47 protein-coding genes, 1 tRNA gene and 1 rRNA gene are annotated in these 47,174 nt (G+C 61.2%); 27 read left to right on the top strand and 22 right to left on the bottom strand.

Going from position 1 to position 47,174, the window contains the following annotated elements:
• Both rrf and IB279_RS36235 read left to right on the top strand, forming a co-directional pair.
• A 5S ribosomal RNA gene (rrf, locus tag IB279_RS36240) occupies positions 1 to 110 on the top strand; the annotation flags it as partial.
• Positions 111 to 315: 205 nt separating this feature from the next.
• Positions 316 to 392, top strand: a tRNA-Met gene (locus IB279_RS36235).
• A gap of 73 nt (positions 393 to 465) precedes the next feature.
• On the opposite strand, the gene IB279_RS36230 is transcribed toward IB279_RS36235, so the two are convergent.
• The 5 genes from IB279_RS36230 to IB279_RS36210 all read right to left on the bottom strand — a co-directional run bounded on the left by IB279_RS36230 (position 466) and on the right by IB279_RS36210 (position 5,892).
• A complete protein-coding gene (locus IB279_RS36230) occupies positions 466 to 1,026 on the bottom strand; it encodes a GNAT family N-acetyltransferase (RefSeq protein WP_113505020.1) in 561 nt (186 codons plus the stop codon).
• Between the two features lie 24 nt (positions 1,027 to 1,050).
• The gene (locus IB279_RS36225; protein WP_060520851.1) at positions 1,051 to 3,408 is read right to left on the bottom strand and encodes an Orn/Lys/Arg decarboxylase N-terminal domain-containing protein; all 2,358 of its coding nucleotides are present in this window, start codon (positions 3,406 to 3,408) and stop codon (positions 1,051 to 1,053) included.
• A gap of 232 nt (positions 3,409 to 3,640) precedes the next feature.
• Positions 3,641 to 4,258: a DUF1349 domain-containing protein gene (locus tag IB279_RS36220; protein ID WP_090301444.1), complete on the bottom strand. Its 618-nt coding sequence runs from the start codon at positions 4,256 to 4,258 to the stop codon at positions 3,641 to 3,643.
• 97 nt (positions 4,259 to 4,355) lie between these two features.
• Positions 4,356 to 4,562, bottom strand: a complete 207-nt coding sequence (locus tag IB279_RS36215; RefSeq protein ID WP_060580821.1) for a BA14K family protein — start codon at positions 4,560 to 4,562, stop codon at positions 4,356 to 4,358.
• 343 nt (positions 4,563 to 4,905) lie between these two features.
• Positions 4,906 to 5,892 carry a polysaccharide deacetylase family protein gene (locus tag IB279_RS36210; protein WP_113505019.1) on the bottom strand — a complete coding sequence of 329 codons (987 nt, stop codon included), beginning with the start codon at positions 5,890 to 5,892 and terminating at the stop codon, positions 4,906 to 4,908.
• Between the two features lie 426 nt (positions 5,893 to 6,318).
• Between IB279_RS36210 and dtd the strand changes: the two genes are divergently transcribed.
• Positions 6,319 to 6,762 (top strand): D-aminoacyl-tRNA deacylase, encoded by a 444-nt coding sequence (dtd, locus tag IB279_RS36205; protein ID WP_034799023.1) that lies wholly within the window; start codon positions 6,319 to 6,321, stop codon positions 6,760 to 6,762.
• Between the two features lie 85 nt (positions 6,763 to 6,847).
• Here dtd and IB279_RS36200 read toward each other — a convergent pair whose 3' ends face one another.
• Positions 6,848 to 7,819, bottom strand: a complete 972-nt coding sequence (locus IB279_RS36200) for a DMT family transporter (protein WP_060603507.1) — start codon at positions 7,817 to 7,819, stop codon at positions 6,848 to 6,850.
• A 143-nt stretch (positions 7,820 to 7,962) separates the two neighbouring features.
• Here IB279_RS36200 and IB279_RS36195 point away from each other — a divergent pair, with 143 nt between their 5' ends.
• Entirely contained in the window at positions 7,963 to 8,880 is a 918-nt protein-coding gene (locus IB279_RS36195; RefSeq protein ID WP_113505018.1) for a LysR family transcriptional regulator, read from the top strand.
• 85 nt (positions 8,881 to 8,965) lie between these two features.
• On the opposite strand, the gene IB279_RS36190 is transcribed toward IB279_RS36195, so the two are convergent.
• The 3 genes from IB279_RS36190 to IB279_RS36180 form a co-directional block, all read right to left on the bottom strand.
• Entirely contained in the window at positions 8,966 to 9,421 is a 456-nt protein-coding gene (locus tag IB279_RS36190) for a carboxymuconolactone decarboxylase family protein (protein WP_089046151.1), read from the bottom strand.
• A 22-nt stretch (positions 9,422 to 9,443) separates the two neighbouring features.
• On the bottom strand, positions 9,444 to 9,854 hold the full coding sequence (locus tag IB279_RS36185) for a cupin domain-containing protein (protein ID WP_060603394.1): 411 nt from the start codon (positions 9,852 to 9,854) through the stop codon (positions 9,444 to 9,446).
• An 86-nt stretch (positions 9,855 to 9,940) separates the two neighbouring features.
• A complete protein-coding gene (locus IB279_RS36180) occupies positions 9,941 to 11,149 on the bottom strand; it encodes an NAD(P)/FAD-dependent oxidoreductase (RefSeq protein ID WP_113505017.1) in 1,209 nt (402 codons plus the stop codon).
• Positions 11,150 to 11,419: 270 nt separating this feature from the next.
• Here IB279_RS36180 and IB279_RS36175 point away from each other — a divergent pair, with 270 nt between their 5' ends.
• Both IB279_RS36175 and IB279_RS36170 read left to right on the top strand, forming a co-directional pair.
• Positions 11,420 to 11,959 (top strand): Rrf2 family transcriptional regulator, encoded by a 540-nt coding sequence (locus IB279_RS36175; RefSeq protein ID WP_060603510.1) that lies wholly within the window; start codon positions 11,420 to 11,422, stop codon positions 11,957 to 11,959.
• Between the two features lie 121 nt (positions 11,960 to 12,080).
• A complete protein-coding gene (locus IB279_RS36170; RefSeq protein ID WP_192341212.1) occupies positions 12,081 to 12,989 on the top strand; it encodes a LysR substrate-binding domain-containing protein in 909 nt (302 codons plus the stop codon).
• Here IB279_RS36170 and IB279_RS36165 read toward each other — a convergent pair.
• Positions 12,986 to 13,936: an alpha/beta fold hydrolase gene (locus tag IB279_RS36165; RefSeq protein WP_113505016.1), complete on the bottom strand. Its 951-nt coding sequence runs from the start codon at positions 13,934 to 13,936 to the stop codon at positions 12,986 to 12,988. The two genes, IB279_RS36170 and IB279_RS36165, sit on opposite strands and share 4 nt — an antisense overlap.
• 288 nt (positions 13,937 to 14,224) lie before the next feature.
• Here IB279_RS36165 and IB279_RS36160 point away from each other — a divergent pair, with 288 nt between their 5' ends.
• The 11 genes from IB279_RS36160 to IB279_RS36110 all read left to right on the top strand — a co-directional run bounded on the left by IB279_RS36160 (position 14,225) and on the right by IB279_RS36110 (position 26,901).
• Positions 14,225 to 14,665, top strand: a complete 441-nt coding sequence (locus IB279_RS36160) for a VOC family protein (RefSeq protein ID WP_029742721.1) — start codon at positions 14,225 to 14,227, stop codon at positions 14,663 to 14,665.
• Positions 14,666 to 14,799: 134 nt separating this feature from the next.
• The gene (locus tag IB279_RS36155) at positions 14,800 to 16,110 is read left to right on the top strand and encodes an epoxide hydrolase family protein (protein WP_113505015.1); all 1,311 of its coding nucleotides are present in this window, start codon (positions 14,800 to 14,802) and stop codon (positions 16,108 to 16,110) included.
• Positions 16,111 to 16,568: 458 nt separating this feature from the next.
• On the top strand, positions 16,569 to 16,898 hold the full coding sequence (locus tag IB279_RS36150; RefSeq protein WP_113293484.1) for a DUF6522 family protein: 330 nt from the start codon (positions 16,569 to 16,571) through the stop codon (positions 16,896 to 16,898).
• Positions 16,899 to 17,065: 167 nt separating this feature from the next.
• Positions 17,066 to 17,773, top strand: a complete 708-nt coding sequence (gene ric / locus IB279_RS36145) for an iron-sulfur cluster repair di-iron protein (protein WP_060520879.1) — start codon at positions 17,066 to 17,068, stop codon at positions 17,771 to 17,773.
• A 495-nt stretch (positions 17,774 to 18,268) separates the two neighbouring features.
• Complete coding sequence (locus IB279_RS36140; RefSeq protein WP_192341210.1) at positions 18,269 to 20,428, top strand: NosR/NirI family protein; 2,160 nt, start codon at positions 18,269 to 18,271, stop codon at positions 20,426 to 20,428.
• Positions 20,429 to 20,463: 35 nt separating this feature from the next.
• Complete coding sequence (gene nosZ, locus IB279_RS36135) at positions 20,464 to 22,392, top strand: TAT-dependent nitrous-oxide reductase (protein WP_090301425.1); 1,929 nt, start codon at positions 20,464 to 20,466, stop codon at positions 22,390 to 22,392.
• Positions 22,393 to 22,395: 3 nt separating this feature from the next.
• Positions 22,396 to 23,724, top strand: a complete 1,329-nt coding sequence (locus IB279_RS36130; RefSeq protein ID WP_060530201.1) for a nitrous oxide reductase family maturation protein NosD — start codon at positions 22,396 to 22,398, stop codon at positions 23,722 to 23,724.
• Complete coding sequence (locus tag IB279_RS36125; protein ID WP_029742713.1) at positions 23,690 to 24,589, top strand: ABC transporter ATP-binding protein; 900 nt, start codon at positions 23,690 to 23,692, stop codon at positions 24,587 to 24,589. Before IB279_RS36130 ends, IB279_RS36125 begins: the two co-directional genes overlap by 35 nt.
• Complete coding sequence (locus IB279_RS36120) at positions 24,586 to 25,407, top strand: ABC transporter permease (RefSeq protein WP_192341207.1); 822 nt, start codon at positions 24,586 to 24,588, stop codon at positions 25,405 to 25,407. The genes IB279_RS36125 and IB279_RS36120 overlap by 4 nt, the downstream gene beginning before the upstream one ends.
• The gene (locus tag IB279_RS36115) at positions 25,404 to 25,985 is read left to right on the top strand and encodes a nitrous oxide reductase accessory protein NosL (protein WP_034799000.1); all 582 of its coding nucleotides are present in this window, start codon (positions 25,404 to 25,406) and stop codon (positions 25,983 to 25,985) included. Before IB279_RS36120 ends, IB279_RS36115 begins: the two co-directional genes overlap by 4 nt.
• Before the next feature lie 4 nt (positions 25,986 to 25,989).
• Complete coding sequence (locus tag IB279_RS36110; protein ID WP_192341205.1) at positions 25,990 to 26,901, top strand: FAD:protein FMN transferase; 912 nt, start codon at positions 25,990 to 25,992, stop codon at positions 26,899 to 26,901.
• A gap of 154 nt (positions 26,902 to 27,055) precedes the next feature.
• Here IB279_RS36110 and IB279_RS36105 read toward each other — a convergent pair whose 3' ends face one another.
• From IB279_RS36105 to IB279_RS36065, 9 genes are all read right to left on the bottom strand, one after another.
• A complete protein-coding gene (locus tag IB279_RS36105; protein ID WP_226020894.1) occupies positions 27,056 to 27,322 on the bottom strand; it encodes a helix-turn-helix domain-containing protein in 267 nt (88 codons plus the stop codon).
• 78 nt (positions 27,323 to 27,400) lie between these two features.
• The gene (locus tag IB279_RS36100) at positions 27,401 to 28,276 is read right to left on the bottom strand and encodes a glycine betaine ABC transporter substrate-binding protein (RefSeq protein WP_192341203.1); all 876 of its coding nucleotides are present in this window, start codon (positions 28,274 to 28,276) and stop codon (positions 27,401 to 27,403) included.
• Positions 28,277 to 28,347: 71 nt separating this feature from the next.
• Entirely contained in the window at positions 28,348 to 29,232 is an 885-nt protein-coding gene (locus IB279_RS36095) for a proline/glycine betaine ABC transporter permease (protein ID WP_029742707.1), read from the bottom strand.
• Positions 29,233 to 29,254: 22 nt separating this feature from the next.
• Positions 29,255 to 30,487, bottom strand: coding sequence for a glycine betaine/L-proline ABC transporter ATP-binding protein ProV (proV, locus tag IB279_RS36090; protein ID WP_060520864.1), 1,233 nt, complete (start codon positions 30,485 to 30,487; stop codon positions 29,255 to 29,257).
• Between the two features lie 321 nt (positions 30,488 to 30,808).
• Positions 30,809 to 31,252, bottom strand: coding sequence for a PRC-barrel domain-containing protein (locus IB279_RS36085; RefSeq protein ID WP_210333416.1), 444 nt, complete (start codon positions 31,250 to 31,252; stop codon positions 30,809 to 30,811).
• A gap of 332 nt (positions 31,253 to 31,584) precedes the next feature.
• On the bottom strand, positions 31,585 to 32,472 hold the full coding sequence (locus tag IB279_RS36080; RefSeq protein ID WP_192341201.1) for an aldose 1-epimerase: 888 nt from the start codon (positions 32,470 to 32,472) through the stop codon (positions 31,585 to 31,587).
• A gap of 3 nt (positions 32,473 to 32,475) precedes the next feature.
• Positions 32,476 to 33,426, bottom strand: a complete 951-nt coding sequence (araH, locus tag IB279_RS36075) for an L-arabinose ABC transporter permease AraH (RefSeq protein ID WP_029742703.1) — start codon at positions 33,424 to 33,426, stop codon at positions 32,476 to 32,478.
• Positions 33,423 to 34,937 (bottom strand): L-arabinose ABC transporter ATP-binding protein AraG, encoded by a 1,515-nt coding sequence (gene araG, locus IB279_RS36070; protein WP_134887096.1) that lies wholly within the window; start codon positions 34,935 to 34,937, stop codon positions 33,423 to 33,425. The genes araH and araG overlap by 4 nt, the downstream gene beginning before the upstream one ends.
• 174 nt (positions 34,938 to 35,111) lie before the next feature.
• A complete protein-coding gene (locus tag IB279_RS36065; protein WP_192341199.1) occupies positions 35,112 to 36,095 on the bottom strand; it encodes an arabinose ABC transporter substrate-binding protein in 984 nt (327 codons plus the stop codon).
• Between the two features lie 182 nt (positions 36,096 to 36,277).
• Between IB279_RS36065 and IB279_RS36060 the strand changes: the two genes are divergently transcribed.
• From IB279_RS36060 to IB279_RS36035, 6 genes are all read left to right on the top strand, one after another.
• Positions 36,278 to 37,045, top strand: coding sequence for a FadR/GntR family transcriptional regulator (locus tag IB279_RS36060; protein WP_192341197.1), 768 nt, complete (start codon positions 36,278 to 36,280; stop codon positions 37,043 to 37,045).
• Between the two features lie 56 nt (positions 37,046 to 37,101).
• Complete coding sequence (dgoD, locus tag IB279_RS36055) at positions 37,102 to 38,250, top strand: galactonate dehydratase (RefSeq protein ID WP_029742699.1); 1,149 nt, start codon at positions 37,102 to 37,104, stop codon at positions 38,248 to 38,250.
• 11 nt (positions 38,251 to 38,261) lie between these two features.
• Complete coding sequence (locus IB279_RS36050) at positions 38,262 to 39,038, top strand: SDR family oxidoreductase (protein ID WP_034798991.1); 777 nt, start codon at positions 38,262 to 38,264, stop codon at positions 39,036 to 39,038.
• 165 nt (positions 39,039 to 39,203) lie between these two features.
• Positions 39,204 to 40,919: an L-arabinonate dehydratase gene (araD, locus tag IB279_RS36045; protein ID WP_127890508.1), complete on the top strand. Its 1,716-nt coding sequence runs from the start codon at positions 39,204 to 39,206 to the stop codon at positions 40,917 to 40,919.
• 10 nt (positions 40,920 to 40,929) lie between these two features.
• A complete protein-coding gene (locus IB279_RS36040; RefSeq protein WP_127890509.1) occupies positions 40,930 to 41,832 on the top strand; it encodes a dihydrodipicolinate synthase family protein in 903 nt (300 codons plus the stop codon).
• Between the two features lie 50 nt (positions 41,833 to 41,882).
• Entirely contained in the window at positions 41,883 to 42,584 is a 702-nt protein-coding gene (locus IB279_RS36035; protein ID WP_060520871.1) for a FadR/GntR family transcriptional regulator, read from the top strand.
• A 49-nt stretch (positions 42,585 to 42,633) separates the two neighbouring features.
• On the opposite strand, the gene IB279_RS36030 is transcribed toward IB279_RS36035, so the two are convergent.
• Together IB279_RS36030 and IB279_RS36025 are read right to left on the bottom strand one after the other, a co-directional pair.
• Positions 42,634 to 42,936: a putative quinol monooxygenase gene (locus tag IB279_RS36030; protein ID WP_060520872.1), complete on the bottom strand. Its 303-nt coding sequence runs from the start codon at positions 42,934 to 42,936 to the stop codon at positions 42,634 to 42,636.
• Between the two features lie 307 nt (positions 42,937 to 43,243).
• Positions 43,244 to 44,101, bottom strand: a complete 858-nt coding sequence (locus tag IB279_RS36025) for a LysR family transcriptional regulator (protein WP_136181219.1) — start codon at positions 44,099 to 44,101, stop codon at positions 43,244 to 43,246.
• 92 nt (positions 44,102 to 44,193) lie between these two features.
• Between IB279_RS36025 and IB279_RS36020 the strand changes: the two genes are divergently transcribed.
• The 4 genes from IB279_RS36020 to IB279_RS37780 all read left to right on the top strand — a co-directional run bounded on the left by IB279_RS36020 (position 44,194) and on the right by IB279_RS37780 (position 46,920).
• Positions 44,194 to 44,979 carry an SDR family oxidoreductase gene (locus IB279_RS36020; protein ID WP_112977101.1) on the top strand — a complete coding sequence of 262 codons (786 nt, stop codon included), beginning with the start codon at positions 44,194 to 44,196 and terminating at the stop codon, positions 44,977 to 44,979.
• A 15-nt stretch (positions 44,980 to 44,994) separates the two neighbouring features.
• On the top strand, positions 44,995 to 45,702 hold the full coding sequence (locus tag IB279_RS36015; RefSeq protein WP_192341194.1) for a ribonuclease activity regulator RraA: 708 nt from the start codon (positions 44,995 to 44,997) through the stop codon (positions 45,700 to 45,702).
• The gene (locus IB279_RS36010; RefSeq protein WP_192341193.1) at positions 45,699 to 46,625 is read left to right on the top strand and encodes a dihydrodipicolinate synthase family protein; all 927 of its coding nucleotides are present in this window, start codon (positions 45,699 to 45,701) and stop codon (positions 46,623 to 46,625) included. Before IB279_RS36015 ends, IB279_RS36010 begins: the two co-directional genes overlap by 4 nt.
• A gap of 172 nt (positions 46,626 to 46,797) precedes the next feature.
• Positions 46,798 to 46,920, top strand: a complete 123-nt coding sequence (locus tag IB279_RS37780) for a hypothetical protein (RefSeq protein WP_255381371.1) — start codon at positions 46,798 to 46,800, stop codon at positions 46,918 to 46,920.
• A gap of 123 nt (positions 46,921 to 47,043) precedes the next feature.
• Here the strand turns inward: IB279_RS37780 and IB279_RS36005 are convergent.
• Positions 47,044 to 47,174, bottom strand: a 131-nt coding sequence (locus IB279_RS36005) for an aldehyde dehydrogenase family protein (RefSeq protein ID WP_192341192.1), incomplete at its 5' end; no start/stop codon positions are given.

Below are 47,174 nucleotides of genomic sequence, written 5' to 3'. Positions count from 1 at the left end.
TGGTTCTGGCGGGGTGGCTGCACCCGTTCCCATTCCGAACACGGCCGTGAAACGCCCCAGCGCCGATGGTACTTCGTCTTAAGACGCGGGAGAGTAGGTCGCTGCCAGGTCTGCAAAGCGCAAGAAATACCGGAAATCTTCTCGACACAAAACTCGGCCAAGCCGAAACGCAAGGGCCGCCACCAAGCGGCCTTTTTGCGTAGGTAAAATCGAAACACACAACGGGATTTTGCTTCGCAAAACCCGGACCGGAAAAAGCATAAACCGCAAGCGGTTTACGCTACCGCGCCAAATCCCACAGGGATTTGCGCTGGACGCGGGGTGGAGCAGCCCGGTAGCTCGTCAGGCTCATAACCTGAAGGCCGCAGGTTCAAATCCTGCCCCCGCAACCAAATCAAAAAAAAGCCCGCATGGAGAAATCCAGCGGGCTTTTTGACGTTTGAACGGCGCGCACAGGGGCGACCCTCATCGGGTGGAGAGAGGCGGCGGCGGTGGCGGCGTCGTCGAGCCCGTACCCAGAGAGCGTTGGACCATGACGCTATCGGCCCAGCGCCCGTAACGATAAGCGACACCCGGAAGCAGGCCGACGCGTACGAAGTTGAAGCGTTCGTGCAAAGTGAGGGAGGCGACATTGTCGGCGTCGATGTAGCCGATCATCTGGCGAAAGCCGGCTGCGGCGCAGGCGTCGATCAGGCCCCGCATGAGCAGACGTCCGACGCCTTGACCGAGATGCTCGTGGTGAACATAGATCGAGTGCTTGACCGTGTAACGGTAGGCGGGGCGCTTGCGAAACAGCACGACATAGGCGTATCCGACCACCACGCCCTCGTTGACCGCGACGAGATGGGGCAAGCGGCGGCTTTTCAGGTTCTTCCGCCGCTCGCGAAGGTCGTCCGGCTGTGGTGCGTCGCCCTCTTCGACACCCTCTTCTATGCCGCGTCGGATGTGCCGGCGATAGATGGCCAGCATGGCATCAACGTCGCTCTCCCGCGACGGGCGAATGATGATTGTTTCATCCTGCGGCATGAGAGGTCACGAAACTCCAAAATTCTATTCAGCGACGACGTAGGTATGAAGGCGTATGCGGCCCGACGCGTCGGTTTGGCGGTAAAGGCCCTGGATCTCGACGTCGAAGCCGGGGAAAGTGTTGAAGCAGGTTTCGAACATCTTGAGATAGTCGATCATTGGCTGAGCGCGCTCGGTCAGTCGCTCGCCCGGCACGATTGTGGCGATCCCCGGCGGATAGACGACAAAAGGTGTTGTTGCGATCCGCCCGGCAATGGCGTCGATCGGCAGAAAGTCGACGTCGTTGCGCACAAGGCAGCGCGCCGCGTCGTGGGGTGAAAGGGCGATATCCGGCAGATGCTCTTCGGAAAACTGCTTGGCCTGCAGCGCGCTGACATTGGCGTCGCGGAAGAATCGATGCATCTCGCCGCACAGATCACGCAATCGCACCCCCGCGTAGCGGCCGGGGCGGCGGCGATAGAACTCCGGAATGACCTCTTCCAGAGGCGCGTTGTCGTCATGAAGCCGTTTGAATGCGACGAGGCCGCTGATCAGTGTGCCCGCTTTGCTTGCCTCGACGCCGGGCGTGAGCAGAAACAGCAGGGAGTTGAGATCGTTTTTCTCTGCGACGATCCGGTTCTCGCGCAAGTACTGCGCAACGATCGGGGCGGGAATGCCGTGCTCTGAATATGCGCCGGTTGCCCTGTCAAAACCTGGCGTGAGCAACGTGAGCTTGTTGGGATCGGTCATCGCGAAGCCCGGCGCCATATCGGAAAAGCCGTGCCATGCAGCCCCCGGGGTGAGGTGCCAGAAGGCCGGATTGGTGGCGAGCTGATCGGTGGCGACGCTCTCCCATGGCACGTCGTGTACCGCTCCGGGGCTTGCCACATCCGGCATGGCCACGCGGTCCGGCACGAAGGGCTCGAAGAACCAGCGGCGCTCGGGCCGACGCTCCTTTTCCTCGAACTCCCTACGCACCGCCCGGATTTTCTTGCGAAGCTCGATGCCGAGCCGGATCGTATCGTCCCACAGCACTTCGCCGGAACGACCCTTCATCATCTGCGCGCCGACATCGAGGGATGCGAAGAGCGGATAAAAAGGCGACGTCGAAGCGTGCTGCATGAAACTCTCATTGAAGCGTCGGTGCTCGACCCGGCGCTTCTGGCCGGTAATGTGCCGATCCTTCATGTGGATCTGCGATGCCTGCGAAAAGCTCGCAAGCTGCTTGTGCGTGGATTGCGTTGCGATGATGCCCGGTGCCTCGGGTCCGAGTTCGGCAAGGCCCATGGCAAAACGACCGGCATAGAGCGGGTGAAATTTCATGAAGCCCGCCCAGGCCTCGTCGAACAGGATGTAATCGCACAGATGGCCGATGGCTTTCAGGATCATCTCGGCATTGTGGATCGTGCCGTCATAGGTGCACTGTTCCACCACCGCCACCCGAAACGGGCGCGGTTTCTGCCAGGCATCCGGGTCCTTGACCAGCGGGTGGGCGCGGATGCGTTCGCGCAGCGCCTCCTCATTGAGCGCGCCTAAATCCATGGGGCCAATGAGCCCATGGGCATTTCTGGCGGTCGGCACATAGACCGGGATGCCGCCGGAGATCATCAGCGCGCCGTGATGGGCCGCCTTGTGATTGTTACGGTCAAACAGCACCAGGTCGCCATCGGTGACCAGAGCGGAAAGCGCAACTTTGTTGGAAGTCGAGGTGCCGTTAAGGACGAAGTAGGTCTTCTCCGCGCCAAAAATCTTGGCGGCTTCCTTCTGGGCGGCGAGCGCCGGCCCTTCATGGGTCAGGAGATCGCCGAGATCGAGCACGGAATTGTCAAGATCATCGCGAAAGACCGCTTCGCCCAGATGCTCCATGAACACGCGGCCGACGGGGCTGCGGCTGTAGAACACGCCGCCGTTGTGTCCGGGGCAGGTCCAAAGCTGGTTGCCTTCCTCGGCGTAATCCACCAGCGCGCCAAAGAAAGGCGTCTTCATCGTCTCGGCATATTGCTTGAGGCGGCTGATGAGGTTTTTCGCGATGAAGGCAGGCGTCTCTTCGGATAGAAAGACATAGCCGTCGATGAAGTCGAGCACTTCGACCGGTACGTCCTCAAAGCGCTTGCGCCGGATGAGAAGGATGATCGGGAATTCGAGACCGCGTCGGCGCATCAGATTAATGAGGGAGGCGGTCTTGCCTTCCATGCCTTTCTTGCCCCAGTCAACCATCATGCAGCCGATGGCCGCGTCAGTCTGGACGGCGATTTCTGCATCCTCAAGGCTCCGTGCGCGGACCACCTCGAAACCCGACCGCTCGATCTCCTCGACAATCTGCTTGTACCTGGCCCCCTCGAGATCCTCGTTGTCGAAGGCGGGTGTCGCGAACAAAAAGGTGAAGCGTCTGAAGTAATCCATCTGTGCCTCCGCCATTTACACGAAGCGAGTTGTTCGTGCGTTTCGTGACGATGTTGTGACGGCGGCTCTGCTTAGACGCGATCTGTGAGCCGCAGGAGGTTGCGGAACGCCCGATGCGGTCTTGAAGTTCCACTGCGGCAAGGCGCGCGCGAAGGAATACCGACGACGGGTCGGACGTCCCTTCAAAGCCCGATCAAGGCGAGCGGATCGCCGCTGCTAGCAGCAAGGGTTCCTATGAGGCATGCAAGTCGCGCGATATCGGAGCGCCCAGGCAAAATCGTTCGAACTGCGCGGTAAAACCTTCGCGCTCAGGAGAGCAGGCCATGACACCGATCCGTGCGTCTTCACCGGAGAATGGACATAACCGCGCCATCTGCCACGGACCATCGCCAAGGTGAAACTGGACCCTGAGCGCTGCCTCGTGCCGCGTCAGCCGGATATGCACTTCGGCGTTCGGCTGCGCTTGCGCAAGCGGGATTACGGACCAGTCCGACGTTCCGTTCGTGACGACAACCGAGAAATGCATCAGGCCGTCGGTGAACTCTATGCCGGTCTTGAGCCAGTGAGTTTCGTCGATAATCAGCATCAGCCCGGCTTGATCGTAGAGCTCGCGATAATCACCGCGCACGACCACCGATGCGGTAAAATCTCCGCTCACCGCCTGCAGTCTGGCATGACCGGAATGGCGCCTGAAGCCATAGAAGGTTGTCTGCCAGAAGTCGGTATTCGCCTCCGTTTTGAGGGTTAGCACGCCATTTTCGACGTTCCAGTTTCGAGGCTCATTCAACCAGGTAAAATCCGTCAAAACTCCCTCCAGCCTTACGATCGGCACGCAGGACGCACCCACCATTGCAGCACATCTATGGCCGAAGCAGGCGTCCGTAAAGGTTTCTGCGCGAAAGGTCGCCACGCCTTTGTGGGCGACTTGTCGGCCGGAGGCGCAGCCTTCACCTGCATTCGTAGCGCCGGCCGTCACGCCCAATGAATGTTCCGCTGCGCGGGTCATAGGAGCGGTAGCGCGCAAGGCACCGCGCATCGCGATCGTTGCGCCGATAAGCTTCCGCCTCGCGCTTCCGCTCGGCTTCCTGTGCCGCACCGATAATGATGGCACCGAGGGCCAAACCGATCGCGCCGGCGGCCAAACCAGCCTTCATATCCTTCTTGTCGTGTTTTTCCTGGCGCTCGCGCCACCGATCGCGCCGCGCCTCCTCACAACGCCACCGGTCTCTTCCGTGAAGGTCCCGACAATGGCGCCAACCTCCATCGTAATCGTCAGCAAGGACGGTTGGAGCTGCAGGCACAGTCGCGCCCAAAGCTGCGGTCAGCGCGAGAACCTTACCGAAGACCGACGCACGCATGGGACATACTCCTTCAAATATCGAATCGACTGTTCAGGAGTCTTGGGGCCACGCGTTGCGAGAACATTGCGGCGAAGCACAGGGTTAAGCCGTCGCGGCCAAGCGATTGCTGGAGCTCGATCTTGGCCACGGATGCGGATCAGAGCGGCGCGTCGGGATCGGTGTATCGGGTCACCCATGCCGGAGGCTCTTCCTCCTTGCTTCCATCCACCTTGAGGTCCCGCTCCCTTGCCCAGCGATACCCCCACATTGGTCCGAACTTGGTGGCAAATCGAGGCGGCTGCCTGTACGCCGGGTGGGCTTGCGCCTCCTCCAGGGAGACGAAGCGGTAGCTCGTACTTCTGAAAAGCCCGAGTATTCGATCGATGGTGGCCGCATTGATGCGATTGGCATGAAGCAGGAGAATGCCGGGCGGTTCGCACCCGAGGACCTTGCGGTTCAGATCCGCATAATACGCAATCTCGACGCGGCTATAGTCTATGTAAGCGTCTTCGATCCTTCGGACCATCGCCGTATCGGATCGCGCCAATGCCCGTTCATATGCAGCATCAAACACATAATCCGACGTATCGATGGTGGATGCCGCGAGATGATAACCGCGTTCGCCAAGTACCCGTTCGAACGCCTCGCGACGTTGATCCGTGTCTCCGAGGTGATTGTAGGGAAACCGGAAGAACCGAAGGGTTCGGCCGGCCTTTTCCACCATCGGCCGAATGGTCGCCTCTCCGTCAATCACTTCGCGACGAAACGCATCGACGTCCAAGGTATTGCTATCGGGGTGGTTCGCACTGTGATTGCCAAGCTCGAATTGGCCCGTGTTCCACGGTTCCAACAGTGTCTGACCGATCTCACCCAGCGCCTGCACACGCCGTTCGACGACAAACCCGATAGCGGGAACGTTACGAACGGCGAGACCGGCCAGAATGGCTTCGTTCGTGGCCCTCGCGACCGCAGCGAGTTCCTGCCCTCCCGCATCGCCTGCGCGGGTATAAGGGAGATCGTCGAACGTGATGGCAACCGTTCTGTCGTGCGGAGAAGGGCAAACGGGTTCGATCGCCTGCGACCGGGCCGGATCTGCCGGTGTCAACAGCAGCACGAGACCCGCCATCACCAGTCTCGTGCGCATTCCATTTCCTCGCTTGGTTTCTCTTTCTGCGCGCGGAGTGCCGTTTTGCGTCGTGTCGCTGTCACAAATGCTCAAGGCCGTTTCGCTCCCTGTTTGAAGTGCGCGGCTTCATGCCGAGCACCGGCCTTCGCCAATCTTCCGTTGATTGGCGAGATCACAGCGCCCGGATTGCCTCAACATTGCGTATGATCCGACAAGCCCAACGACGGTCGCGATCAAACGTGGTAGCTCGCCGTCGTCCACGGCCATTCCACCGCGTGAAAATGCTACCCCCTTCAGGCACGGTAGCGAGCGCCGCCAGGTCTGCCCATCGTTCGACCAGGTCTGACGACCTCGTCCAGACGGTTGCTGTCGGGTCGCATAGAGCTTGATTGCGATCGCCTCGGAGTGGATAAACGCCGGCAAGCCATAGGGAGATTCCTTGCCATGAGAGCACTTGTCCAGCGCGTTTCATCTGCGCGTGTCACGGTAGACGGCGCGGTCACGGGAGAAATCGCCAGCGGCCTGTTGGTGCTCGTGTGTGCGATGAAGGGCGACACCGAGAAGGAAAGCGAATGGCTGGCGCGCAAGATCGTCAACCTGCGCATCTTCAGGGACGATCAGGATCGCATGAACCGTTCCCTGGTCGACGTGGGCGGCTCAGCGCTCGTCGTCAGCCAGTTTACCCTGGCCGCAGAGACGAAAGGCAACCGGCCAGGCTTTTCTACGGCCGCGCCGCCGCAGGAGGGTAAACGCCTCTATGAGCATTTCTCTGCACAAGTCTCGACCCTTGGCGTTGCTGTTGCGAATGGCGTCTTCGGCGCGGACATGCGGGTGGAACTGGCCAATGATGGTCCTGTAACGATCTGGTTAGATACGGCGGCCGGTTGATCGGTTTGGAGTGCGCGAGGACGCGCATCAAAGAAAAGCGGCCGACCGAGGTCTCCATGACCAGGGGTAGCGCATCGCGCGAGCGTCAGGATGGCTGCGCGATGGCCTCGTTCATTTGGGCCTGCTGACCGTAGAACACGCGAATGGCAAGAACGACACCAGCGATGAGTACCGCGACGCCGGCTGCCTCCATCATCGTTGGCCAACGTGCATGGACAACAAGTCCGCCAATTACGCCGAAGGCCGTTTCGGACACGATCAGCTGTGCCGCGAGCGCAACAGGAAGCGTCCTCGACGCGACATTCCAAGCCCACACCCCGCACACGGTCGCCATCAGTGCCAGCGACGTTCCCCATAGATAGAGGGAGCCGGCGGCTTCCCAACCGAAACCGAGCATCGGAAGCTGGAAAAGGTCCATTGCCGCACCGACCGGGTAGAAAACCAGCATCTGGAGACCACCGCCGATCAGGATCAATGCGGACCATATGCCCGACGGCATCGCCGGGCGGATTGCGAGCGCTGCCTGATTGGCGATCGCGAACCATACCCATAGACCGACCGCGGCCAGAGCAAGCGGAATACCAATCCAAAGCGAGCGAACGGAACCGAGACTATCTGCGGTGAACGCCGTGCCGTTGACCAGCACGAGACCGATCGCCACCAGTGCAAGCGGTGTCATCAAGAAGCGCCATGGCAGTGACGCCTGACCCCGGTTTCCAATGACGGCAAGCACAATCGGAACCAGGCCAAGGAAGGCAGGCGCAATGACCGGGCCGGCGTAGATTGCCGCTCCCGTTACCGTCAGGAAGTAGCCGACATAGCCGATGAAGGCCAATCCCGTGGCAGCCATGGCGTTTTGGAACGTCAGGTGGCGCAATGCCGTCTTACGTTCTGAAAACAGAATGAAGACCCCAACCGTCGCCGAGACCACATGCCGGATAAGAGCAAAGTCGAACGTGGAGAAGTCGCCGATTATGAACGGCACGACGAAATTGAGGGAGAAGGCAAAGGCTGCAAAGAGCGCGGCAAACACGCCGACCGAAAACTGCCTGTTCATCATGAGCATAGCCTCAGAGTTCTGATCGAGCTTTGCCGATTTTTCGTTGCCAAGCTCCGTTTCCACGATCCTTAAAGGGATAATCCTTCCCTTCACGCGCTTCGACGCATAAGTTCGCAAGAGGGTTTTCGAAAAATAGAAACATGAACTGGAACGATGTCCGCTACTTCCTTGCAGTGACACGCCAGGGCGGCCTCACCGGCGCTGCGCGTGAAGTGAAAGCGAGCGCTTCGACGGTGGCGCGACGGATAGAGACCCTGGAATACGCTCTGAAGACGCGCCTGTTCGAGCGCCGGCCGGACGGCTACGAGCTCACTGACGCAGGCCGGGCGATGGTCGAGAAAGCAACGGCGATTGAAACTGCCATGCGCGAACTGGAAGGCAGCTTCTGCGGCCAGGACGGGCGCGTCTCGGGGGCGGTTAGGATTATCACCGTCGACACGCTCGCACATCACCTGCTGATGCCAAACCTGCCTGCTTTGCAGGAAGCCTATCCCGATCTTTCGTTGGGCGTTTCGGTCAACGCCACGTCCTTCGCCCAGATTCCACAGCGAGAGACGGATATCGGCCTTCGGCTCTGCCGCCCTGAACAGGGCAACTATGTGGTACGCCGGATCGGCACGATCGCGTTCGGTCTCTACGCGTCGAAAGCCTATCTTGAAAGCCACCCGATCCGGGAAGATCACTTGCCGATTACCGGCCATCGGCTGATTTCGTGGGGCGATCCCCTGTCGTTCCTTGTCCTGCCCAAGACCCTGCGCTCGTGGGTCGAAAGCGGCGCCGCCAACCTGACGGTCGATACGATGCAGGCGCAGGTGCTCGCGATGAAGGCCGGCAACGGCCTTGGCGTATTGCCATGCATCCTCGCGGACACAGACGAGGGACTTGTCCGCGTCAAACCCGACCTTTGCAGGCAGGAGGAAGCCATTTGGCTTGTCGTTCATGAAGGGGTCCGCGACACCAAACGCATTCGTGTTGTTGGCGATTTCCTCGAGACGATCGTGAAGCAAGGCCAGCGCGCACTTTCCGGTCGGGATTCGGAACAACTGCAGGTGAAGTGACGCATCGGGCCAATTTCACCTCTCTGGGGCCCATGCCGATAACGAACTGGGGACGTGCTTTGATCACGCCCCCAGACCAGAGTGCCTAGTTGTCTAGGGCTGCCTGTGGTGTATTGCGGAAACTTATGGCCATGCGATTGTAGGCATTCATCAGGCCGATCGCGATCGTGAGATCCGTGAGTTCGCGCTCGGAGAACACGGCGCTTGCAGCCTCAAAGGCTTCGTCGGGCACGCCCGTCTCAGCGACGCGTGTTACGGTTTCGGCCCAGGCAAGGGCAGCTTTTTCACGACCATCGAACAGATTGCCAGCCTCCTTCCAGGCTTGCACCAAGGCGATCTTCTCGATCTGCTGCCCCTTCTTCAGCAGTTCGCGGGTGTGCATGTCGAGGCAGTAGGCGCAATTATTGATCTGCGAGATGCGCAGATAGACCAGTTCGACCAGCGCGGCGGGAAGTCCGCTTTGCAGGATGTAGCCATAGACGCCGCCGAGCGCTTTGACGCCGGCAGGTGCGATCTGATTGTAGTCGAGACGTTTGCTCATTCGTTTGCTCCTTGGGCTGGTCTTATCGGATGGGAGTGGTCAGTTCTTTTTCGTCGCTGTCGGCGACAAAGACCGCGAGCAGCTTTGCCGACTTGGTCTTGCTGGCATTGCGGCTAACGAGATGCCTGGACGCCGGAGGCTCGTACCAGCTCTCGCCAGCGCGGTAGGTCTGCGTCGGACCATCGTTCACCTTGGATTCTATTTCTCCTGAGAGAACGTAGGCAAAGATGAAGGACGATTTTGCGTGGCTGTGAGGGGCTGACGTACCGCCGGGAGGATAATCAACGATCAGCGTCGTCAGGGTCTTGCCCGGTATGTTGGGTATTTCTTTCGCAAAGTGGGGCGTAACGACGTCGCCCGGATCATGCGCAGCCGCGGGCATTGCCGAAGCGATTGCAAGCGATATGGCGGCCAGGAATTTTCGAGCTTTCATGGTGGTAACTCCGTGATGAGAACTGGAATAAGCGAGCCCGCACGCGATTGGGGGCGGGGCGACGGGCTCGCCTTAGCGAAAGATCATCAGGCGACAACGATACGCAGCGGGTCCGCGGCCGCGAGCGCCGTCGTGCGATCGGCAATCGGGGGATAGATCCACGTGGTGTTGATCGTCGTCTTCAACTTTTTGGCTTCGGCGCCGGACAGCTTGATCTGGCGGTCCCAGCCCTCGGTGTAAACGGCGCCCCATGGACCGAGGTCGAGGCAGGTAACATACTTCTCCTGGCTGTAGGGGATCGGAGCGACGCCCAGGAGATCAGCGGCGACGTTGTGACCGGACGAGCGCCCGAGGTTCTGGGCGTGCTGACAGCTCATCATCGTTCGGTTTCCGAGATCGTCCGTCGCGGCACAGGCAACGTCGCCCGTTGCAAAGACGTTTTCTTGTCCAATGACCTTGAGATTCCGGTCGACGTGAAGCCGTCCGAACGAGTCCTTGTTCGCGTCGATCTGACTGGTGATCGGGTTGGCGCGGGCGCCAGCCGTCCAGATAACCGTGGCCGCCTCGATGCGTTCTCCGGTCGACAGGCTCACGCCGCTCTCATCGATGGCGACGATCGGCGCGCGCAGATAGGTTTCGACACCCAATTCCAAGAGGGCCTGCTCGATAACTGGGCGGGGGCCGGGGCCTAGATCTGGTCCGATCGCAGGGCCTCGCTCAACGATGACGACGCGGATCTTGGCGGTGTCTCTAAGTGCGGCGCGCAAACGATGCGGCATTTCGGCTGCCGTTTCGATGCCGGTAAACCCGCCGCCAGCGATGACGACAGTGTTGCGGGCATGGGTTTCGGGAAGCCGACCCAGGTCGGAAATGTGATCCTCGAGCTTGGCTGCATCGGCAAGCTGGTCGACATTAAAGGCGTGGTCGAGCCCGGGAATGTCCGGGCGGAAGAGGACGCTGCCCGTTGCAAGGACCAGTTTGCTGTAGGTGATCGTGCTATGCCGACCATCTCCATCCTGATAGGTGACGACGTTGTCTGTCGTCGAAATGCCGGTTGCATAGCCCTTGATAAAGCGTACGCCTGCATTGGCGAATATCTCTGACAGGGGCGCCTTCATTTGGGCCGCGTTCTTTTCGTAAAGGCGAGGGCGAACGTGGAGCTCGGGCTGCGGTGCAATCACGGCAACTTCGACGGATCCGTCCGCCTTTCCTTGCTGGTCCAGTAGCCGCATGGCGCCGAGTGCCGACCACATTCCGGCAAAGCCAGCGCCGATAATCAGAATTCGTTCACGCATTTCATTTCCTCAGACAAGGCTTCGCCGTCGACTGGAAAGGCCCAGTCCCAAGACGATTGCCATTTTGATGGTGTCTCCGATCAAGACGGTTTCCGCGACAATCGCAAATGTCATCGAATAACTACGACTAACTTAGTCGGAGTAAATGGGCAACGATAATTGCAGCCTCTTTCGTTGACGCAGTGTCAACAGGGCGAACACGCATCAATCCTTGCTGAAACGCGTGTTCGATGTTATCTCCGACTATATTTGTCGCTGTTTTGGTGTTCCATGGCTCACGTAAGCGCAGGCGTCGAATACGCTCTACACAGTCTCCTCCTGCTTATTGACGCGGAGGAGTTGGGCCAGCCGGCGAGTGCGCGCGATCTTGCCGAACTCCAGAAAATACCCGCCGAATACGTTGCGAAGCTTTTCACGAAACTCCAGAAGGCGGGCATAGTCATTGCACGCGAGGGAATTGGTGGCGGCTTTGCCCTTGCACGCCCCGCGTCCGACATCACTGCACTCGACGTCATTGAGGCAGTCGACGGGCGCAAAGCGCTGTTTGAATGCAAGGAAATCCGAGGACAATGTGCGCTTTTCGCAGACAGCACCCCAGCCTGGGCAAAGGACGGCGTCTGTTCCATTCATGCTGTGATGATCGAAGCGGAGAAGCGGGCACGAGAGGTCATGGCAAGCCACACACTAGCAGCGATTGCCGGACGTGCTGCCTCTAAAGCGCCCAAGGAGCATGCGGGCCAGGTAAAGGATTGGCTTGCGGCGCGCACGCCACAACGCCGGCGCCGCGGCGCCTCGGCAGGAGCCAAGTGACAGAGCGCCGTAAAAAGATACTCTCTCTTGTTGTCCGCGCGTTCTGAGCGCTTTGTCTCGCGGCGGAGGCCAAGAGACGCCGTAGCGCGCAATCAGCGTCAAGAGAGTTGGCGGGGGTATCATGGATCGCTTCGAAGCAATGAAAATGCTGCTCGCAGTCGTTGATGCCGGCAGCATCTCCGCAGGAAGCAGGAAATTGAATGCTCCGCTGCCAAGCGTCAGTCGCAAGGTTGCCGAACTCGAACGGTACCTGGGGGCGAGCCTCATCGTGCGCACCAGCCGCAACCTTCAACTCACCGATGCGGGCCGGGAATATGTCGAGGCGGCCCGAAAGATCATGGGCGATCTGGAGGAGGCGGAGCGGCGAGCGTCGGGCGAATACCAGACACCGCGCGGCACGCTGACGATCACCGTACCGGTCGAGTTCGGCGCCCGCTATATCATGCCGATCACCCTTGGTTATTTGGAGAGGCACCCGGAGGTATCGCTGAACCTCATTTCGCTCGACAGAACGGTCCATCTTGTCGAAGAGCAGGTCGATATCGCCATTCGTCTCGGCGACCTCGCGGACAGTTCGCTCTATGCGGTCAAGGCCGGAGAGTTTCGCCTGCTGACCTGCGCCAGCCCGGCATATCTTGAGCGCCGGGGTGTGCCGACGCATCCGGGCGATCTTGAAGGCCATGACGGAATACTCTTCAACAGGCGGACGTTCTTCTGGACGTTCGATGTCGACGGCCGCCCGATGGAGGCCGTTCCCCGCAATCGTCTTGAGGTGAATACCGCGGCCAATTGCGTGGCCGCGGCGGTCGGCGGAGCCGGCATCGCCCGCTTGTTCGATTACCAGATCCCGGACGAGTTGTCGTCAGGCGCCCTCGTGCCGGTTCTGGAGGGTTTCGACGGCGCGTCGAGACCGATCCACATCGTCTATTCCGGTCAGGGCATGCTCACGTTGAAGGTGCGCTCCTTCATTGACTGGGCCCTGCCTCGCCTTCGCACTGTCTTCGGGCGGAGTGAGGCCTTGAAGGCCTAGTCGGCGAAGGCGCGGCGAACTTCGTCGACTGTTCGTGACGGATCCTGAAGGTGGGGGAAGTGGCCAACACCCTTTAGAACGGCGAATTTCGAACCGGTTCGATCGGCGAACTCCTTGCCCATCTCCGGTTTGATGTAGATGTCCTTTTCGCCCCAGATCACCTTGATCGGGGTCTTGAGCCTAGACAGATTGGCCTCAAGATAATCTTCATCCCGCGTGAAGTGGGCGTAATAGAATGCGAAGGCGTCGGCTGTCGTCACACCGTCGCGCATCCAGGATTCCTTCATGTCCGATTGCACCTCGGACGGCAAGTCGAACTGGTTTTCCGGTGCAAGGCCACGCCGATGTACGTTCTCCAAGATCTCGTCGCTTGTCTTGTTCATATAGGCGCGCGTTGGTGTTGCCGTCGGTTCGGCCTTCAGATTTTGAAGGCTCTCGTACATCCAATGCGGCCTGTTGAACGGCGCAAAGTCGCCGACGATGATCTTCTTCGCGACCGTCGGTTCTTCCAGTGCAAGAAGCAGAGCGGGAAGACTGCCGATGTCCGAGGCGTAGATCACCAAATTCGATCGGTCGATGCCCGATCTGTCGATATAGGCTTTGAGAACCTTGGCGTAGTCTCTTGGTGAATAGGAGAACCGCTCCCGGGAAGGGCGCGACGACTGGCCATAGCCAGGCCAATCGAACGCATGCACTTCGTACTGTGCGCCCATAGTTTCCGTGATCTTCGCCCAGACGCCCAGCGTCTCGGGAAAGCCGTGCAGGAAGAGAACCGTGCCGTTCGGATTGCCCTGACGGGAAACCATTCGTCGGAGCGTTATGTTCTCGTCGATCGTGATGAAGTCGATTTTCAGGGCCGTTGCGGAGCCGATTGGGCCCGCGTGTCCTGGTGCGGTCGATGCCATGATCGCAGAAGCTGTTGCGACGACGGTCTTGAGCGATGCCATGTCTTTAGTCCTTCCGGTCTCTGAATGGTGAGTGTGACCAGAGCATCGGGCATCGAGCAGTCCGTCGGCAGATGCAGTATTTGAGAGGCACCCTCTTGAACTCGGGCAAATTCGCTCTCGAGTGGACGCCAGTGCATTCAAGCGAGAGGATGGCTCTCAGATTTGCTCAGTACCGGGCAGCAGGTGCGATCCGTAGATTCCCGTCATTCATGGATCGCCGGGTTTAGCGACGATCCCGAACGAAGCAGCGAGACGAGACCGTCACTCGCGACGAAAGGACTGAGGAAAATGAACGACATCACGGCCTCCCCGCACAAGGAGATCGCGGAAAAGACAAGAGCGCTCGCCGGCCACTCTACCGTCGGCACGAACGACCTCGATGCCGCAGCGGCTTATTATGACAAGCTCCTTGCCGTCTTTGGCATCGGCCGCGTGCTCGTCCAGCCCGGACGCGCTGTCTATTACGGCCACCGTACCCTCGAATTCGGTGTGACGAAGCCCTTCAACGGAGAGACAGCGGTTGCCGGCAATGGCACCATGGTCGCCTTTGAAGCGCGCTCTCGAGCCCAGGTCGATCAGGCTCATGCCACGGCACTGGAAGCAGGAGGTTCCGACGAGGGTGCTCCCGGTCCGAGAGGCCCGGACGGCGGTGACCCCTATTGTGCCTATTTCCGAGATCCCGAAGGCAACAAGTTTCTCGTCTACCGCAAAGGCCCCGACGAGGTTTGATGATCAATGGAGTGCGGGGGCCGTCGCGCGGAGCGAGCCCCCCGCTCGACCTGTTTCCGCGCATCTTTTGAACAAGAGCTCTGCGCGGATCTCTCCAATGCGCCTTCTGGATTAGCGGACAGGAGTTTTTTGAAATGAACCTGGAAAACAAGGCTGGTGACGGGCCGCTCACGCGACGCTCGTTTCTGTTTCGGGGCGCTGCGATCGGTGTATCCGCCGCGGTGCTGCCCAGAACCGGCATCGCAGCCGTGAACACGACGGCGACGGGCGATGCCATCCAACCATTCAACGTCGACATTCCTGAAAATGCCCTCATTGACCTCAGAAGGCGCCTGGTCGCAACCCGTTGGCCGGACAGCGCGACCGTCTCGGATCGGTCCCAGGGCGTCCAGCAGCGCAAGCTTCGTGAACTCGCGCAGTATTGGCAGTCCTCCTATGATTGGCGCCGGGCAGAGCGCAAGCTGAACGCGTTTCCCCAATTCCTGACGAAGATCGACGGGCTCGACATCCATTTCATCCACGTACGCTCCCGCCATGAGAACGCTCTTCCGCTGATTATGACCCACGGGTGGCCGGGTTCGATCTTTGAACTGCTTGACGTCATTGATCCGCTGACGGATCCGACTGCACATGGCGGCAAGGCCGAAGACGCCTTCCATCTCGTCATCCCTTCAATACCAGGCTTCGGCTTTTCGCAAAAACCAGACACGACCGGTTGGGAGGCGCAACGGATCGCCCGTGCCTGGGACGCCCTCATGAAGCGACTCGGCTATAACAGCTATGTCTCGCAAGGCGGTGATTGGGGCGCAATCATCAGCGATGCCCTGGCGCGTCAGGCGCCAGCCGGACTGCTTGGCATCCACGTCAACAGGGTGGAGCGTTCGACGACGCTTCCAGCGGACGCTGCCAAGGCGTTGAAGAACGGCGGGCCGGCTCCCGAGACCATGTCTGCCGATGAAAAGAAGGTTTTCGACGAGGCTCGCGACTTCCTGAACAATGGTTTCGGCTACGCCTCGATCCTCAGTACGCGCCCGGAAACGATCGGCTACGGCCTTGCCGATTCACCGGTGGGACTTGCAGCCTGGCTCTTGGACAAGATCGCCGACTGGGTGTTCACGCGTGGCGATGCGGAACAGGCGCTCGGCAAGGACGCCATCCTCGACAACATCACCTTGTATTGGCTGACCAACTCAGGGCCCTCAAGCGGACGTATCTATTGGGAGAACGTCAAGGCAGGCGCGAAGCTCACGCCAGCCAAGGTTCCTGTGGCCGTCACCGTCTTTCCGGGCGAGGTCTATCGGCCACCGAGACAATGGCTGTCAAAGGCTTATCCAAAGCTCGTCTACTACAACCGCGCCTTAAAGGGTGGGCACTTCGCCGCCTGGGAGGAGCCCGAAATCTTCGTCGAGGAGATCAGAGCAGGTTTCAAGTCTATGCGCTTTTAGACGACGGATCGCCATTCCAAGAGACCAAGCAAGCTCCGCGCGGAGCCGGCATCGGTATCGGCTTTGCGGCAGAATACTTAAGTCGAGTAGTCAGTAGCCGACGTGCTTGATCCGATGCGATACCGGGATGTCGATGATGGCGAGGAATTTGACGACCGCGTCGAAAGCTTGCGTTAGCGCAACGAGGCCTGACGCCAAACATCTAGCAAGGAGCAGCCGGGTTTCGCGGATCGAGCACATTGGAGGGCTCAAATCATGGTCGAGATGGAACAGAGGGATCTAACGTTATGCGATTGCACGATTGAGGTTGCTGAACTGTTTGCCAGCATCCCGGCTGCTGGCATTGACGACGGCTTTTTGCTCGATCTTCTTAGCGTTCGCCTTGAGGCATCACGGGACCGTCTGACGCGGCCTCATCCGCGCGCGAGGGACGACACGTCATCCGAAAGAAAAGCTCTATGCTGACACTGACAAACCGACGAGTTTTGCGCGTCGAGCGCGACGCCAGTGGCGATTTCTCCGTGCCGGCGGCGACCATGTCGTCGGCGCTGCGTCTGCCCCCGACTGAGCTCAGAAATCGCGTCGGCCGGGGAGAAGTCAAGAGCCAGGTTGAGATCGGTCAAGGGGAGCACCTGGGCACATTCCGGTTGACGCTTCGGTGCGGCGGGCGTCTCTGGAATGCAACCGTATCTTCCGATGGTACGGTGATCGATGAAGTCTTCACGTTCGATCGCGAGCGCTTGGCGAACTGGCGCCGTCGCCACGGCACCAGCGGCAAGGGCCCTTAGCGGTCATTCAGATCTTCAACGATTGCGATCCTTCCGGAATAAAGTTGCGTTTCGACAAAGAACGATCGGAAGAACTGCCCCAGCTTCTCCCTTGAACAACGATCATGGATCGCCCCGCTTTGAAATCGATTGCGGATCATGACCTTTTAGGCGCCAAGGAGAGCACATTGACCGAATACACATTGGACACAGCCGTCGGAGTGATTGCGTGCGAGCTTCCCGGTGCCGCGGAACTCTTCAGACAGCACGGTATCGGATTTTGCTGTGGTGGCGATGTACCGCTTGCGCAAGCGGCCGCGGATGCCGGCATAGAGGCCGCTGATCTGCTCGATCGGCTTCAGGCGTTGGAGCTTGCCGCAAGACGCGAGGCTCCGGATGCTACAGGCGAGCTTATCGCTCATATTCTGGAGCGTTATCACCAGACCCACCGCACCGATCTGGAATGGTTGATCCCGCTTGCCCAAAAGGTGGAGCACGTCCACGGTGCTCATCGCTCCGCGCCACTTGGTCTTGCCGACGCGCTGGCCGAGCTCAAGGACCACCTTCTTCCCCACATGGCGCGGGAAGAGCTTGCGCTCTTTCCGATGATGCGCCATGAGCCCGATCCGGACATCCGACATCTGATTGCCGGCATGCGGGACGATCATGCATGCGAGAGCCGGAGCCTCGCCGTGATCGAGCATTTGACGCATGGTTTTACGCTTCCGGACGGGGCCTGCAGGTCCTGGACGGCGCTCTATGTCGGAGTTCAAAAATTCTGCGACGATCTCGTTACACATATGCATCTGGAAAACAGCGTTCTGTTTCCGCGGTTCGCTGGCATTGATGCATTTGAGGGTTCCGCTCTCTCGCCAGCAGCGCGTTCCGCGGGGTGAGGCCCTGACAGGTCTTTCCGGCATCGCTTTGCCCAACGGGAGGAGGCGGAGCTTCACACATCTCTTTGCACGCAACCCTACCCGGCGCTTAGCGCCGGGCACACTTTCACTGTTTTGAGCTGGCGCCGACGTGCCCCCACGAGGCACCGCGGCGATCAATTTGCTCTTCGCGAGCCGAGCTCACAGGGCGGAACTTGTTCGCACGACGCGCAGTAGTTGTGGGTGGCGGGCTGCCTGCCGTCCCCTGGCAGATATCGCGGGGAGGGCAGGCCACGGGCCGGGCGATCCGACTTCAAAGGTATTGTTCTTGCGCCGGTCGGCCGCCGGCTTGACGCGAAGTCCTTTCCCCAGCTCCACCTGAGCATCAATCCGTGCACGACATGCGACAATCAAGGATTGCAATCAACGAAGCTGTCTTTGTTTGAGCTAGATCAAAGAATGTCCCGCGCCAAAGTTTCAATGCTCCGGCAACGATTTGCGGGAAAACACCCTGGAATGAAACTCTTCCGTCTTGTCCTTCTTCTCTGCCTCAGCCTGTGGGGCGCTGTATCCGCCAGCGCAGCATCGGTGCTTCAGGAGTTTTTGCCGACCACCACAGCCTCCGATCTTGTGCCAGGAGCGGACGGTTTTGGCGCTGTGCGTGATGATGTGGCGGCGGCCCCGGTGCTGAAGGGCGGTCAGACGGTGGCGTGGGTTTTCGTGACCTCGGATTTCGTCGGAACGACCGGCTATTCCGGCAAACCCATCCATACGCTCGTGGCGGTGGACAAGGATGCGAAGATCGTCGGCGTCCGGCTGGTGAAACATTCGGAACCCATCGTCCTCATCGGCGTTCCCGACGCCAAGGTGAAGGCGCTTGTTGCCGGCTACGCAGGCCTTGATCTCGTCGCCGAGGCGAAATCCGGCGGTACGACCCACGAGGTAGATATCATCTCGGGCGCGACGGTGACCGTCATGGTCATCGACGATTCGATCGTCCGGTCCGGGCTAAAGGTTGCGCGCGCGCTCGGGCTTGGCGGATTGACACCGGAAGCGGACAATGCCGGCCCGCGCTTCGAAATCGATCCCGCGGCTACCGCGCCGGCCGACTGGGTCGAGGCAGAAGGTGACGGCACGCTGCGCCGCCTGTCGCTCGACGTTGCGCAGGTCAATGCTGCTTTCGCCGCCCATCCCGATGAGCGCGCCCGCGAGCGCGCGATTGCGCAAGCGCCGGAAACGACATTCATCGAGATGCAGGCGGCACTGGTCTCGGTCCCTTCCATCGGCAAGGCCTTTCTCGGGGCAGCCGAAGAGAAAAACCTTCAGGCTTGGCTTGGCGAAGGCGAACACGCGATCGCCGTGGTCGGACGCGGGCTCTATTCCTTCAAGGGATCAGGCTATGTGCGCGGCGGCATCTTTGATCGCATCGTGCTGATCCAGGACGATGTTTCCGTTCGCTTTCGTGATCGCGACCACCGTCGCCTGGGCGCAATCTCGCTTGCCGGTGCGCCGGAATACAACGAGATGGACCTGTTCCGCATTAAAGCAGGCCTCGGCTTCGACCCGACAAAACCTTTCCGCATACAGCTCCTGGCCCAACGTGAGGTTGGACCGGTCGAAAAAGTCTTTCATACCTTCGATCTGGGTTACCAGCTTCCGCAGAAGTATCTGCGTGCTGTCGTGCCACCACCGATGAAGGACGTTGCAGCCGTTGCTGATCGTGACGAGGGGACTGCACAGTCCGACCTGTGGAAACGCATCTGGGACGACTCGAAGCTGAAGATTGTCGTGCTCGGCGCCATGTTGGTCGTGCTGACGGGCGTGTTCTTCTTCCAGACCTATGCGGTCAGGAACGCGCGAGCGTTCTACATCTTTCGCATCATCTTCCTGACAGTAACGCTGGTCTTTCTTGGCTGGTATGCCAACGCGCAGCTTTCTGTCGTCAATCTGATGGCGCTCTTCGGCAGTCTCGTCAACGGGTTCAGCTGGCAGGCTTTCCTGCTCGATCCGCTCACCTTCATCCTGTGGTTTGCCGTTGCCGCGGCACTCCTGTTCTGGGGACGAGGAGCCTATTGCGGCTGGCTCTGCCCCTTCGGCGCACTGCAGGAGCTGACCAACCAGATCGCACGCAAGCTGCGTATCCCGCAATGGACATTGCCATGGGGCCTGCACGAGCGGCTCTGGCCGATCAAATACATGATCTTCCTCGGCCTTTTCGGGGTCTCTCTGATGAGCGTCGAGCAGGCAGAGCATCTGGCCGAGATCGAGCCATTCAAGACAGCGATCATCCTGAAGTTCATCCGCGCCTGGCCGTTCGTGGCCTATGCCACAGCACTTCTCGTCGCCGGGCTCTTCGTCGAGAGGTTCTATTGCCGCTACCTCTGCCCGCTCGGTGCGGCGCTCGCGATCCCTGCGCGCATACGCATGTTCGACTGGCTCAAGCGCTACCATGAATGCGGCAACCCCTGCCAGACCTGCGCCCACCAATGTCCGGTGCAGGCGATCCACCGGACCGGCGAGATCAATCCGAACGAGTGCATCAACTGCCTGCACTGCCAGGTGCTCTACCAGTCCGAAACCGTCTGCCCCGTCGTGATCAAGAAGATGAAGTCGCGGGCGAAGCTTGCGGCAAGCCCGGGCGGCGTGCCGACCCATCAACCCGCAGCCAAAGTTTAATCGAAGCCAAGGTTCAAGCAAAAAGGAACCAGATCATGGAATCAAAGGAACACAAGGGACTAAGCCGGCGAGCACTTTTCAGCGCGACTGCAGGCAGCGCCATTCTGGCGGGCACTGTAGGGCCGGCCGCACTCAGCCTCGGCGCTGCAGGATTGGCGACACCGGCCCGTGCGGCCACGAGCGCCGACGGCTCGGTCGCACCGGGCAAGCTCGACGACTACTACGGCTTCTGGTCCTCCGGTCAGACCGGCGAGATGCGCATTCTCGGCATTCCCTCGATGCGCGAACTGATGCGCGTGCCGGTGTTCAACCGTTGCTCGGCCACCGGTTGGGGGCAGACCAATGAATCGATCCGGATCCATCAGCGCACGATGACGGAAAAGACGAAGAAGCAGCTTGCCGCCAACGGCAAGAAAATCCACGACAACGGCGACCTGCATCACGTCCATATGTCCTTCACCGACGGCAAATATGACGGCCGCTACCTGTTCATGAACGACAAGGCCAATACGCGCGTGGCGCGCGTGCGCTGCGACGTGATGAAGACCGACGCCATCCTGGAGATCCCCAACGCCAAGGGCATCCACGGCATGCGTCCGCAGAAATGGCCGCGTTCAAACTATGTGTTCTGCAACGGCGAGGACGAGGCCCCGCTCGTCAACGACGGCTCGACGATGACGGACGTGGCGACCTACGTGAACATCTTCACCGCCGTCGATGCCGACAAGTGGGAAGTGGCCTGGCAGGTGAAGGTCTCGGGCAACCTCGACAATTGCGATGCCGACTACGAGGGCAAGTGGGCGTTCTCCACCAGCTACAACTCGGAAATGGGCATGACGCTGGAAGAGATGACCAAGTCCGAGATGGATCATATCGTCGTCTTCAACATCGCCGAAATCGAGAAGGCCATTAAGGCCGGCCAATATGAGGAGATCAACGGCGTCAAGGTGGTGGACGGGCGTAAGGAAGCAAAGTCGCTCTTCACGCGCTACATCCCGATCGCCAACAACCCGCACGGCTGCAACATGGCGCCGGACAGGAAGCATCTGTGCGTTGCCGGCAAGCTTTCGCCAACCGTCACCGTGCTGGACGTGACGAAGTTCGATGCCCTGTTTTACGACAATGCCGAGCCGCGCAGCGCGGTGGTTGCGGAACCGGAACTGGGCCTTGGCCCATTGCACACCGCCTTCGACGGGCGCGGCAACGCCTATACCTCGCTGTTCCTCGACAGCCAGGTGGTAAAGTGGAACATCGATGAGGCCATCCGCGCCTACGCCGGTGAGAAGATCAACCCGATCAAGGACAAGCTCGACGTTCAGTATCAACCCGGCCACTTGAAGACGGTGATGGGTGAAACGCTCGATGCCGCCAACGACTGGCTCGTTTGCCTGTGCAAATTCTCCAAGGACCGGTTCCTGAATGTCGGCCCGCTGAAGCCGGAAAACGATCAGTTGATCGACATTTCCGGTGACAAGATGGTGCTGGTCCATGACGGCCCGACCTTCGCCGAGCCGCATGACGCCATCGCCGTCTCCCCCTCGATCCTGCCGAACATCCGCTCGGTCTGGGATCGCAAGGATCCGCTGTGGGCCGAAACCCGCAAGCAGGCCGAGGCCGATGAGGTCGACATCGACGAATGGACCGAGGCCGTGATCCGCGACGGCAACAAGGTTCGCGTCTACATGACCTCGGTCGCACCCAGCTTCAGCCAGCCGAGCTTTACGGTGAAGGAGGGCGACGAAGTCACGGTCATCGTCACCAATCTCGACGAGATCGATGACCTTACCCATGGCTTCACCATGGGAAATCACGGCGTGGCGATGGAGGTCGGCCCACAACAGACGAGCTCCGTTACCTTCGTTGCGGCCAATCCTGGCGTCTACTGGTACTATTGCCAATGGTTCTGCCATGCCCTGCACATGGAAATGCGCGGCCGCATGTTCGTGGAACCGAAGGGCGCCTGATCGATGCGGCTGTCCGTTCTCCTGATCGGCTTTCTTCTCGCCTCTCCGCTCTTAGCGGCGGAGCGCGCAGTCGTGCCGGGTGCGGGCAGTCTTGCCGCAGCCATCGCCGGGGCTCAACCCGGCGATGTGCTGGTGTTGACCGACGGGGCCTATGACGGCCCCGTCACCATCGACCGACCACTGACCATCACCGGTCCGCGCGGAGCGGTGGTGAATGGGCTTAAGCAGGGTAGCGTGGTGACGATTGCCGCGTCGGACGTCACCTTGACGGGGTTCACCGTCACCGGTTCGGGTCGCATCAACCAGGATCTCGACGCCGGGGTCAAAATCGTTCAAGGCGCCGATCGCGCCCGTGTCGAAAAGCTGCTCGTCACCGACAACATGCACGGCATCGACGTCCATGGCGGCCGCGACACGATTGTCTCCGGAAACGAGATCACCGGCACGCGCAGCGCCCGCATGAACGAGCGCGGTAACGGCATCTATGTCTGGAACAGCCCGGGTACGCTGCTTCAAGACAATATTATCCGCTACGGTCGCGACGGCATCTTTTCGAACGCCAGCGCCGACAGCATCTATCGCCGCAACATCATGCGCGACCTGCGCTTTGCCGTGCACTTCATGTACACCCGCAACACCGAGGTTTCCGACAACATCTCGATCGGAAACCATCTGGGCTTTGCGATCATGTTCTCCAACCGCGCGAAGATCCTGAACAATCTCAGCCTTGGCGACCGCGAGCATGGGCTGATGCTGAACTATGCCAACAATGCCGACGTGTCAGGCAATCTGGTGCGCGGGGGCACGAAGAAATGCCTGTTCATCTACAACGCCCACAAGAACCTGGTCTGGGGAAATCGCTTCGAGAGCTGCGGCATTGGCATACATTTCACCGCCGGTTCGGAAAAGAATGTGCTGACAGGCAACGCCTTCATCGCCAACCGCGAGCAGGTCAAATATGTCGGCACCCGCAATATGGAATGGAGCCATGAAGGCCGGGGCAATTTCTGGTCCGATCATCCGGCCTTCGACCTCAACGGCGACGGCATTGCCGACAGTTTCTACCGCCCCAACGACCTGATGGACCAGATCCTCTGGTCGCAGCCCGCGGCAAGCCTGCTCACCGGCTCGCCGGCCGTGCAGATCGTTCGCTGGAGCCAGCGGGATTTTCCCGCCACGCTGCCTGGAGGCGTGCGCGACAGCGCGCCGCTGATGCGCCCCCTGACCATCCCTGTCCCGCTCGAAATCCTTGCCTATGAGGCCGAGGCCGCAGGGCGCTGGACTGAAGGAAATTACGATGACACCGACGTTGACAATCTCCAGGCTCACTAAGCGCTTCCAATCGGTGGAAGCGCTCAAGTCCGTTTCCCTTGCGCTGGAGCCGGGACGGCGCGCGGCACTGCTCGGCCATAACGGTGCCGGCAAGTCGACGATGATGAAGATCGTGCTTGGCCTCATCCCCTTCGACAGCGGCGAGGTTTCGGTTTGCGGCTCGGCGCCCGGTTCGCCCGCCGCGCGGACCCAGGTGGCGTATCTGCCGGAAAATGTCGCCTTTCACCCGGCTTTGACGGGAGAAGAACAGCTTCGCCACTATCTCGCACTGCGTGGCGAAAACCCGAAGCAGGCCACGGAGCTTCTTGCGAGGGTCGGACTTGGCCACGCGGCGCGGCGTCGGATCGGTACCTATTCCAAGGGCATGCGCCAGCGGGTGGGTCTGGCCCAGACGCTGATCGGCCGCCCCCGTCTCCTGGTGCTGGACGAACCGACCTCGGGCCTCGACCCGGTGTCGCGACGGGACTTCTATGACCTGCTCGACGGGTTGGCCGCAGAAGGAACCGCCATCCTGCTCTCCTCCCACGTATTGACCGAGGTGGAGGCCCGCACCGACAGCATCCTCATCCTTTCCGGTGGGGAACTGGTGGCAGAAGGTACGCTTGCCGATCTTCGCACCCGCGCGGCACTTCCGGTCGCCTTTTCCGTTCGCCCCGCACCTGGTCATGCGTCGGCGCTGGCAGCGACCTTTCCCGAGGGTGTGGAAGGGGAGGACGGTCTCTTGCGCCTTCGCGGTTCGCAGTCGGAAAAACTGCCGCTCCTTGCCCGCATTGCGGCGCTTGGGAGCGCCATTGCCGATCTCGATGTCATCCCGCCCAGCCTCGAGGACATCTACAGCCACTTCAGCCGGAGGGACGGGCAATGAACCGCATCCTTGCCACCGCCGTCAGCGAATTCCGTATCGCTTTGCGCAATCGTTGGGTCTCTATCGCCACCGGCATGATGGTGCTGTTCGCCCTGGTGCTGGCCGCCGCCGGCTCTGCCCCGACGGGCGATGTCGGCGTCGACCGGCTCTCCGTAACGGTCGCCTCGCTCACTTCGCTTGCGGTCTATCTGGTTCCGCTTTTGGCATTGCTGATGAGTTTCGATGCGGTGGCTGGCGAGGTGGAACGCGGCACGCTGCCACTGCTTCTCACCTATCCCGTCTCGCGCCTGCAGATTCTGCTCGGCAAACTTCTGGCGCATCTCGCAATCCTCGGTCTTGCCGTGACGCTTGGCTACGGCGCGGCGGCGCTCGCAGCCGTCTGGTTCGATCCTGGAGCAACCGCGGGGCTTGGCGCCCTATGGCGGCTGATCTGGTCCTCGGTGCTGCTGGGTGCGACCTTTCTTGGCACCGGCTATGCGCTTTCGGCTTTGGCGCGACGGCCGTCGGGGGCGGCGGGCTTGGCCATCGCGCTCTGGCTGGTGGCGGTGGTGCTCTACGACCTCGCCCTGTTGGCGTTGATCGTGACGGATGGAGGTGGTGCCTTCACTACACACGCATTGCCCGTTGCGCTGCTTGCCAACCCTGCCGACGCCTTTCGCGTCTTTAACCTCTCGGCCGCACAGGCCGTTTCTGCCGCAGGCGGACTGGGTGGCGCCGCCGGCACGATCCCGCTCTGGCAATCGGCAACCTCCCTTCTCGCCTGGCCACTCGCCGCCATAGCCCTTGCCGCCGCAGCCTTCCGAAAGGTGACCCCATGAGGACCCGACTTCGCTTCGTGCTCTTCGCGGCCGCTCTGGCGCTGCTTTCCGCCTGCAAGGAGGACGTCGCCCAAAGCATCGTGCCGCAGGACATGACGCCCGAGACCCTCGGTCATTACTGCCAGATGAACCTTCTGGAGCACCCCGGCCCGAAGGCCCAGATCTTTCTGGAAGGAAGCCCGGCGCCGCTCTTCTTCAGTCAGGTGCGCGATGCGATCGCCTATGCGCGTGGGCCGGAGCAAATTGCGCCGATCCTCGTCATCTATGTCAATGACATGGGGGCTGCGGGGGCAACGTGGGACCAGCCCGGTGACGGCAACTGGATCGCCGCCGACAAGGCGTTCTACGTGGTCGGCTCTGCCCGGCGAGGCGGCATGGGTGCGCCCGAAGCCGTGCCGTTTTCAAGCCGCGACGAGGCTGCGGCCTTCGTTCTTGCCGAGGGCGGCCAGGTGCTTGCGCTCGCCGATATTACCGATGCCATGGTTTTGACGCCGGTGGAGACCGGCTCGGAACCGCGAGCGGACGACGAAGACTATCTCGGCCGTCTGCGCGCATTGCCCCATCCAGCCGGAGGTTGACCCCATGCTGCTGACCCGACGCCGCTTGATTGCAATTTCTGCAGTTCTCGCAACGGCGCCCGCCATCGCCCACGCCAGCGCGGCAACCCGCTTCTGGACAGGTCAGGCTCTTGGCGCTCGTGCCTCGATCCGGATTGCGCATCCCGAGGCCGAGACGATCGTCTCCAGGGTCATGGCGGAGATCGACCGTCTGGAAAACATCCTTAGCCTCTACCGTGCCAACAGCGCGCTTTGCCGGCTGAACCGCGACGGTCATCTTCAAGACCCGCCATTCGAGCTTTTGGAATGTCTGTCGCTGGCCAACGCAGTCCACCTGGCATGCGGCGGGCGCTTCGATCCGACGGTACAGCCGCTCTGGACGCTCTGGGCTCAATCGGCTGCAAACGGCACGCGACCCGGCCCGGCGGACGTTGATCGCGTGCGTGGCAACGTCGGCTGGGGCAAGGTCAAGCTCGATGCAGCAGCGATCACGTTGCATCCGGGCATGGCGCTGACGTTGAACGGCATCGGCCAGGGGTATGTCGCCGACCGCGTAGCAGCAATGCTTGAAGCTGAGGGACTGACGGACATTCTGATCGATACCGGCGAGTTCCGTGCGCTCGGGGGACGACCGGGCGGCGGCGGATGGCCCGTCCGACTGGAATCAGGCCAGCGCCTGCCGCTGCGCCAGCGAGCGGTCGCCACCTCCGCCCCTCTCGGCACGACCTTCGATCAAGCAGCCAGAGACGGACATATTCTCGACCCCCTGACCGGAATGCCCGCGCCAGCAAACTGGCGCTCTGTCTCGGTGTCGGCACCGTCCGCTGCCATCGCCGACGCGCTGGCGACGGCTGCATGCCTGATGCCTGATGCCGGATCGATCGTTGCGATGAACGCGCGTTTTGACGGCGTCCGCCTGGAAGCTGTCTCCGTTTAAGGTGGGCGACCAAGGAACGTCATCGGGGCTTGAGAAGGGTCGGATCCGTCTCGGCCCCGATCGGCGAAAGGTAGGCGGCTGCGACCGCAGCGACGATCGCCTGTGACGGTGTTGGTGTTCTTCCTGAGCGCGCCGAACGGGCAGTCCTTGCGGACTACCTCGCCTCCACTGGTCCTGTTCCGCGCCCATCGAGAAGCCAGGCGATGTTGACCTGCAGGATGCCGGCCATCATGTCGAGGCGGTTGGCCCTCGGTTCTGCGCGGTCATTTTCCCAGCTGATCCAGGTCTCTTCGGTAACACCCGCGATTGCGGATATCTCTTCGATCGAAAGCTTGATGGCATCGCGGGCAAGCGAAATGCGGCCACCGATCGTGTCGTCGGTGGCGTCGGCCGTGGCGCGGGGTGCAAGCATGTCGTTCATGATGTCGATGATCCTTCTGTCGGGAGGTACGCCCGCAACGAGATCGCGGGCGTCGGTTGTGGACGCGAGTGGCAGAGCTTAGCCACCGTCCTTGGCGAGCCAGGCTTTGATCTGGTCGGGGTGATCCGCGATGTACTGGTCGACAGCCTTTTCGTAGGAGGTCTGCTGGGCGTTAAACATCGCGGCTTCAAGATCGGCGATCGGCAGCTTCATGCGAGATAGCAGGCCTGAGACTTCCGGATTGTCCTTTTCGATGTCCTTGCGTGCCAGCACGTCCACACGTTCGGCCCTGCCGAGCGCGTTCTTCGGATCCGCTACATAGCGAAGCTCGTACTTGCCGAACATCCAATGCGGGCTCCAGGCCGTGGCGACAAACCAATCCTTCTTGCGCATCGCCCGGTCAATGGTCGTCAGCATGCCGGCCTCGCTGGAGATCTGCAGCTTGTATCCGTCGAGCGCGTAGTTCTTGACTGCCTGCTCGGACAGACGCGTAAGGCCCGCGCCGGGATCGATGCCCTCGATCCTGCCCTTGAGCTTCTCCTTCACATCGTCCTTCTTGAGGTCGTCGATCGAGGCGATGGCGTCTTCGGGAATGTATTTCGGCACCACCCAGCCGAGCCTGGCGCCGTCGTAAACGGTCCCGAGGGTCGTTACCTTGTCCTTCACCTTGGCGAAGTAGTCGGCGTGGGTTTCCGGCAGCCAAGCCATCATCATGGCATCGAGGTCGCCGCGGCTGACACCCTGGTAAAGCGGAGCGATGTCCGTTTGGACCAGTTCGACCTCCTGGCCGAGCTCGTCCTTGATCAGTTTTGCGGCGAGCTTGGTGACGAACTCGGCGTCCGACCAGGCGGCCCAGCCGATCCTGACGGGTGGCTTTTCCTCTGCGGCAGCCGCGCCAAACGTACCGGCGGCAATGCTGGCCGCAAGGCTGATGGTCGCAAGGGTCTTGAACATGGATGTTCCTTTCTTGAACGTTTGCAAGCGGCAGCGCGAACGCTGCCAGATGGATGGGAAAGTCCGCAGCGTCAGGCAGTGACGGGAGAGGTCCGGGGTTGTTCCTGTCGCCGGCGGAACAGGACGCGCCACGGGCTGGCGCGCTCCTTGCCGAAGCTCTGGGTGATCCGGTCGAGAATGACGGCGAGAATGACGACGGCGAGACCGCCTTCGAAACCGGTTCCGACGTCGAGACGCTGGATGCCGGTCAGGACCGTGTTGCCGATGCCGCCCGCACCGATCATCGAGGCGATCACCACCATGGAGAGAGAAAGCATGATCGTCTGGTTGATGCCGGCCATGATCGAAGGCATGGCGTTCGGCAGTTGCACCTTCACGAGCAGCTGCCAGGCGGTGCAGCCGAAGGCGTTGCCGGCCTCGATGAACTCGACATGCACCTGACGGATGCCGAGATTGGTGAGCCGCACGACCGGCGGCATCGAGAAGATCACCGTTGCGATCGTCCCGGGCACGGCGCCAAGGCCGAAGAACATCGCCGCCGGGATGAGGTAGACGAAGGCCGGCATGGTTTGCATGAGGTCCAGCATGGGCCGCACGGATGCCGCGACGCGATCGCTGCGCGCCATGGCGATGCCAAGCGGCAGGCCGATGAGCATGGCAACGAGCGTCGATGCGATGACGAGCGACAGGGTTTCCATCATCGCGGACCAAAGGCCCATGTGTTCGACCAGCATCAGTGAAAGGGCGGTAAAGACCGCAAAGCCGAAGCCGACGCGCCATAGCGACAAAAGCACGAAGATCGCGAGCCCGAGGGCCAAGGGGGCGGCGAGAAGTGCCGCCTGGATGCTGTTGGTCACGGTGCCGATGGCGGCAGCGATCAGATCGAGCAGCGGTGCGAAATTGTCGAGGATGTAGTTGACGGCGCTGTCGACGCCGTCACCGATATCGAAAGTCATGAATTGTCTCCGAAGGACTGGATCAGGCGGTGCGATCGAGCGTTTCGAGTAGCGCGGATTTGCTGATCGAGCCGAGGTAGCGGTTGGCTTCGTCGATGACAGGCATTGGGAACGCGCTTGCAGCCACCTTCCCAAGCACGTTGGACAAGCTTTCCGACGCCGGGATCGGCTCGATATCCGGCAGGAAGGCGCGCCGATAGGGGTCGGCGGCGCCGTCGCGGGCGGTTGCGATCAACGAAGACCGGCTGATCATGCCGTGATAGGTCTTGTCGCGGCCGAGAATGATGGCGACCTCGCGATCGTAGTGTTCCATGCGCTCAAGTGCAGCTGCGGCCGAAACACCCTGTCGCTCGATGATCGTTACCTGCGTCTTGCGGGCGACGTCGCCGGCGCGGAAGACCTGAGAGACATCGACATTGCGGAAGAACGACCGCACATAGTCGTTGGCGGGCTTCAATACGATTTCGTCCGGGGTGCCCACCTGCACGACCTCACCATTTTGCATGATGCAGATGCGGTCGCCGATCCGCATGGCTTCGTCGAGATCATGGCTGACGAAGACGATGGTCCGACTGTGTTCGGCCTGAAGGCGGACAAGTTCGTCCTGCATCTCGGTGCGGATCAGCGGGTCAAGAGCAGAGAAGGCTTCGTCCATGAGGAGCACGGAGGGCTCGGCGGCGAGCGCTCGCGCAAGGCCGACGCGCTGCTTCATGCCACCGGAGAGCTGGTCGGGGCGGCTGTCGTCGTATCCTTCCAGCCCGACAGCGTGCAGAGCCGTCCGGGCGCGGGCCTTGCGCTCGGCCTCGCCGACGCCAGCGACCTCGAGGCCGAAGGCCGCGTTGTCGATAACGCTGCGGTTCGGCAGCAGCGCGAAGGACTGAAAGACCATGCTTATGTCGCGGCGGCGCAAGGCGATCAGTTCGCTGCGCGGCAAGCGTGCTACGTCTTTGCCATCGATCTCGATGGAACCGGAGGTCGGTTCGATCAGGCGGTTGAGGAGGCGCAGCATCGTCGACTTGCCGGAACCCGAAAGCCCCATGATCACGAAGATCTCGCCGGCCCGAATGTCGAAGGTCGCGTTGTTGACGCCGATGGTGCAACCCGTCTCGGCGTGGATCTGCGCCTTCGTGCTGCCGGCTTTAAGAAGGCTCAGCGCCTCGTCCGGCCGCTCGCCAAAAACCTTGAAAACGTTCTTGATACTGATCTTGACCGGTTGCTCGTCGGCCGAGCGGTCGCTCTCAGTTTGAAATGCCATATGTTCTGGGCCCGGCTCCGGAAGCGGGGCACTCTCCTTTGTGTTTGAAAGGCTGATGAAACGATCACCGAAACGGAGAAGCGCACGACCAGAAAGGCCTGCGCAAATACGACATCATGTCGCAATCCGATTGTCTTTTGGCACACTCGTGCAGAAATGTCCACATTGTGAGAATAGAAAACTAAGTCATGGCGGTATTTGTCGCAGAAAATGGAATGCTTTCGCGCATTCTGAATGCGGTTATTCGGTGGCGGATGTGCAGGCGCCCGAAGACGAAAACGCGTTCGCCGGAGAAGCGAACGCGTGCGGCAGGGCCGGTCGTTATTTCTTCAGCTTGCCGTAATCGAATTTTGGTGCCTTGGAGAGGTCATCCTTGTTGGTGTCGACATAGGCCTTCCAAGTGCCGTTGTCGTTGGCAAGTGCAATTGACGCCGGGTCGATGACGACATAGCTCTCGCCCACGCCGAGGAAACCGCCGACGCTTGCGACGATGCCGATGACGGACTTGCCGTCGCCGATGACGACGTCGGAAATCTCGCCGATCGTCTCGTTCTGCTTGTTGTAGATATCGACGCCGATGAGCTGTGAATTGACGATATCGGTGTCTTTGATTTCCACATATTTCAGCGGCATCGTTGCGGTGGTGCCCATCGTGATGCCAGGGCCGACCAGCATCGCATCTGCGCCGTTTGCTGCGGGTTCTTGCGCGAAGGCAGCGCTGGAAACGAGGGCAAGGGAAAGCGCGGCGGCGGTCACATAATTCATGCATATCTCCTGTTCAGTCTCGCCACCGACCGGGGCGGTCGTGGCGGCTTCTAAACGGAGCCTGCTCAAAAAAGTTCCACGGAATCATTGGTATAAGCAATCTTGCGAAGTCTTTGATCTTTTCGCCTTCGTCCCCTATGCCTGCACAATCTCTACCGGAGACCCGCGACCGGGCGGTCGATCGCAGCTATCCCGCCTGTGGCGCGCTGGCACCGGCTGTTCGCACAGGCGCGAGGACCCCGCGGTAGCAACCAATAATTTTCACTTGAAGCAATTTCACCCAGGGTTACTTGTAAACGATTGCTGGATGCGAAACCGCTCTTTGCGAACTGTTACCCGCTCGCCAGTTCCTCGACGCTGAGCGCGATCGTTCCGGTCACAGTCTGGAGAGGCTGCAGGCGGACGAGGCCGCCGTCGCGTTGATCGCGGTGCGCGTTCGGCCGATGGCTCATCGGCTCGAAGCAAAAGAAGCTGCTTGTCGCCGACGGCGAGTAGAGAACGAAGAACCGAAAATGCCCATCGGCCTCGAGCGAAGCGGCAAGCCCCGTTTCCGGCCATTCGATGCGGGCTCGTCCATCCCAGCCGTCGAAGGCATTGTTCAGCCAGTTCGGGGGCAAGGGGGAACCGGATGCAAAGTTCATGTTCTGAGGGATGGGGCCGGGGCGGTCTGGCAGATGACCTTCCCGTTCGCTCCAATATCGGTCGGCACGGGCGATGAGGCGCGTTTCAGGCGTGCGCGGAAAGAATGGATGGAAGCCCAGTCCGTATGGCAGGGCCTGGTCGGCGCGGTTGGTGATGGAGAGCGAGAGGATCAGGCGCGGTCCGTCGATGGCGATCGTCTCTATCGCTTCATAGGCAAAGGGTGTGGCAACGCTTGCCTCCTGGTCCAAGCGAAGGGTGAGCGATTGCCGGTCGCGCTGCAGGATCGACCAGCGTCCAAGCCAGCCGTCTCCGTGCAAAACGAGCGGATCGATCGTGTTTGCTTCCAGCCTGTAGTCGCAACCGTCGAATTGGAAGCCATTGGCCTCAATGCGGCTGCCAAAGGGCACCAGCGGAAAGCAGGCCTCGGCGCCGAACACTTGCGAGGCAAGCCCCGGTGCCGACGTCGGCGCCAGTAAATGAATACCGCGCCAGCGGGCCGACAGGATCGCGCCGCCAAGCGGGCTCACCTCGACAGTGAGCCCTTCTTCGTTTTCGAGGAGGACGATGTCTTCCGTCATGCCCTAACTGCGACGACCGGCGGCGGCCGAGCGCAGATTGTCGAGCAGCACCGCGAGCAGAAGGATCAGACCGCGCACGACATACTGGTAGAAGGCCTGGATGTTGAGCAGGTTCATGACGTTTTCGGCAATGCCCATGATGAGAACACCGACGATCACGCCGGTCATCGCCGCCCGGCCGCCGGCAAGCGAGACGCCGCCGAGCACACAGGCAGAAATGACCGAGAGTTCGAGACCGGTTGCCGCATTCGGCTGGCCTGACGTGATGCGCGAGGCGAGCAGCACGCCGGCAACAGCGCAGACGAGGCCCTGCAGTGCGAAGATCCATATGCGCATGTTGGAGACATTGACGCCGGCGAGGCGTGAGGCTTCCGGGTTGCCGCCGATCGCGAGCGTGTTCTTGCCGAAGACAGTGCGGTTCAGCACGAAACCGAAGACGAGGAAGAAGCAACCCATCACCCAGATTGGCGTAGGGATGCCCAGGAACTTCGACAGTGCCAACTGATAGAAGCTCGGGTCGTTGATGCCGACGGCGCGACCGTCAGACGCAATCAGCGCGAAACCGCGCACGATCTGCATGGTGGCAAGCGTCGTGATCAGCGCGTTGATGCGGAAATGCGCAATCACCACGCCGTTGACGAGGCCGACGAAGCCGCCGCACAGGAGTGCCGCAATCAGGCCGACGAGGATCGAGCCGGAGGCATTCGATGCCATGACGGCGGCCATGCCCGAGAAGGCGACGGTGGAGCCGACCGAGAGGTCGAAGTCACGCGAGGCCAGGCAGAACATCATCGTGCAGGCGACGATGCCGATGGTGACGACCGACTGCAGCAGGCCGAGCATGTTGCGCTCAGTCAGAAAGTTCGGAACCGTCAGCGCCACGATGGCGAAGGCGACGGCGAAGATGACGACCAGACCCTGTTCGCCGAGAAGAAGTTTTTTCAAGGAAGTCATGACGGCTGAACCTGCTCGGTTGGAACATCGGGAAGGGCGGCGGCGAGGATGCGTCTTTCGTCGAAATCGGTGCGCGCGAAATCGGCGGCGATCCGGCCCTGGCACATGACGAGGATACGGTCGGTAATGCCCATCACCTCGGGCAATTCGCTGGAGATGACGACGATCGCCATGCCCTGACCGGCGAGTTCGTAGAGGATTTCATAGATCTCCGACTTGGCGCCGACATCGATGCCGCGCGTCGGCTCATCGATGATCAGCACCTTCACGCCCTGTTCGGAGAGCCAGCGGCCAAGGATGACCTTCTGCTGGTTGCCGCCGGAGAGATTGATGATGTCCTGCTTGCGGGACGGCGTGCGCACCCGAAGTTTGGCGATGAAGCGGTCCGCCAGTTCCGCTTCCTTCTTACGGTTCAGGATGCCGAAGGGCGAAAAGTGCCGGCGCGACGAAATCGCCATGTTTTCTTCGATGCTGCGCCCCTGAACGATGCCGTCGAACTTACGGTCCTCTGGGCACAGGACCATGCCGGCGCGGATCGATTGTGGCGGGTTGTCGGCCGGCACGATCGCGCCGTCGATCGTCACGGTTCCCTGGTGGCGTCTGTCTGCGCCATAGACCAGCCGGGTCATCTCGCTGCGGCCAGCGCCGATCAGGCCGAAAAAGCCAAGGATCTCGCCGCGCCGGACCGAGAAGCTCAAGGGTGTCTTCAGCTTCGGACCGCAGATCGCGTCGACGCGCAGACGTTCCGCGCCGAGATCGCGGCCCCGCCAGCCCCAGATGTTGGAGATCTCGCGTCCGACCATCTCGGCGATGATCTGGTCGCGCGTGACCTTGGAAATGTCAGGATGATGGGCGGCAAGCTTGCCGTCGCGCAGCACAGTCAGGCTGTCGCAAAGCCGGAAGATCTCGTCGAGCCGGTGGGAGACATAGAGGATCACGGTGCCATTCGAGCGCAAGCGTTCGATCAGGGCAAAGAGGATTTCGCTTTCGCGGGACGACAGCGACGAGGTCGGCTCGTCGAGCGCGATGACGCGCGCATCAAGCATGACGGCCTTGGCGATCTCGACCATCTGGCGCTCGCCGATCGAGAGCGAGGCGATCTTGGCGGACGGATCGACGTCAATGCCGATTTCCGCAAGCTTCTCGCCGACGACGCGAAGCAACTGGCGTCGATCGATGACCCCGCCCTTGCCGGGGAAGTGGCCGAGCCAGAGGTTTTCGGCGACCGTCAGTTCCGGAACGAGCTGCAGTTCCTGGTGGATGACGATAACACCGGCGCGAAACGCATCGCGCACGGAGCGATAGCCTTGTGCTTCGCCTTCAATACGGATCTCTCCGTTATCGGCAGACTGGTCGCCCGAGAGCAGGCGGATAAGCGTCGACTTGCCCGCGCCGTTCTCGCCCATGAGGCCATGGACGGCGCCCTTGCGCACAGAAAACGAGACGTCCGACAGCGCCTGGACGCCGGGATAGCCCTTGGAGATCGATTGGAATTCGAGGAAGTCTTGCATATGCGGCTCCGATACGGAACGCCAGGCAGCCGAGCCGCCGGGCCGATAGAGCGGGATGAGGAAAGTGTGCGCGGTTTTCCGCCCGCATCCCGCTCTAAACTACCAGAATCGATCACGTTGATTGTTCGGGGCGGTCCGACCCAAACAATCGTGATCTCGTGTCGCAAGCAGCGATTACTCGATGCCGAGATCCTTGCGTACGGCCTCGTAGTTGTCGCGCAGCGCAAGCTGGCCGGCGGTCAGGGTCAGCTTTTCCGGTTCCTTGCCGTTGGCGATCCACTCATACATGTTGAGTGCGGTCTCGTAGCCGTGGCGCTTCGGCGAGATGATGACGGTGCCGAAGAAGCCGGTCGCTGCAGGCTTCTTGAACTCGTTGATCGCCGAGTCCGCGCCGCCAATGCCGACGCCGATCATGCTGTCGGGAGCAATGCCGACCGTCTCGGTTGCGCGCACGGCGCCGAGTACCGCTTCGTCATTGAGGCCGATCGCAACCCACTTCTTGATGCCGGCGTTCTTATTGAGCACGATCGTCGAGGCGTTAAGTGCTGCCTCCGTATCGGTCTTGGCCTGCGGCGCGTCGAAGATGTTGGCTTCCGGGAAGCCGTTGGCCTTGAGAACTGAAAGTGCGCCCTCAACGCGGTCGACCGCCGTCGGGAGCTGGTCGTAGGAAACGCGGATCGCGCCGACGTCCTTCATGTCCCAGCCACGCTTCTTGATTTCGTCGACCAGGGCTTGACCAACAGCTTCGCCGATTTTCGTCGCCGAAATGCCCATGTGGGGCACGTCTTCGATCGGGCTGCCGTCGGCGTTGACCAAACGGTCGTCGACCGTCATCAGCTTGAGGTCGTTGGCGGCCGCTTTCGCGACGATGCCGGGGCCGAGCTTGACGTCAGGGGTGCAGACGATGAAGCCCTGCGCGCCCTGGGCGCCGAGATTGTCGATTGCCGACTGAACCTTCTCGCCGTCTTCCGCACCGATCTTGACCAGCGTGAAGCCCTTTTCCTTAGCGGCGACGTCGGCGAACTTCCATTCGTCCTGGAACCACGGCTCTTCCGGCTGCTTGACGATGAAGCCGATTTTGACGTCGGCAGCGAACGCCGAGGTTGCCGCAAACACGGCGACGGTACCAGCCACAATGGCTGCCTTGATAAAGCGCATGATGTCTCTCCCTGGTGAACTGCCTCCTGCAGTGAGCATTTGTGTATGATGAATCATCATATTCGTCAATTGCCTTTGTATGATGAATGAGATAGTGATGTATAACGATAATGTGCTTCGCTGCGTTGTCGCCTCCAAGCGTCTGCGCTATGGAGCGACAGGGAGACGGGAGCGGGAGGAAAATGGCGGTGGAAGAGCAGGACTACAGCAACGGCGCGCATGAGCGCGGCCAGCGTCGCCCTCGCGTTCAAAAGAATGTGACGCGCGCCATCGCCTCGGACATCTGCGCCGACGTCTTTCCGGTCGGCTCCTTCCTGCCGCGCGAAAACGACCTTTGCGAACGTTATGGCGTCAGCCGGACCGTCATTCGCGAAACCTTGAAGGTGCTGGAATCGAAGGGCATGGTCCGCGGCCGTTCCCGGGTGGGCACGATCGTCTGCAACAAGGACGAGTGGAACATCCTCGATTCCCAGGTGCTCGAATGGATCGGCGAGCGCATCTTTGAATTCGATCTTTTGAACTGCGTTCTGGAGGCGCGCCGCGCGATCGAGCCGGCGGCCGCTGAGTTTGCGGCCGAACGCGCGACCGTCCAGGAAATTGCCGACCTCGAACGCGCCTGGCAGGCGATGCGTGACGGCGAGCGCGATGTCGTCGGCTTCACCGATGCCGACGTCGCCTTTCATACCTGCCTGCTCAAGGCCAGCCATAACCAGGTCTTCCTGCAACTCGTCGGCATCATCCAGGCGGCGCTGAAGTTCTCGCTGTATGCCTCCAATGAAGTTGCCGAACGTCGTGACGAAGCAATCGATATCCATGGCGAACTGGTCGAGGCACTGCGTCTGCGCGACAAGGCGAGGGCGCGCGACTGTTCCACGCGCATGCTGGATCTTGCCGCCCGCGACCTCAAGCTTGCCGTAGAACGTCACCGGCCCGCCCCGTCGGCGCGCTGAAACCCCTTCCCGGCGGCCGACGTCGTCGCCTTGTTTGACCCAGCGGATATCGCACCATGAAGATCACCAAGCTCACCACCTACATCGTTCCGCCGCGCTGGCTGTTTCTGAAGATCGAGACCGACGAGGGCATTGTCGGCTGGGGTGAGCCGGTTGTCGAAGGCCGCGCCCTGACCGTGGAAGCCGCCGTCAACGAGCTTGCGGACTATCTGATCGGCAAGGATCCGCTGCTGATTGAGGACCACTGGCAGGTGATGTATCGCGGCGGCTTCTACCGCGGCGGTGCGGTCCACATGTCGGCGATTGCTGGCATCGACCAGGCGCTCTGGGACATCAAGGGCAAGGCCTATGACCAACCGGTGCATGCGCTGCTTGGCGGCCAGGTGCGGGACCGCATCAAGGTCTATTCCTGGATCGGCGGTGACCGTCCGTCCGATGTCGCCAAAAATGCCCGCGACGTCGTCGCCCGCGGCTTCAAGGCCATCAAGCTCAATGGCTGCGAGGAGATGCAGATCGTCGACACCTGGGAGAAGGTGGAAAAGGCGGTCGAAACCATTGCGACGATCCGCGAGGCGATCGGCCCGCATATCGGCATCGGCGTCGATTTCCACGGTCGCGTGCACCGGCCGATGGCGAAGGTCCTGGCGAAGGAACTTCAGCCCTTCAACCTGATGTTTATCGAAGAACCGGTGCTTTCGGAAAACCGCGAGGCGCTGAAGGAAATTGCCAACCATTGCTCGACGCCGATCGCGCTCGGTGAGCGGCTCTATTCGCGTTGGGACTTCAAGTCGGTGCTGGCCGACGGCTATGTCGATATCCTGCAGCCGGACCTGTCGCATGCCGGCGGCATCACCGAATGCCGCAAGATTGCTGCGATGGCGGAGGCCTACGACGTGGCGCTGGCACCGCATTGCCCGCTGGGACCGATTGCGCTTGCCGCCTGCCTTCAGGTCGATGCCGTCAGCTACAACGCCTTCATCCAGGAACAGAGCCTCGGCATCCACTACAACGAGGCCAACGACATTCTCGACTACATCTCCAACAAGGAGGTGTTCCACTACGCGGACGGCTTCGTGTCTATCCCGCAAGGCCCTGGCCTCGGCATCGAGGTGGATGAGCAATATGTCATCGAGCGCGCAAAGGAAGGCCATCGCTGGCGCAACCCGATCTGGCGCCACGCCGATGGCAGCGTAGCCGAGTGGTAGGGAGCGCGGATATGGCGGGTCGTCTTGAGGGAAAACGCGTCGTTGTCACCGGCGCAGCGCAAGGCATCGGCCTTGCGATCGCTGAAGCCTTCCTTGGCGAGGGGGCGGGCCTCTTCCTCATCGACCGTGATGGCGACCTCTTGGCGAGCGAAGCCGAGCGCCTGCGTATGTCGGGCGGGAAGGTCGGCTACGCCACGGCCGATATCACCGATGCCGATGCCATCGAGCAGGTCGTCGTTACCGCCGCCCGTGAGATCGGTCAGCCGAATGCGCTCGTCAACAATGCCGGCGTCAACGTCTTCTTCGAGCCGTTGAAGCTCTCGGATGCCGATTGGCAGCGCTGCTTCGACATCAATCTCAAGGGTGCGTGGAATTGCAGCAAGGCTGTGCTGCCGGGCATGATCGAGGCGGGCGGCGGCGTCATCCTCAATATTGCCTCGACCCACGCCTTCACCATCATCCCGCACACCTTCCCCTATCCGGTCGCCAAACATGCGCTTCTCGGCATGACCAAGGCGCTGGGGCTCGAATATGCCGGGCAGGGCGTGCGCGTGAATGCGCTGGCGCCGGGTTATGTCCGCACGCAGAAGGCCGTGGAATACTGGAACAGTTTCCCCGATCCGGTCGCCGCCGAGGCCGATACCATGAAGCTCCATCCCGGCGGCCGCATCGCAACACCGGAGGAAATCGCCAAGGCTGCACTCTTCATGATCTCGGACGAATGCCCGTTCATGAACGCCACCTGCCTGACGGTCGATGGCGGTATGAGCGTGCTGCACCATCCCTGAAGGGCTACTTCGACAGCTTTCCTCCACTTTTTTCGACCTTCGGCCTCACCAGCCGGAGGTTTTTCTTTGCCTTCACGTCAGGCCGGTCATCGCTTGACCTGCAATAACTCCGATTATATGAGAAATGAAAAGAGCGCGAGCGCTCGAGGTAATCGGGGAGGACACATGTCCAGGAAATTAAGATCGCAGCATTGGTTTGGCGGACTGGACAAGGACGCCTTCATTCATCGCAGCTGGATGAAGAACAACGGGTTGCCCGACGACGTCTTCGACGGGCGGCCGGTGATCGGCATCTGCAACACTTTCTCGGAGCTGACGCCCTGCAATGCGCATTTCCGCGGGCTGGTCGAACACATCAAGGCAGGCGTGCTCGAGGCCGGTGGCCTGCCGCTGGAGTTCCCGGTGTTTTCCTGCGGCGAGTCCAATCTGCGGCCGACTGCCATGCTCTTCCGCAACCTTGCCTCGATGGACGTAGAGGAGGCGATCCGCGGCAACCCTATCGACGGCGTCGTGCTCATGGCGGGCTGCGACAAGACCACGCCGTCGCTGGTGATGGGGGCCGCCTCCTGCGATCTTCCTTCGATTGTCATCTCCGGCGGGCCGATGTTGAACGGCCGCTTCAAGGGTCGCACGATCGGCTCAGGCACCGATGTCTGGAAGTTTTCCGAAGACGTGCGTGCCGGTGTCATGTCGCAACAGGATTTCATGGCGGCCGAAAGCGCCATGTCGCGCTCGCCAGGCCATTGCATGACGATGGGCACCGCCTCGACCATGGCGTCCATGGTTGAAGCGCTCGGGCTTGCGCTGCCCGGCAATGCCGCCTGTCCGGCGGTTGATGCGGGCCGCGCCCGGCTGGCGCGGCTGACCGGGCGGCGGATCGTCGAAATGGTTGCCGAGGACCTGCGCCTGTCGAAGATCCTGACCCGTGACGCCTTCGCCAATGCCATCCGCGTCAACGGTGCGATCGGCGGCTCCACCAACGCCGTTGTGCATCTCCTGGCAATCGCCGGGCGGATTGGCACGAAGCTCTCTCTCGACGACTGGGACCGGCTCGGCCGCGATATTCCGACCATCCTCAACCTCATGCCTTCGGGGCGCTATCTGATGGAGGATTTCCACTATGCCGGCGGGCTGCCCGCCGTCATGAAGGAGATTGCCGCGCTTCTGGAACTCAGTGCCCTGACGGTGACCGGCCAAAGCGTCGGCGCCAACATCGAGTCTGTCGAGAACTACAACGACGACGTCATCCTGCCGCTCGATCGGGCCCTGACGTCGAGTGGCGGCATCGCCGTGCTGCGCGGCAACCTTGCGCCTGACGGCGCGATCATCAAGCCTTCCGCGGCGACCCCGGCGCTGATGCAGCACCGCGGCCGCGCTGTCGTGTTCGAAACCATCGACCACTACAAGGCGCGGATCGATGACCCGGATCTTAACATCGACGAGACCTCGATCATGGTGCTGAAGAACTGCGGCCCGAAGGGCTATCCGGGCATGGCCGAGGTCGGCAACATGGCTCTCCCGCAGAAGCTCCTGGAAAAGGGCGTGCGCGACATGGTGAGGATCTCGGATGCCCGCATGTCGGGGACGGCCTTTGGCACCGTCGTCCTGCACACGGCACCCGAAGCTGCGGTTGGCGGCCCGCTGGCCCTGGTAAGGGATGGCGACTGGATTGAGCTCGACGTTGCCGGCCGCCGCCTCCACCTCGACGTGAGCGACGAGGAACTGGCGCGCCGAAAAACCGCCTGGACCGCGCCACCCCCGGAAATGGTCGGTGGCTATCAGGGCCTCTATGTCGAGCGCGTGATGCAGGCCGACACCGGCGCGGATCTCGATTTTCTTGTCGGCGGCCGCGGCCACGCAGTTCCGCGCGAAAGCCATTGAGGAGGCGACGGTGGACGACTTCCGCATCGAAAGCCTTCATGGCATCCACGCCATCCTCTACGCGCTTTTCGACAAGGACGAAAAGCTCGATCGCGCCGCCATGCGCCGCCAGACGGAGATCTGCCTGGCAAGCGGCGTGCACGGCATGGCAGGGCTTGGCCTTGCGACCGAGGCCTCCAAGCTCGACGAGGCCGAGCGCATGGCAATCATGGAGTGGCTGGTCGAGGATACGGCCGGGCAGGTACCGGTCGCCCTGACGATCTTTGGCGCGTCGGTCGAGGAACAGGTGCGCCAGGCGCGCCATGCGGCACGGGCCGGCGCCGACTGGCTGATCCTCCAGCCGCCGATGGTCGGCCAGTTCTCGGCCGCCGAGTACATCCGCTTCTTCGGCCGTGTCGCCGATCAGACCGAGCTGCCGCTTGCCATTCAGAACGCCCCGGCCCTGATGGGACGAGGGCTGACGGCCGCCGATATCCGCGAGCTGGTGCGCCAACACCCCAACATTCGGCTGGTGAAGGGCGAGGGGCCTGTCGTCGACATCGCCCATCTCATCGAGGTTACCGAGGGCCGGCTGCCGGTATTTAACGGTCGTGCGGGCCTTGAGCTGCTCGAGAACCTGCGCATCGGTTGCCACGGCCTGATCCTTGCGCCAGATTCGATCGACTATGCCGTGCGCGCCTACGAGTTCTTTTCAGACGGTTGGGACGAGCACGCGCAAGAGGCTTATCGGCAGATGCTGCCCGGCGTGGTCTTCACCATGCAGGGCATCGAGACGCTGCTTTGTTACGGGAAGCGCCTTTTCGGCGAACGGGCGGGCATAACCATCCACGACCGTGCGCCGGCCATGCGACCGACCGCGATTGGCATCGAGATGACCCGCCGCTACGCGGCCGCGATGGGTGGCTTTTCCTGATCGGGGCGACCGGCTATGAACGGGGCGGAGATGCAATGGAGAGAGTGGGCATGAAGGCAATCGCTCGGGAGGATCGCGGCCTGCCTGCTCGCATCGCAGGCGATATTGGCCGCCGCATCACGCTCGGCGAGCTGAAGGTTGGCGATACCCTGCCGAAGGAAGCCGACATGCTGGCGACGCTCGGCGTCAGCCGCACGACGTTGCGCGAAGCGCTGAAGATCCTGTCGACCAAGGGCTTCATTGAGGCAAAGCCCCGGCTCGGGACACGCGTGCGGGCGGCCGAACACTGGAACACCCTCGATCCCGTCGTGCTTTCGTGGCAAAGTGACGCGGAGGATCAGGCAACGCTTGCCGAAGAACTGTTCGAGCTCCGCCTGTCGATCGAACCGCTTGCTGCACGCCTTGCCGCCAGACGCGGATCTGCGGCCGAGCATGCAGAGATTCGGGCCGCTTTCGCACGAATGGCGGAAGGCGACGCTCGTGTCGAAGACGCGATCGAGGCTGATATCGCCTTTCACCTCAACATCTTTCAATCCGCCCACAACCGCTTCCTCTTGCCGGTTGCTTCCGTCATTCGGGCAGCGCTCTCCATCAGCATCCCGAAGACGATGGCGGCTACAGGCGGTTTCGGCCAATCCCTGGCCCAGCATGAGGCGATCCTCGTCGCAATCGAAGAACGCGACGAGGACAAGGCATTCGAACGCGCTGCAGCGTTGATCGCGTCGACCTACAAGCGCAATTTCGCCTCCTAACCAGTTGCTCCGGCGATACCGCCCGCAAGTTCGAGATCGTCACCGCGGCTCACGGGGAGACCTGATCCAGGAAAATCAGGCGCAGAGGTTCTTCAAGGAGGGTATCGATTTCGGTCGCGAAGGCTTGAAAATGGGGTGTCGCGAAGTGCGCGTCGAGCGCAAGCTGGTCGGCGAAAGCTTCGCGCATGTAGAAGGTACCGGGCTCATCCCGCAGCTCGAACAAGACATAGTCGAGGTTGCCGGGTTCTGCCCGCGTTGGAGCGATGAGACCAAGCAGGCCTTGCCGGAGGGCCTCGCGTTGGTGCGGTTTGGCCTTCAAAATCGCGATGGAGATTACCTTTTCTGTGGTCATGACGGTTCCTTTCGTCGGGCGCTGGTGCGAACGATCTCGGGGTGGTTCTGCGGGTTGGTGCGGTGTGAACGGGTTTGAAATGCCGTGGGCCGATCGAGGTACATACTCATCTAGGAGCCCGGATCGACCAAGAGTGACGATAGTGCCGTGCAGCCCGGTCCGATAATCCGTCACGGACAGAAATGTTATTTCGGAGTTGGCGAATAATCTGTGCTCGCGTTGCCGGATCGCCGGCCTCGGTTCCGGCGGCAGGCCGCTGCGTAGAGCAAATCTCCTAGAACTCGACCGCCGACGTGCCCCTCGTTTTCTATGATCGGATGGCGTCGAGGATGGTCTGTATCAGTCGGCCTGACGGTGCGTTGCGTGGCCTGAGCAAACCGATCTCACGGCTCGGCGCGTTCGGCAGCGGTAGCCGGGCGACGCGCAGGTTGTCGAAGAGCGGCGAGCGCCAGTCGGGCATCAGCGACACGCCAAGTCCAGCCTCAACCATCATCGATATGGCTTCAAGTGAATCAAGCTCCAGCCACTCTCGAGGGAGAATTCGCTGGGTTTGAAGGTAGGTATCGGCCAGTCGGCCACCCCAGTTGCTTCTGTCGTATCGAATGAACGGTTGCTCGCGAAGCAGGCGATCGACGGGGGTCTCTGAAAGGTCCGGGGGGGCCAGGAGTACGAACCGTTCCGACCGGATGAGGTCCCAGTTGAGCGTCTTTGGAATGGGGAAGGGCGGTTTGACAAGGATTGCCGCGTCGATCTTCTCTTCAGCGACACTGTTATAGAGTTCGGCCGACGTGCCCGGCAGCAGGAAGATGTCGACGCCCGGCGTCCTGTCGAAAACCCTCCGCAAGGCGTTCGGAAGCAGGCCGGTCAGAACCGTCGAGATGGCGCCCAGACGGAGTTCTCCGAATGCCTGGTCGTCGCGCGCCAAGCCTTTCAGCTGCCTGACTTCGGCAAGAACGCGCCGGCTCTTTTCCAGGATTGCGACGCCCGCTTCGGTTGGCTTCACCCGCCGGCCTGATCGCGCAAGAAGAGGCAGTCCGATCTCGTCTTCCAACGCCTGGATCCGTTGCGCGACCGCCGCTGGCGTGACGCCCATGCGGCGTGACGCCTCGGCGAGCGAGCCATGCTGGACCACCGCCAGAAAGGTTTCGAGAAAGCGCGTTTCCATCCTTAGTTTTACTATCGTCTGAAGGGATAAAAAGGAAGGTTTTTCTTCCGTTTCCGCCTTGGCATAGTGCCGTCAAACAACAGGAGGAAGAGTTGGATCTTCAGTTGAACAGCAAGACGGCGCTCGTATTCGGCGCCGGTGGTGGGCTTGGCGGCGCGATCGCCAGGTCGCTCGCGGCCGAAGGCGTTTCCGTCGTTGTCGCCGACATCCACGAGGAAAGCGCCACGGCGACGGCAGAGGCAATCAGCGGCGCAGGCGGCAAGGCCATTCCGCTCGTTTGGGACATCGGCGACCTTTCCCTGATCGGTCAGAAGCTCGATGCCATAAAAGCTGCGTTCGGACCGGTCGACATCCTTGTCAACAACACCGGGGGGCCGCCGCCAACGCCCGCCGCCGGACAGTCGCCCGACGATTGGTCGAAATATTTCGACCTCATGGTTCGCTCGGTGATCGCGGTCACCGATGCGGTGCTTCCGGGTATGCGCGAGCGCAAATGGGGACGCATCATTACCTCGACGTCCTCCGGCGTCGTCGCGCCGATTGCAAATCTCGGGATATCGAACAGCCTGCGCCTGGCCTTGGTCGGCTGGTCGAAGACCCTGGCGCGTGAGGTTGGTCGCGACGGTATCACCGCAAACATCGTACTGCCGGGGCGTATTGCCACCGGGCGGATCGTCTTTCTGGACGAACAGAAGGCCAAGCGCGAGAACCGCCCCGTCGCCGATGTCACGGCTGAAAGCACCGGGTCGATCCCGGTCGGCCGCTACGGCGATCCGAAGGAATATGGCGACACCGTCAGCTTCCTTGCGAGCCCCCGCGCATCCTATATCACCGGCTCAGTCATCCGTGTCGATGGCGGGCTGATCAACAGCATCTGATGTGTGAGGTTTCTAATGACACTTGAGCCTCACGTCGTTGAAACTCTGAAGAGCGTCTCCACCGCGACGCTCACTACGGTTCTCCTCAAAAAAGGGCTTCGCAACATCTGGCTGCGCGGCACGAAACCACTGAAGCCCGGCCAGGGACGGGTTGTCGGCAAGGCCTTTACGCTGCGCTTCATTCCTGCCCGGGAAGACCTCGCCACGCCTGCGAGCTGGGCGTCGCCAATCTCCACGCGGGCGGCGATCGAAGCGATGCCAGAGGGCTGCATCGCCGTCGCCGATGCAGTGGGCGTCAGTGATGCCGGCATCTTCGGCGACATCCTGTGTGCCCGCATGGCGAAACGCAAAGTTGCCGGCCTCGTTACCGACGGCGTGATGCGGGACGCCGAGGGGGTGCTGGCGAGCGGCATGAAGGTGTGGTGCAATGGTGTTGCGGCACCGCCTTCAGTCGCAGGCTTGACCTTCGTTGGATGGCAGGAGCCAATCAATTGCGGCGGCGTCGCCGTTCTGCCTGATGATATTGTCGTCGTCGACGACGACGGCGCAGTCCTGATCCCGGCCGCGCTTCTCGAAGAGGTGCTCGCTGAGGCACCCGAGCAGGAGCGTATGGAAGCCTGGATCATCACTGAAGTGGATCGGGGCGTGCCGCTTCCCGGTCTTTACCCGATGAACGCTGAAACGAAGGCCCGGTACGAGGCGTGGAAGGAAAGCCAGAAATGACGTTCAGCACGCAATCCAAGGGCGTCTACGCCATCGCGACGACACCGTTCTTCGAGGACGGCTCGATCGATTTCAATTCGATCGACAAGTTGACAGACTTTTATGAGGAGAGCGGTTGCACCGGCGTCACGATCCTTGGGATCATGGGCGAGGCCCCGAAGCTCGAACCGGAGGAAAGCAGAGCCATCGTCAAGCGGGTGGTCTCCCGGTCGAAGATTCCTGTCATCGTCGGGGTATCCGCTCCAGGTTTTGCCAGCATGCGCTCGCTGGCGCGTGACTCGATGGAGATGGGTGCCGCCGGCGTCATGATCGCTCCGCCACCTGCGCTGCGCACGGATGATCAGATCGTCAACTATTTCGCAGGTGCGGTGGAAGCGGTCGGCCAAGATGTGCCGTGGGTTTTGCAGGACTATCCGCTGACCCTCACGGTTGTCATGGCGCCTGGCGTCATCGCGAAGATCATCACCAACCATTCGTCCTGCCTGATGCTGAAGCACGAGGACTGGCCCGGTCTTGAGAAAATATCAAAGTTGCGCGCCATGCAGAAGGCGGGCGAACTTCGCGAATTTTCCATCCTGTGCGGCAATGGCGGCCTCTTCCTCGACTTTGAGCCGGAGCGCGGTGCCGATGGTGCCATGACCGGCTACGGTTTTCCGGACATGCTTACCGAACTGATGGAGCTTTCTGCGGCCGGGAAAAGGGATGAAGCGCACGATCTATTCGACTCGCACCTGCCGTTGATCCGTTACGAGCAGCAGCTCGGGATTGGCCTTGCCATTCGCAAGCACGTTCTGAAGCGTCGCGGCGTTATCGCCACCGACGCGCAACGCAAGCCAGCCCAGATGCTGACCCCGACAGCGCGGGCGGAAGTGGACTATCTGCTTGCCCGTCTCGCGAGATACGACAGGCGAGCTGCTTTCTAGGCCGCTTCTTCTCCCCGGGGCTCCCGTCCGTCTCTGATCTGAAGCGGCGGACGGGTTTTTAAAGGTCGTTCCCGTTCTGCGACTTGTCATTGCGGTCTGTGCTCGCGCTCGCGCGCCTGATACTCTGACCTTGCCGATTGTCGATACACCTGTTGCAGAACGAGGTTTGACGATGCAGGGCCAGGAAACTTTCCTTGAAAGAACGTTGCGTATCGGTGTGATCGTTGTGGTCGCGATCCTGCTTGCGGCGATCCAGTACGTGGTGTCTTCGCGAGGCCTCTATCCCGTTCTCTGAGAGAAAATCGCGACCTCCTGAGCTGGCGGCTTCGGCAATTATCCTTGCGGACCTGATCTGTATATCGAAACAGCCCCGCCGCCCAACACCGAGATGGATTGGACGCCGGGGCTTGCCTCACATTTAAGCGAGCGTGTAGGCCGTCTTGACGGTGGTGTAGAACTCGGCGGCGTAGCGCCCCTGCTCGCGCGAGCCGTGGGACGAGCCCTTGCGGCCGCCGAAGGGCACGTGGAAATCGACGCCCGCCGTCGGCA

This window comes from Ensifer sp. ENS06 (assembly GCF_014852205.1).
Classification (GTDB): domain Bacteria; phylum Pseudomonadota; class Alphaproteobacteria; order Rhizobiales; family Rhizobiaceae; genus Ensifer; species Ensifer adhaerens.
The sequence above is the reverse complement of the archived record's forward strand: the minus strand, read 5'-3'. Positions and strand labels throughout refer to the sequence as shown.

Bases quoted from the DNA above. Each gene is read 5' to 3' on its own strand.
- IB279_RS36105 (WP_226020894.1), bottom strand. From the start codon at position 27,322: ATGAACGACATGCTTGCACCCCGCGCCACGGCCGACGCCACCGACGAC.
- IB279_RS36150 (WP_113293484.1), top strand. From the start codon at position 16,569: ATGCTGACACTGACAAACCGACGAGTTTTGCGCGTCGAGCGCGACGCC.
- dtd (WP_034799023.1), top strand. From the start codon at position 6,319: ATGAGAGCACTTGTCCAGCGCGTTTCATCTGCGCGTGTCACGGTAGAC.
- IB279_RS36025 (WP_136181219.1), bottom strand. From the start codon at position 44,101: ATGGAAACGCGCTTTCTCGAAACCTTTCTGGCGGTGGTCCAGCATGGC.
- IB279_RS36110 (WP_192341205.1), top strand. From the start codon at position 25,990: ATGCTGCTGACCCGACGCCGCTTGATTGCAATTTCTGCAGTTCTCGCA.
- nosZ (WP_090301425.1), top strand. From the start codon at position 20,464: ATGGAATCAAAGGAACACAAGGGACTAAGCCGGCGAGCACTTTTCAGC.
- IB279_RS36100 (WP_192341203.1), bottom strand. From the start codon at position 28,276: ATGTTCAAGACCCTTGCGACCATCAGCCTTGCGGCCAGCATTGCCGCC.
- IB279_RS36230 (WP_113505020.1), bottom strand. From the start codon at position 1,026: ATGCCGCAGGATGAAACAATCATCATTCGCCCGTCGCGGGAGAGCGAC.
- IB279_RS36220 (WP_090301444.1), bottom strand. From the start codon at position 4,258: ATGGTGGGTGCGTCCTGCGTGCCGATCGTAAGGCTGGAGGGAGTTTTG.
- IB279_RS36130 (WP_060530201.1), top strand. From the start codon at position 22,396: ATGCGGCTGTCCGTTCTCCTGATCGGCTTTCTTCTCGCCTCTCCGCTC.
- IB279_RS36030 (WP_060520872.1), bottom strand. From the start codon at position 42,936: ATGACCACAGAAAAGGTAATCTCCATCGCGATTTTGAAGGCCAAACCG.
- IB279_RS36115 (WP_034799000.1), top strand. From the start codon at position 25,404: ATGAGGACCCGACTTCGCTTCGTGCTCTTCGCGGCCGCTCTGGCGCTG.
- proV (WP_060520864.1), bottom strand. From the start codon at position 30,487: ATGGCATTTCAAACTGAGAGCGACCGCTCGGCCGACGAGCAACCGGTC.
- IB279_RS36095 (WP_029742707.1), bottom strand. From the start codon at position 29,232: ATGACTTTCGATATCGGTGACGGCGTCGACAGCGCCGTCAACTACATC.
- IB279_RS36080 (WP_192341201.1), bottom strand. From the start codon at position 32,472: ATGACGGAAGACATCGTCCTCCTCGAAAACGAAGAAGGGCTCACTGTC.
- IB279_RS36210 (WP_113505019.1), bottom strand. From the start codon at position 5,892: ATGCGCACGAGACTGGTGATGGCGGGTCTCGTGCTGCTGTTGACACCG.
- IB279_RS36195 (WP_113505018.1), top strand. From the start codon at position 7,963: ATGAACTGGAACGATGTCCGCTACTTCCTTGCAGTGACACGCCAGGGC.
- IB279_RS36120 (WP_192341207.1), top strand. From the start codon at position 24,586: ATGAACCGCATCCTTGCCACCGCCGTCAGCGAATTCCGTATCGCTTTG.
- IB279_RS36215 (WP_060580821.1), bottom strand. From the start codon at position 4,562: ATGAAGGCTGGTTTGGCCGCCGGCGCGATCGGTTTGGCCCTCGGTGCC.
- IB279_RS37780 (WP_255381371.1), top strand. From the start codon at position 46,798: ATGCAGGGCCAGGAAACTTTCCTTGAAAGAACGTTGCGTATCGGTGTG.
- IB279_RS36185 (WP_060603394.1), bottom strand. From the start codon at position 9,854: ATGAAAGCTCGAAAATTCCTGGCCGCCATATCGCTTGCAATCGCTTCG.
- araG (WP_134887096.1), bottom strand. From the start codon at position 34,937: ATGCAAGACTTCCTCGAATTCCAATCGATCTCCAAGGGCTATCCCGGC.
- araH (WP_029742703.1), bottom strand. From the start codon at position 33,426: ATGACTTCCTTGAAAAAACTTCTTCTCGGCGAACAGGGTCTGGTCGTC.
- IB279_RS36170 (WP_192341212.1), top strand. From the start codon at position 12,081: ATGGATCGCTTCGAAGCAATGAAAATGCTGCTCGCAGTCGTTGATGCC.
- IB279_RS36050 (WP_034798991.1), top strand. From the start codon at position 38,262: ATGGCGGGTCGTCTTGAGGGAAAACGCGTCGTTGTCACCGGCGCAGCG.
- IB279_RS36155 (WP_113505015.1), top strand. From the start codon at position 14,800: ATGAACCTGGAAAACAAGGCTGGTGACGGGCCGCTCACGCGACGCTCG.
- IB279_RS36065 (WP_192341199.1), bottom strand. From the start codon at position 36,095: ATGCGCTTTATCAAGGCAGCCATTGTGGCTGGTACCGTCGCCGTGTTT.
- IB279_RS36125 (WP_029742713.1), top strand. From the start codon at position 23,690: ATGACACCGACGTTGACAATCTCCAGGCTCACTAAGCGCTTCCAATCG.
- IB279_RS36140 (WP_192341210.1), top strand. From the start codon at position 18,269: ATGAAACTCTTCCGTCTTGTCCTTCTTCTCTGCCTCAGCCTGTGGGGC.
- IB279_RS36175 (WP_060603510.1), top strand. From the start codon at position 11,420: ATGGCTCACGTAAGCGCAGGCGTCGAATACGCTCTACACAGTCTCCTC.
- araD (WP_127890508.1), top strand. From the start codon at position 39,204: ATGTCCAGGAAATTAAGATCGCAGCATTGGTTTGGCGGACTGGACAAG.
- dgoD (WP_029742699.1), top strand. From the start codon at position 37,102: ATGAAGATCACCAAGCTCACCACCTACATCGTTCCGCCGCGCTGGCTG.
- IB279_RS36200 (WP_060603507.1), bottom strand. From the start codon at position 7,819: ATGAACAGGCAGTTTTCGGTCGGCGTGTTTGCCGCGCTCTTTGCAGCC.
- IB279_RS36085 (WP_210333416.1), bottom strand. From the start codon at position 31,252: ATGAATTATGTGACCGCCGCCGCGCTTTCCCTTGCCCTCGTTTCCAGC.
- IB279_RS36010 (WP_192341193.1), top strand. From the start codon at position 45,699: ATGACGTTCAGCACGCAATCCAAGGGCGTCTACGCCATCGCGACGACA.
- IB279_RS36015 (WP_192341194.1), top strand. From the start codon at position 44,995: ATGACACTTGAGCCTCACGTCGTTGAAACTCTGAAGAGCGTCTCCACC.
- IB279_RS36160 (WP_029742721.1), top strand. From the start codon at position 14,225: ATGAACGACATCACGGCCTCCCCGCACAAGGAGATCGCGGAAAAGACA.
- IB279_RS36225 (WP_060520851.1), bottom strand. From the start codon at position 3,408: ATGGATTACTTCAGACGCTTCACCTTTTTGTTCGCGACACCCGCCTTC.
- IB279_RS36180 (WP_113505017.1), bottom strand. From the start codon at position 11,149: ATGCGTGAACGAATTCTGATTATCGGCGCTGGCTTTGCCGGAATGTGG.
- IB279_RS36060 (WP_192341197.1), top strand. From the start codon at position 36,278: ATGGCGGTGGAAGAGCAGGACTACAGCAACGGCGCGCATGAGCGCGGC.
- IB279_RS36035 (WP_060520871.1), top strand. From the start codon at position 41,883: ATGAAGGCAATCGCTCGGGAGGATCGCGGCCTGCCTGCTCGCATCGCA.
- IB279_RS36190 (WP_089046151.1), bottom strand. From the start codon at position 9,421: ATGAGCAAACGTCTCGACTACAATCAGATCGCACCTGCCGGCGTCAAA.
- IB279_RS36165 (WP_113505016.1), bottom strand. From the start codon at position 13,936: ATGGCATCGCTCAAGACCGTCGTCGCAACAGCTTCTGCGATCATGGCA.